The sequence below is a fragment of the Bifidobacterium sp. ESL1133 genome (assembly GCF_058107325.1).
On record NZ_JBYLUI010000002.1, the window covers coordinates 57672 to 115342 of the forward strand.

The 57671-nt window shown below is 58.4% G+C and carries 46 protein-coding genes and 2 tRNA genes (2 of these 48 cut by a window edge); 25 read left to right on the plus strand and 23 right to left on the minus strand.

Annotation, left to right across the window (positions count from 1 at the left end):
• Nucleotides 1-1375, plus strand: the 3' portion of a protein-coding gene (locus tag AC3B5A_RS02495) for an amino acid permease (protein ID WP_489798599.1). It extends 152 nt beyond the left edge of the window; only the last 1375 of its 1527 coding nucleotides appear in the window; its start codon lies beyond the left edge, outside the window; it ends in the stop codon at nucleotides 1373-1375.
• Nucleotides 1376-1469: 94 nt separating this feature from the next.
• Here the strand turns inward: AC3B5A_RS02495 and AC3B5A_RS02500 are convergent, their stop codons facing one another.
• From AC3B5A_RS02500 to AC3B5A_RS02510, 3 genes are all read right to left on the minus strand, one after another.
• A complete protein-coding gene (locus tag AC3B5A_RS02500) occupies nucleotides 1470-2048 on the minus strand; it encodes a Type 1 glutamine amidotransferase-like domain-containing protein (RefSeq protein ID WP_489798600.1) in 579 nt (192 codons plus the stop codon).
• Nucleotides 2049-2113: 65 nt separating this feature from the next.
• A complete protein-coding gene (gene proC, locus AC3B5A_RS02505) occupies nucleotides 2114-2920 on the minus strand; it encodes a pyrroline-5-carboxylate reductase (protein ID WP_489798602.1) in 807 nt (268 codons plus the stop codon).
• A 117-nt stretch (nucleotides 2921-3037) separates the two neighbouring features.
• Nucleotides 3038-4396 (minus strand): alpha/beta fold hydrolase, encoded by a 1359-nt coding sequence (locus tag AC3B5A_RS02510; protein WP_489798604.1) that lies wholly within the window; start codon nucleotides 4394-4396, stop codon nucleotides 3038-3040.
• Nucleotides 4397-4602: 206 nt separating this feature from the next.
• On the opposite strand from AC3B5A_RS02510, the gene AC3B5A_RS02515 reads away from it, so the two are divergent.
• Nucleotides 4603-7062 carry a sensor histidine kinase gene (locus AC3B5A_RS02515; protein ID WP_489798606.1) on the plus strand — a complete coding sequence of 820 codons (2460 nt, stop codon included), beginning with the start codon at nucleotides 4603-4605 and terminating at the stop codon, nucleotides 7060-7062.
• A gap of 38 nt (nucleotides 7063-7100) precedes the next feature.
• Nucleotides 7101-7916 carry a response regulator transcription factor gene (locus tag AC3B5A_RS02520; protein ID WP_489798608.1) on the plus strand — a complete coding sequence of 272 codons (816 nt, stop codon included), beginning with the start codon at nucleotides 7101-7103 and terminating at the stop codon, nucleotides 7914-7916.
• Between the two features lie 221 nt (nucleotides 7917-8137).
• Here the strand turns inward: AC3B5A_RS02520 and AC3B5A_RS02525 are convergent, their stop codons facing one another.
• Nucleotides 8138-10828, minus strand: coding sequence for an ABC transporter permease (locus tag AC3B5A_RS02525; protein WP_489798610.1), 2691 nt, complete (start codon nucleotides 10826-10828; stop codon nucleotides 8138-8140).
• 61 nt (nucleotides 10829-10889) lie between these two features.
• Entirely contained in the window at nucleotides 10890-11756 is an 867-nt protein-coding gene (locus tag AC3B5A_RS02530; RefSeq protein ID WP_489798935.1) for an ABC transporter ATP-binding protein, read from the minus strand.
• A 251-nt stretch (nucleotides 11757-12007) separates the two neighbouring features.
• On the opposite strand from AC3B5A_RS02530, the gene AC3B5A_RS02535 reads away from it, so the two are divergent.
• From AC3B5A_RS02535 to AC3B5A_RS02550, 4 genes are all read left to right on the plus strand, one after another.
• On the plus strand, nucleotides 12008-12877 hold the full coding sequence (locus AC3B5A_RS02535) for a pyridoxamine kinase (RefSeq protein WP_489798612.1): 870 nt from the start codon (nucleotides 12008-12010) through the stop codon (nucleotides 12875-12877).
• A gap of 496 nt (nucleotides 12878-13373) precedes the next feature.
• Entirely contained in the window at nucleotides 13374-13799 is a 426-nt protein-coding gene (locus AC3B5A_RS02540) for a YraN family protein (RefSeq protein ID WP_489760629.1), read from the plus strand.
• Nucleotides 13799-15325 (plus strand): YifB family Mg chelatase-like AAA ATPase, encoded by a 1527-nt coding sequence (locus tag AC3B5A_RS02545; protein WP_489798614.1) that lies wholly within the window; start codon nucleotides 13799-13801, stop codon nucleotides 15323-15325. The genes AC3B5A_RS02540 and AC3B5A_RS02545 overlap by 1 nt, the downstream gene beginning before the upstream one ends.
• Before the next feature lies 1 nt (nucleotide 15326).
• Nucleotides 15327-16844, plus strand: a complete 1518-nt coding sequence (locus AC3B5A_RS02550) for a DNA-processing protein DprA (protein ID WP_489798616.1) — start codon at nucleotides 15327-15329, stop codon at nucleotides 16842-16844.
• Here AC3B5A_RS02550 and AC3B5A_RS02555 read toward each other — a convergent pair.
• Nucleotides 16762-17106 (minus strand): MGMT family protein, encoded by a 345-nt coding sequence (locus AC3B5A_RS02555; protein ID WP_489798618.1) that lies wholly within the window; start codon nucleotides 17104-17106, stop codon nucleotides 16762-16764. The two genes, AC3B5A_RS02550 and AC3B5A_RS02555, sit on opposite strands and share 83 nt — an antisense overlap.
• Nucleotides 17107-17242: 136 nt before the next feature.
• Here AC3B5A_RS02555 and AC3B5A_RS02560 point away from each other — a divergent pair, with 136 nt between their 5' ends.
• The 4 genes from AC3B5A_RS02560 to AC3B5A_RS02575 all read left to right on the plus strand — a co-directional run bounded on the left by AC3B5A_RS02560 (nucleotide 17243) and on the right by AC3B5A_RS02575 (nucleotide 23525).
• Nucleotides 17243-19201, plus strand: coding sequence for an FAD-binding protein (locus AC3B5A_RS02560; RefSeq protein ID WP_489798937.1), 1959 nt, complete (start codon nucleotides 17243-17245; stop codon nucleotides 19199-19201).
• Nucleotides 19202-19413: 212 nt separating this feature from the next.
• Complete coding sequence (locus AC3B5A_RS02565) at nucleotides 19414-20391, plus strand: succinate dehydrogenase/fumarate reductase iron-sulfur subunit (RefSeq protein ID WP_489760632.1); 978 nt, start codon at nucleotides 19414-19416, stop codon at nucleotides 20389-20391.
• A gap of 35 nt (nucleotides 20392-20426) precedes the next feature.
• Nucleotides 20427-21206, plus strand: a complete 780-nt coding sequence (locus AC3B5A_RS02570) for an O-methyltransferase (protein ID WP_489798619.1) — start codon at nucleotides 20427-20429, stop codon at nucleotides 21204-21206.
• Between the two features lie 327 nt (nucleotides 21207-21533).
• Nucleotides 21534-23525 carry a mucin-binding protein gene (locus tag AC3B5A_RS02575; protein ID WP_489760634.1) on the plus strand — a complete coding sequence of 664 codons (1992 nt, stop codon included), beginning with the start codon at nucleotides 21534-21536 and terminating at the stop codon, nucleotides 23523-23525.
• 298 nt (nucleotides 23526-23823) lie between these two features.
• Here AC3B5A_RS02575 and AC3B5A_RS02580 read toward each other — a convergent pair whose 3' ends face one another.
• The 12 genes from AC3B5A_RS02580 to AC3B5A_RS02635 all read right to left on the minus strand — a co-directional run bounded on the left by AC3B5A_RS02580 (nucleotide 23824) and on the right by AC3B5A_RS02635 (nucleotide 39103).
• On the minus strand, nucleotides 23824-23985 hold the full coding sequence (locus AC3B5A_RS02580; RefSeq protein ID WP_489760635.1) for a hypothetical protein: 162 nt from the start codon (nucleotides 23983-23985) through the stop codon (nucleotides 23824-23826).
• Nucleotides 23986-24578: 593 nt separating this feature from the next.
• Nucleotides 24579-24652, minus strand: a tRNA-Arg gene (locus AC3B5A_RS02585).
• 340 nt (nucleotides 24653-24992) lie between these two features.
• On the minus strand, nucleotides 24993-26516 hold the full coding sequence (clpX, locus tag AC3B5A_RS02590) for an ATP-dependent Clp protease ATP-binding subunit ClpX (RefSeq protein WP_489798621.1): 1524 nt from the start codon (nucleotides 26514-26516) through the stop codon (nucleotides 24993-24995).
• 178 nt (nucleotides 26517-26694) lie between these two features.
• Nucleotides 26695-27366 carry an ATP-dependent Clp protease proteolytic subunit gene (locus tag AC3B5A_RS02595; protein WP_489760637.1) on the minus strand — a complete coding sequence of 224 codons (672 nt, stop codon included), beginning with the start codon at nucleotides 27364-27366 and terminating at the stop codon, nucleotides 26695-26697.
• A 3-nt stretch (nucleotides 27367-27369) separates the two neighbouring features.
• The gene (locus AC3B5A_RS02600) at nucleotides 27370-27975 is read right to left on the minus strand and encodes an ATP-dependent Clp protease proteolytic subunit (RefSeq protein ID WP_489798939.1); all 606 of its coding nucleotides are present in this window, start codon (nucleotides 27973-27975) and stop codon (nucleotides 27370-27372) included.
• Nucleotides 27976-28119: 144 nt separating this feature from the next.
• Nucleotides 28120-29403 carry a chloride channel protein gene (locus AC3B5A_RS02605; protein ID WP_489798623.1) on the minus strand — a complete coding sequence of 428 codons (1284 nt, stop codon included), beginning with the start codon at nucleotides 29401-29403 and terminating at the stop codon, nucleotides 28120-28122.
• Between the two features lie 279 nt (nucleotides 29404-29682).
• Nucleotides 29683-31068, minus strand: coding sequence for a trigger factor (tig, locus tag AC3B5A_RS02610; protein ID WP_489798625.1), 1386 nt, complete (start codon nucleotides 31066-31068; stop codon nucleotides 29683-29685).
• A 49-nt stretch (nucleotides 31069-31117) separates the two neighbouring features.
• Nucleotides 31118-32413 (minus strand): HRDC domain-containing protein, encoded by a 1296-nt coding sequence (locus AC3B5A_RS02615; protein WP_489798940.1) that lies wholly within the window; start codon nucleotides 32411-32413, stop codon nucleotides 31118-31120.
• A gap of 167 nt (nucleotides 32414-32580) precedes the next feature.
• Nucleotides 32581-33498, minus strand: coding sequence for a pyruvate formate-lyase-activating protein (pflA, locus tag AC3B5A_RS02620; protein ID WP_489760644.1), 918 nt, complete (start codon nucleotides 33496-33498; stop codon nucleotides 32581-32583).
• Between the two features lie 104 nt (nucleotides 33499-33602).
• Complete coding sequence (gene pflB / locus AC3B5A_RS02625; protein ID WP_489798627.1) at nucleotides 33603-35978, minus strand: formate C-acetyltransferase; 2376 nt, start codon at nucleotides 35976-35978, stop codon at nucleotides 33603-33605.
• 262 nt (nucleotides 35979-36240) lie between these two features.
• A complete protein-coding gene (locus AC3B5A_RS02630) occupies nucleotides 36241-37272 on the minus strand; it encodes an endonuclease/exonuclease/phosphatase family protein (RefSeq protein WP_489798629.1) in 1032 nt (343 codons plus the stop codon).
• A 184-nt stretch (nucleotides 37273-37456) separates the two neighbouring features.
• Nucleotides 37457-39103 carry a peptide ABC transporter substrate-binding protein gene (locus tag AC3B5A_RS02635; RefSeq protein WP_489798631.1) on the minus strand — a complete coding sequence of 549 codons (1647 nt, stop codon included), beginning with the start codon at nucleotides 39101-39103 and terminating at the stop codon, nucleotides 37457-37459.
• 416 nt (nucleotides 39104-39519) lie between these two features.
• On the opposite strand from AC3B5A_RS02635, the gene AC3B5A_RS02640 reads away from it, so the two are divergent.
• Nucleotides 39520-40452, plus strand: a complete 933-nt coding sequence (locus tag AC3B5A_RS02640; protein WP_489798633.1) for an isoaspartyl peptidase/L-asparaginase family protein — start codon at nucleotides 39520-39522, stop codon at nucleotides 40450-40452.
• 200 nt (nucleotides 40453-40652) lie between these two features.
• Here AC3B5A_RS02640 and AC3B5A_RS02645 read toward each other — a convergent pair whose 3' ends face one another.
• Nucleotides 40653-42299 (minus strand): peptide ABC transporter substrate-binding protein, encoded by a 1647-nt coding sequence (locus tag AC3B5A_RS02645; RefSeq protein WP_489798635.1) that lies wholly within the window; start codon nucleotides 42297-42299, stop codon nucleotides 40653-40655.
• Between the two features lie 252 nt (nucleotides 42300-42551).
• A tRNA-Arg gene (locus AC3B5A_RS02650) sits at nucleotides 42552-42624 on the minus strand.
• A 137-nt stretch (nucleotides 42625-42761) separates the two neighbouring features.
• On the opposite strand from AC3B5A_RS02650, the gene AC3B5A_RS02655 reads away from it, so the two are divergent.
• The 6 genes from AC3B5A_RS02655 to AC3B5A_RS02680 all read left to right on the plus strand — a co-directional run bounded on the left by AC3B5A_RS02655 (nucleotide 42762) and on the right by AC3B5A_RS02680 (nucleotide 48464).
• Nucleotides 42762-43202 carry a DUF6978 family protein gene (locus AC3B5A_RS02655; RefSeq protein ID WP_489798637.1) on the plus strand — a complete coding sequence of 147 codons (441 nt, stop codon included), beginning with the start codon at nucleotides 42762-42764 and terminating at the stop codon, nucleotides 43200-43202.
• On the plus strand, nucleotides 43199-43972 hold the full coding sequence (locus AC3B5A_RS02660; protein WP_489798639.1) for a DUF1828 domain-containing protein: 774 nt from the start codon (nucleotides 43199-43201) through the stop codon (nucleotides 43970-43972). Before AC3B5A_RS02655 ends, AC3B5A_RS02660 begins: the two co-directional genes overlap by 4 nt.
• Before the next feature lie 165 nt (nucleotides 43973-44137).
• The gene (locus AC3B5A_RS02665; protein WP_489798641.1) at nucleotides 44138-44353 is read left to right on the plus strand and encodes a hypothetical protein; all 216 of its coding nucleotides are present in this window, start codon (nucleotides 44138-44140) and stop codon (nucleotides 44351-44353) included.
• A gap of 412 nt (nucleotides 44354-44765) precedes the next feature.
• Nucleotides 44766-46040 (plus strand): mucin-binding protein, encoded by a 1275-nt coding sequence (locus AC3B5A_RS02670; RefSeq protein WP_489798642.1) that lies wholly within the window; start codon nucleotides 44766-44768, stop codon nucleotides 46038-46040.
• A gap of 244 nt (nucleotides 46041-46284) precedes the next feature.
• Nucleotides 46285-47331 (plus strand): bile acid:sodium symporter family protein, encoded by a 1047-nt coding sequence (locus AC3B5A_RS02675; protein ID WP_489798644.1) that lies wholly within the window; start codon nucleotides 46285-46287, stop codon nucleotides 47329-47331.
• A 65-nt stretch (nucleotides 47332-47396) separates the two neighbouring features.
• Nucleotides 47397-48464: a Gfo/Idh/MocA family protein gene (locus AC3B5A_RS02680; RefSeq protein ID WP_489798646.1), complete on the plus strand. Its 1068-nt coding sequence runs from the start codon at nucleotides 47397-47399 to the stop codon at nucleotides 48462-48464.
• A gap of 119 nt (nucleotides 48465-48583) precedes the next feature.
• Here the strand turns inward: AC3B5A_RS02680 and AC3B5A_RS02685 are convergent, their stop codons facing one another.
• A complete protein-coding gene (locus AC3B5A_RS02685; protein WP_489798648.1) occupies nucleotides 48584-49240 on the minus strand; it encodes a peptide deformylase in 657 nt (218 codons plus the stop codon).
• A 1-nt stretch (nucleotide 49241) separates the two neighbouring features.
• The gene (gene glmM, locus AC3B5A_RS02690) at nucleotides 49242-50630 is read right to left on the minus strand and encodes a phosphoglucosamine mutase (protein ID WP_489798650.1); all 1389 of its coding nucleotides are present in this window, start codon (nucleotides 50628-50630) and stop codon (nucleotides 49242-49244) included.
• A 249-nt stretch (nucleotides 50631-50879) separates the two neighbouring features.
• Between glmM and AC3B5A_RS02695 the strand changes: the two genes are divergently transcribed.
• The 7 genes from AC3B5A_RS02695 (at nucleotide 50880) to AC3B5A_RS02725 (ending at nucleotide 57392) form a co-directional block, all read left to right on the plus strand.
• The gene (locus tag AC3B5A_RS02695; RefSeq protein WP_489798651.1) at nucleotides 50880-51188 is read left to right on the plus strand and encodes a hypothetical protein; all 309 of its coding nucleotides are present in this window, start codon (nucleotides 50880-50882) and stop codon (nucleotides 51186-51188) included.
• Between the two features lie 24 nt (nucleotides 51189-51212).
• A complete protein-coding gene (locus tag AC3B5A_RS02700) occupies nucleotides 51213-51959 on the plus strand; it encodes a hypothetical protein (RefSeq protein WP_489798653.1) in 747 nt (248 codons plus the stop codon).
• Between the two features lie 12 nt (nucleotides 51960-51971).
• Nucleotides 51972-53027, plus strand: coding sequence for a hypothetical protein (locus tag AC3B5A_RS02705; protein ID WP_489798655.1), 1056 nt, complete (start codon nucleotides 51972-51974; stop codon nucleotides 53025-53027).
• Nucleotides 53018-53725 carry an ABC transporter ATP-binding protein gene (locus AC3B5A_RS02710; protein WP_489798657.1) on the plus strand — a complete coding sequence of 236 codons (708 nt, stop codon included), beginning with the start codon at nucleotides 53018-53020 and terminating at the stop codon, nucleotides 53723-53725. The genes AC3B5A_RS02705 and AC3B5A_RS02710 overlap by 10 nt, the downstream gene beginning before the upstream one ends.
• Nucleotides 53726-53793: 68 nt before the next feature.
• Nucleotides 53794-54876, plus strand: coding sequence for a hypothetical protein (locus AC3B5A_RS02715; protein WP_489798659.1), 1083 nt, complete (start codon nucleotides 53794-53796; stop codon nucleotides 54874-54876).
• Nucleotides 54877-55248: 372 nt separating this feature from the next.
• Nucleotides 55249-56661, plus strand: a complete 1413-nt coding sequence (gene uhpT, locus AC3B5A_RS02720) for a hexose-6-phosphate:phosphate antiporter UhpT (RefSeq protein ID WP_489798660.1) — start codon at nucleotides 55249-55251, stop codon at nucleotides 56659-56661.
• Nucleotides 56658-57392, plus strand: coding sequence for a histidine phosphatase family protein (locus tag AC3B5A_RS02725; RefSeq protein WP_489798662.1), 735 nt, complete (start codon nucleotides 56658-56660; stop codon nucleotides 57390-57392). Before uhpT ends, AC3B5A_RS02725 begins: the two co-directional genes overlap by 4 nt.
• Before the next feature lie 95 nt (nucleotides 57393-57487).
• Here AC3B5A_RS02725 and pepN read toward each other — a convergent pair whose 3' ends face one another.
• A protein-coding gene (pepN, locus tag AC3B5A_RS02730; RefSeq protein ID WP_489798663.1) for an aminopeptidase N crosses the window boundary here: on the minus strand, nucleotides 57488-57671 show its end. The gene runs 2420 nt beyond the window's last position; only the last 184 of its 2604 coding nucleotides appear in the window; its start codon lies beyond the right edge, outside the window — the gene reads right to left on this strand; its stop codon occupies nucleotides 57488-57490.

Below are 57671 nucleotides of genomic sequence, written 5' to 3' on the forward strand. Positions count from 1 at the left end.
TGGCGGATGCATCGGCACCGGTTTGTTCATGACGTCCGGTTCCACCATCTCCACTGCAGGCCCCGGCGGTGCGCTTGTGGCCTATGCCGCCATGGGCATCATGGTCTACTTTCTGATGACCAGCCTCGGTGAATTGGCGACCAACCAGCCGGTCTCCGGATCATTCGCCACCTATAACGCCAAATATGTGGATCCGGCACTCGGTTTTGCCATGGGGTGGGCCTATTGGTTCAACTGGGCCATCACCGTGGCCGTCGAAATCTCCACCGCGTCGCTGCTGATCAAATACTGGCTGCCGAATTCCCCTTCATGGATCTGGAGCGCCGTCATACTGACGGTCGTCTTCCTGATCAATGCGGTGAGCGTCTCCACATTCGGCGAGACCGAATACTGGCTTTCGATGATCAAAATCGTCACGGTGCTCATCTTCCTGGTACTCGGCTTCGCCATGATCTTCGGCATCATGTTCCACCCTGCCGCAGGCCTTGCCAACTTCACCATCAAGGATGCGCCGTTCGTGGGCGGATTCCCCGCCATCCTCTCCGTGTTCCTCGTCGCAGGCTTCTCCTTCCAAGGCACGGAGATGATAGGAGTGACGGCAGGCGAGTCTGACGACCCGCATACCACCGTGCCCAAGGCAATCAACAGCGTGTTCTGGCGGATCCTGCTGTTCTATATCCTCGCCATCTTCGTCATCGCTGCGCTCGTTCCCTACACCAGCCCGAATCTGCTCGCGGCAGCGGACGGCGACGTGGCGATGTCACCATTCACCTTGGTATTCAAACGCGCCGGACTGGCATTCGCGGCCAGCCTGATGAACGCCATCGTGCTCACCGCTGTGATCAGCGCCGCCAACTCGGGCATGTATGTCTCCACGCGCATGCTCTACTCGTTGGCACAGGATGGGCAGGCTCCCAAGTTCTTCGCCAAGACCACCAGACGCGGCATTCCTCTGGCTTCTCTCGTTGCCACTACGATTGTGGCTCTCGCTGCGTTCGCCACCTCGATCTTCGGCGAGCAGATCTACATGTGGCTAGTGGCGGCCTCCGGACTGCTCGGGTTCATCGCTTGGGTGGGCATCGCCATCAGCCACTTACGTTTCCGACGTGCGTTCGTGCGTCAGGGGCACCAGCTTTCCGAGCTGAAATATCACGCCAAGCTGTTCCCGATCGGCCCTATTGTCGCGCTGATATTGTGCATCGTGGTGATATGCGGACAGAACATCGACGCGTTCGTACATTGGGATTGGCAGCAGATCGGCGTGACCTACATCGGCATTCCGCTGGTGCTGGTGCTCTATATCGGCTATAAAATCAAGTACCATACTCATATTATTCCGCTTGATGAGGTTGATGTGAGCCCGCATCAGCTTTAAATCACCACATCGCGCAACAAAGCCGCACAAACCGAAAAAGCCGCTCCCTGTCGCCGACAGAGGACGGCTTTTCTGCTTCCCGTGTCTCAGCTCGCTATACCGATAGCCGATACACCGCGTCCCCATCTACGGAGATGACTTCCTTGTTGGTGATCGGCCGCACGTCAAGGGTATCGCGGAATCGTGCGGTAATATCCTCTGCAGCCCTACCTTGCAGCACTCCTCCCCAGTGCGGCACTACACTTATTGAGGTCAGACCAAGTCCTTTTCTCTGACGGCACTCCTCCTGCTTGCATGGCATATCCATACGTGCAATATAGCTGATATCAGGGCTTGCCACCACAGCGCCGGCAGAGACACCGAGGTACAGAGCACCTTGAGCAGTGGCCTCAACGATGGCATCCGCCGCACCGCTGCGCCGCAGGAGGTCAAGCAAGTAAAACGTCATGCCCCCACCCACACATATGGCCTCGGCACGGCGAATCGTTTCCTGAACTTCTTCCCTGCCGGCCCGCGCCACGTCAAGCAGGTGCACACGAAAACCAGACGCTTTCAAGTGTTTCACAGCCATTGGCCGAAGTAGCGATTCGGCAATGATTCCACCGCGATCCGCGGAGGGAATGTACACCATGGTGCGAGACGGGGAACCCATCTTCCTCAGGTCACTGCTCATATAGGCGCTCAGTACCGCCGGTAGCGTTGAAGCAAGCAACATCCTCATATCACACCGCCAGTCGTTCAGCCGTTCTGAATGGCATCCACGCCAGAGATAACCGCACCTCGGAACCCGGACTTCTCCAATTGGGTGACACCTTTGATGGTGGTGCCTCCAGGAGAGCATACGGCGTCTTTCATCGCTCCTGGATTGACACCGGTCTGCAGATACAAGGCACCCACACCTTCCACCATCTTGGCTGCCAAGCGGTACGCTGCCTGACGTTGCAAACCGTATTTCACACCTGCGTCAGCCAGAGCCTCGATATACATGGCGGTAAACGCCGGAGCGCAGCCAGCCACCGAAGAACCGATGTCCATATGATCCGAGTCAAGGCGTTCGATAAGCGCAATGGGCGAAAACAGCGCTTGAAACAATTCCTGCTGCTTGTCGCTCAACGTGTTGTCGATCTCAGTAACCAGCACACCTTGCCCTGCTTCAATGGGAGTATTGGGAATCATGCACTGCACATGTGCCCCACTGCCCAACAGTCCTTTGAAATAGTCCAGGTTGCGCCCGGCCGCCACGGATACGACGCACTTGTCTGGGTCTCGCAACTCGTCAATCACTTCGGCGAGCGCCGACTCGATCTGGTATGGCTTGACTGCCACGACAACCACGTCGGCAGCTGCTACGGTCTCTTGCGCATTGTGCATGGGCCGGGCGCCAATGGCTTGGCAGGAGCGCTGCACCGAATCGAAGTGTGCCGAGTTGGCTACGATTTGATCGCCGCGCAACACGTCGCCGTTGATCAGTCCTTTGGCGATGCCTTGAGCCATGTTGCCGAATCCGATGAATCCAATGGTGATGTTACTGAGGTCTACTGTCATTGCTGCTCCTTGTGCTGTAGATGTTCTTACTGTTGCTGGTGACCATGGTATCAAGAATCTGACGTGTGATTCACGACTGCGTATACCAGGGCAAAATCACCATACGAGGTGCTCCGACTACGCGAACAGCATCTCGAGATCCCCACGATTGAGTGCCTCGTTGTACAGGTGAGAGAACACCTGCCCTCCGTGTACACCGTCATGCTCGAATTCGTTGGTGACCCATGCGTGCGAGCGACCGACTTTGGAGAGGGTGTCGAGCTGAAGGCCGGAGTCCACATACATGTCGTCGAAGTACACGGCCGCTTGGAGCGGCACCTCGTTGCGTTGCAGCTGGTCGAGGTCGTAGAGTTTGCCGAAATGAGTGTCTTGCATAAGCAGTTCGACTGCACCACGATACGGTCTGAGCGCACGTTCCTGCTCGAACATCCAAGGGAATATGGATTCTCCGGTGAACAGTAGCGGCCTGCGGGCACCACCGAATTGAGGCATGGTATCGCGCACTTGCTGAGCTGCCCATCCGGTGGGTGCGTCTAGTTCTCCGTCGGCGTATATGGCTTCCTGCAATGGCCAGTACAGGGGCGTGGACGAGGTGGCTTGCATAACCGATTCAAGGAATTGGTCAGAAAGCGGGGACTCTCTGCTCGCTGACCCATCTGCGGCTTGGAAAGCCGAATCGAGAATCCAATGAAGGCGTTCAAAGCTGGGCTTCATACCAAAGTCACCACCCAGAGTCTGGAATCGTTCCACGCTGAGCGGGTCTCCGTTAGGCAATATCACCGGGTTGGCTCGATCCGATAACCGCTCGGCCACCACTGCCACACGTTCCTCGTCCATAGGGTAGCGCTCGTAGAACTGTCGCGTTTTACGTTCCATACGTGGGAACGTATGCTCATATACTTCGCGCGCACTGGCAGGGACGTGCGGAATACCGCCGGTGGTGAAGCTGACGGAAACGCCTTGCGGGAAGGCCGAAAGGTACGCCAAGGTGAGGAAACCGCCATAACTCTGACCTAACGTCGCCCAGCGCCGCCCGCCGAATTCGGTGAGACGTATGTGTTCGAAGTCTCGAATGATGGAATCGGCCAGGAAATGTTTGATATAGCTTTCCTGCTCCTTCGCCGAACCAATCGCGTTGATGACGTTGGAGTCGATTCGCGAGGAACGGCCGGTGCCACGCTGGTCCGGCAGCACCACCCGAAAATGCTTGACGGCTTGCGATATCCATCCTTCGCTAGAAGGTGTGAGTGGCCGCGGCCCTGCTCCCCCGGGCCCTCCCTGAAGGAAGACCAACAGCGGCAGGTCGTCATGTACATGTTCCGGAGCCGTGACGACACGGTAGAACAGGTGCAACGTCTCACCGGCACCGCCACCAAAGCCCGACCCTGGGATCGTACCGTTCCAGTCGAGCGGCACGACAGAAGAGTGGTCTTCGATGTGCAGCCCAGGCACATAGTATTCGTTCAGCAATGTCATGGTCTCCCCCTCATCCGGTTTGCCTGCCGGATGCAGTCACGACCGGCGGTTATGGCTACCCTACACCACCGCGCAGGCACTGTTTGGGCGGACATCGCGTTCGCTTTGTACACCGCGCCATTACACGCGGTATCGGCATGTCGCCGTGTCCGCCCAACCGCAACATGGCCTTCTATTAGACTGGGTAGATACGGAAGGGAGCAAGCATGGTTCAACGTATGGTCACTTGGGTGCGCCGCCACACCAAGTTCAGCGACATACTGCTGGCCGTGGCATTGTGTGCATCTGCGACCATGACCTCCGACACGCGAGACGGCATTCCCGGGCTGTTGTTCCACAATTCCGGAAACGCTGTGTGGATGTGGACGGTGCTGTTGGCCATACCGCTCGTCTGGCGGCGCAGCAACCCCGAAGCCAGTGCACTGACCTTCGTCGGATTAGCCATCGCGCAGCTCCTGTTCGGCCCCATGCTGGTGATCACCGACCTCGCCGCGATGATCATACTGTACTCCGTGGTGGTATATGGCGAAGCCAAGCACGCCAAGCAGTTCATGGCTCTGTCCGTTGTAATGAGCCTGGCCGAGGCCATAGTCATCAACTCGACGCTCAGTCTCGGCCCCTTGCTGAGCACCTACGGCATCCCCACCATCGTCGGCGGAGGCGTCTGCGAGGCCGCAGCCAGCGATGCTTCAAAACCGGGATGCGCCGGTTTAGGGGTCGTCGGCTTGTTGGAGACCTTCGCCATCATCGTCATATTCATGCTGGCCGCCTGCATCACCGGTTATTGGCAGCGCGCCCGGCACCGAACCGTGGCCATATTGCGCGAACGCAACGCGGCCATCACCGAACGCGACCTCGAAGAACAGCACATCGCCCGTCTGGCCGAGCGTGCCCGCATCGCCAGAGACATGCACGACGTGGTGGCGCACACCCTGTCCATCGTCATCGTCCAGTCGGATGGCGGCCGGTATGCGGGTGCCCATGATGTGCGCGTGGCACGCACCACGATGGAGACGATTCGCGAGGAATCAGACCGGGCTCTGCGCAGCATGGGCGGCTTATTCGGGGTGTTCGGCGAAGTGCAGCACCACGATTACGGGGACATCGACGCACTCGTGGAGGAGGCGCGCCGGTCATCGTCGGATTCCATCGAACGCACCACGACCGGTACACCGAACCCGGATCTGTTGAACGGGCCGGCCGGCACCGCGGCGTTCCGCGTCGTGCAGGAAGCCCTGACCAACATACGCAAATATGCAGGACCGAACGTGCACGTTACCATTGAGGAGCATTGGGACGAGGCGCAGGTACAGTTCACGATTCACGATGACGGGCGCGGCGCCGCAGCTGCCCTTGACCGGCATAAACCGGGATATGGACTGTTGGGCATGCGCGAGCGCATCGAGGCATTGGGGGGCACGGTGACTTCCGGCCCATGTATCGGCGGAGGATTCTCGCTTATCGCCACCATCCCGTATGACTGCGCACGCAAGTCCTCCACCGATACACAGCCTCGCCTCCGACCGGTTATATTGTCACGCGACCAAAACACCCAGCGTACCTCGGCATCCCAATCCCAGATTCAGCCTGCCGCTGCCACGCCCGCCCCGGCAGGCTTCGCTGCAGTCGCGACTTCGCAGCGCATTCCGGAGCAGGAACACATCAATGTGGTGGAACGGTTCTCACATTGGGCCGAACGGCATTATCTGAGCGTCGACATCACCCTCACCGCAATACTCGTCACAGTGCTGACCGCATGGCCGGAAATCGGTTTCTCCATGACCATGAACTACGATTCGATGACCATCATCGACCGTCCTTCTTCGCATGCCACCGCTTTTCTGGCTGCGCTGTTCATGGGAATACCATTGGCGTTGCGGCGTCGGTTCCCGCAATCCGGCGCCGTCTTCGCCGCAACCGTCACCCTGGTGCATATCGTCTTCTTCCCTTCAGTCCCCTTTACCGACATCATGCTCTCCCTCGTGCTGCTGTATTCAGCTTGTTTGTACGGTCCAAGGCGTGCGGCCGTATGGTCGAACGTCATGGCATTGGCACTATGCGCGGCGTTCGCCGGCAAAGCCTGGACGATGACCATCGGATACACGACGACATGGCGCTGGCTCATGGCCGCCCCCTCCCTGCCGCACTCCGTTTACAGGGGAGCATGGATGTTCATACTGCCCATCGCGCTCACCGGGTATGCGATATGCATCATCGTCATCGCCGCGGCGCTGTGGGTGCGTCTGCGCGGCACCAACTCCATCGTGCTACGCAGCCATGCCGAAGCGTTGGAGGCTGAGCGGGACAAGCAGAATGTGCTGGCGGCCAACGTAGAACGCGAACGTATCAGCTCAGAGATACAGGCCGATGTCAGCCGGGCTTTGGGCGGGGTCATCGCCCAGACCGATGAGGGGCTGCGATTGCTCGACAGCATTGAGGCTCAGCGGACGGGTGCCCTTGAAGGAAGCGGTCTTTCTGTGGCACAGTCATCCCAGATCGCCGCAGCGTTCAAGGCAATCGGAGAGCAGGGACGGCAGGCGTTGGAACATATGCGGCATCTGCTCCAGGTACTCCGGCAGAACGAGGAAAGTCCCGATGGCGCCCAATCACGCGAGCCGAAGCTGCATCCGGTACAACCTAATGCCACGCAATCGCTGGGTGTCTGAACCGAACCTTTGCCGAGCCGGGTTGTTAGAGTGAAGGCATGAACGAAACATCATCCATCCGAGTGCTCATAGCGGACGATCAGGAGCTGGTACGTGCCGGGTTCGCGATGGTGATCGATTCCCAGGATGACATGGCCGTGGTCAGTCAAGCCTCCAACGGCGACGAAGCGGTGGCTACCAGCGCCGAGCTGCAACCTGACGTAGTGCTCATGGATGTGCGTATGCCCGGCATGGACGGCATCGAAGCCACCAGGCGCATCACCGACACCGCCGAGGCGGCTGGGCGGACAGTGCGTGTCATCATTCTCACCACTTTTGATTTGGACGAGTATGTGATGAGCGCCATCAACGCCGGGGCATCCGGATTCCTGCTGAAGGACACCGAGCCGGAGACGCTGCTCAGTTCGATCCGAACCGTCTACCAAGGCAATGCCATCATTGCGCCGAGCGCCACGAAACGTCTTATTGAGAAGATGAGTGAAACCTCATCCGGTGCAGGCCACGTGTCAAGCCCCTCGCTCTCGCAGCGCACCTCCATAGAGACTAACAACAACGCCGTCAATTCCCCGACCGTCGGCTCGGAAGGTGAAGGATCCTCGGCCGCTGGCATGACTTCACCGGATGCGGCAGCCACACCCGTGTTCTTCACCGACCCCGAACTTGACGACCTGACCGACCGAGAGCGCGAAGTGCTCATCGAGGTGGCGCACGGCCTGTCAAATCAGGAGATTTCCGACAAGCTGTTCATCAGCATGCCTACCGTCAAAACCCATGTGGCTCATGTGCTGTCCAAGATTCACGCCCGCAACCGTGTGCAGGCCGTGGTGTTCGCCTACGACAACCACTTGGTGTAGGGCTCCACCAGATATAAGAAGTCTGCGGGCAACGAGGACCGAAGGCAACCAGCAACAGACAACAGACAACAGACAACAGACAACAGACAACAGACAACAGACAACCATAGCAGGCATCTTCGGTAACGAAATGAGGGTGTGCCCCTTCCCCACCGATTGGTAGGAAGGGGCACACCCTCATTCTTCCTTCGCATACTGTCGCTTCAGCGGCAATGCTAAGGTCAGGCTTCGGCGAGCGCCTCCACCGGTGGCGTCTTCACCGCACGCCGCGCCGGGAAAATACTGGCTCCCAGTGCAGCCACAACGGCGATGACCAGCAGCACGATGGTATACGACCAGTTGAAGGAATATATCACATTGCCGTAGAAGCTGAAGACCATGTAGGATCCCAACCAGCCAAACCCGGTGCCCAAGGCAATGCCCAGGATGCCGTTCACCACCGCGATCAGCAGGGCTTCTACTGCCAGCGAGCGTTTAAGCTGGCCGCGAGTCATACCCAGTGCACGCAGCGTGGCCGACTCGCGAGTGCGTTCAATGACCGAGAGGCTGAGCGTGTTGGCCACACCGATGAGGGCGATAAGCACCGCTACGGCAAGCAACCCCACCAAGACCGCCATGATTTGGTCAATGGCCTGATCCCACTGCTGCCGGGCTGCCGCCGGGCCGGTCAAGGTCACTCCTTCAAAGTTGGCGGCCTGTTCCTGCAGTCGTGTGAACACTTTCATGTTCTGTGAACCGCTGGCCACGCTGCCGAGCAGAATATGCCCGTCCGTGTTCAGGTCTCCGTTGGTAAAGTGCGATATGTCCACGAATCCGGTGAATGATTCCTCGCCCACTTTACGGAAGTCAACCTGCTGAGTGTTGAGCGTCAGCTTACGTTCTTCGGGCTGCGAGGTCGCTTCCTGGCCTTGCTGGTCGGGCTGATTTCCACCGTTCTGCTGCAGCAATGTCACGCGGTTGCCGAAGTCGAGTTCTTTGCCGCTGACACCGTCGACTTTCGACAGCAGCACTGCATTGGAGTCCAAGGTCATGCCGTCAAGTTTGGCGTGCAGCACTTTATGCAGGCTTTGCATCGAGTCCACACCGATGACGGTCACCGACTTCTCGTCGCCGTCTGTGCCCTTAATGCTCGCCACTGCCGTGGGTGCATACAGCGTATCCTTCACGCCTTGCACTGCAGAGAGTTTGTCTGCAGTGGCCTTGTTCAGCCCGGATCCGGAAGCGGTCATGTCGACGCTGTAGTGCTCATCAAGCGTACTGTCCACGGTCGCTTTGCCGCTGGCTGCACCTGTGGCGATGGTGGAAACCAAGGTGACGCCAATGAGCAGAGCCACACCGGTGGCTGCCACGCGCTTCGGGTTCTTCTGAATGTTCGAGTTGGCGATGTTGGCGCTGGGGCCGATGTGAGACACCACCGCACCAATACCGCGCATGAGCACCGGCAACCAGAACGTGGCGGTGATTACCAGCCCCAGGAAGATAAGCGCACATCCGCCAATGGCTTGCAGCAGCGATGTGTCATACCCATTGCCGCTGTTGGCATCATCGGATTTGAGCAGAGTGGTCATGCTATGAGCACCTAAGTAGCACAGCAACGCTCCCAACGCCACCATGAGGGTGCCGGCAATGCCTCGTACTCGTCCTGCGGTTTTGGTTTCCATGGCTTCATATGGTCGCAGTGCTTCCAAAGGTGTGACATTGGTGGCGGAACGAGCCGAAGACAGGGAGGCGAGCACGGTAATGATCACGCCGAAGAGCAACGGCACCCAGATCACCGCAGGGGTGATGACCACATGTACGGGCGCTCCATCACCATTGAGAATATTGGTTTTGGCCATCAATGCCATCAAGCCAATGCCCGCCCCTATGCCAAGCAGCGAGGAGATAACGCCCAGCAGACCCGCTTCGGTGAGCACCGAACGGTACAACTGTCCCTTTTGCGCGCCGATGGCTCGCAGCAGCGCCAGTGTGCGGCGTCGCTGAGCCACCATCACCTGGAAGGTATTGGCAATGACGAGCGCGGCCACGAACATGGCCAGGATTCCGAAGACAAGCAGGAAGGTGGTGATGATCTGTGTGCCGCCCGAGCTCAGCGCCTTCATCTGATCGTCGCCAATCTTCTGACGGGTGTCAAGCTGGTAATGCTGCGGCATCATCTTGCGCAGGGCGGGAACTGCGGTATCTGCGGCCTGCTCGTCAATGTGGAACAGCACCGTGCTACTGGATACCGAGACTTGGCTGTAGTCCTTGACACCATTCATCAGCGCGAAGACGTTCTTGGACAGCACGGATGCACCACCGTACGAAGCGTACGCGGACTGCGTGTCGTGCGTCAGTCCCACCACGTGCAGCGTAAGTTTCGCCGGCAGCTTCGCACTGGTAGGAGCCGTCATCACATTGCTGCTGTTGGATTGGGTGTTCAGGGAGATCGTACTGCCGACGCTTGCCTTCAGCTCACTGGCCAGGGAGTCAGGCAATGCGATTTCGTTGTCCTTGCTGGGTTGGGTACCTTGAGCAATGTCGACCGGCAGCAGCGTGGCATCCGGTGACGTTGCCACGGCGTAGGTCATGGTCGTATGATCGCCGGTAATGGAGAACGGCGCGCTGACCGACGCTTCCGCTGCCTTCACGCCGTTCACCGAACGCATCTGGTCGAGGTGCAGTTCCCCGACTGTGGGCGAGGCGACCGAGCTGTCACCGGACATCTGAGCATCCTGGGTGTCGGAGTCGAGACCCATCACGTAGTTGGCTTTGCCGAATGACGCGGTGAGCTGGTCGGTCAGCGACCGTTCCATGGCGTTGCCGAAGAGGAAGGTGGAAGCGATGAACGCCGTGCCGATGAGAATGGCGATGCCTGCGGGAATAAGCATTTTCCCGCTTTTTTTCATAAGTTTGAGAGTGATTGACCACATATGTGTTTCCTTGAGAAGTTAAACCGTCACCTTGTTGACTGGGATGTGCGAGTCTGGCGCATCAGAACGCCTGAGACACGACCGGTTCGGATTCCTGCATGCGCCGCGTGGCCTGTTCGCGTTCCTGCATGAGCAGATCGCTCATCTGCTCGGCGTTCGGCTGGTGCACGTCGGCCACGATCTGACCGTCGGCGAAGACGATGGCACGGTCGGCATAGGACGCGGCCACTGCGTCGTGGGTGACCATGACGATGGTCTGTCCCAGCTCGCTTACCGAGCGTTTGAGGAAGCTGAGCACCTCGGCGCTGGATACCGAATCGAGGTTGCCGGTCGGCTCGTCGGCGAACACCACCTGAGGCTTGGTGATAAGGGCACGCGCGATGGCCACGCGCTGTTGCTGGCCGCCGGACAGCTCGGTGGGACGGTGCTTGAGCCGCTCCCCCAGGCCAAGCGTTTTGACGAGCATGCGGTACCAGTTCTTGTCGGCTTTGGCTCCTGCCAAGGTCAATGGCATCATAATGTTCTGTTCCGCGGTGAACATGGGCAGCAGGTTGAAGCTTTGGAAGATGAAGCCGATTTCGGTGCGGCGCAACTTGGTGAGGCCGTTATCGTTCATGCGGGTGATGTCGTGCCTGCCGAGCAGCACACGGCCGGACGTGGCTGAGTCTAGGCCGGCGAGGGTGTGCATGAGGGTGGATTTGCCGGAACCGGAGGGACCCATGATGGCGGTGAACTTGCCTTGCTCGAACCCGACGTTGACATGGCGCAACGCGTGCACCAGGTTCTCACCTTTGCCGTAATCCTTGACCAGGTCGATTGCCTGGACAGCGTAGGCGCGCTCGGTTCCTGCCGGACCATAGGCCGGAGGCTGCACCCCGGGTGCCGCGGCGGCATCGACGACCGAGGCGCCGGTGAACTCGGACGGCATGGTGTTGTTGGAATCGTTCATCGTAGAGCTCCATCTCATTGGTTGCTTTCGTTTATGATATGAAATTCTACGTGTCCGGTGACGGCGGCGACATCATGCGTTGGAACGAAATTGCGCTGAAGCCCAAAACAGCCCCGTCATCCCAAAGGATGAGCATAGGCCAACAGTTGGCGCTACCGGGAACTAGAGTCGGCAGTACCGGCGTGTGAGTTATGCAATAAGCGGCGGCATTCCCTATGAAAGGCAAAAAGATGACCGACACCCTGTACGACCGAAACCCCGACTATATCCCGCGTGTAGCCGCAGTGCACGACATGTGCGGCTACGGCAAATGTTCCCTGACCGCCGCCATCCCGATTCTTTCCGCCGCCGGTTGCGATGTGTGCCCCGTCCCCACGGCGCTGTTCTCCGCGCACACCAAATATTCGGTGTACACCTTCCACGACACCACCAGCATCCTCAACGACTATCTGGATGCCTGGCAGCAGGAGGATGTCGATCTGGACGGCGTATATAGCGGGTTCCTGGGGTCGGCCGAGCAGGTGGATCTCATCAAACGCCTGTACCGGGAATACCCCAAGGCGCTGCGACTGGTGGATCCGGTGATGGGCGACGGCGGGCAGATGTACCCGACCTATACGCAGGAGATGTGCGAGGCGACCGGCACACTGGCGGACGGCGCCGACGTGCTTATGCCCAACCTGACCGAGGCGGCGCTGCTGACCGGGCGTGACTACCCGGGGCAGAATCTGGACGAAGCACAAGTGGACGATTGGCTGGGTGCTTTGCTTGACCTCGGTGCCAAGAATGTGGTGCTCAAGGGCATCGACCGCGGTGACGGTACATTGCGCAACTATGTGGGACGACGTGAGAGCGGACGTGTAGTCAAGCATGAATTGGTGCACGAAAAGCTGCCCTACATGATTCATGGCACCGGAGATGCATTCGCCTCGGCGGTGTGCGGGGCTGTGCTGGCCGGCAAGCCGCTTGAACAGGCAGCCCAAGTGGCCGGCGAGTTCGTGCGCCACGCCATGGAGCATACGCGCCAACAGCCGCACTTTGAAGATCGTGGCGTGAGCTTCGAACTTGACTTGGGAGAGCTTACCGGCCTGGTCAAATAAGCACGGCACAGATAGTCGCGCCTATACGGACATACAAACACGGGCTGCAGTTGCGTACCGTTGTGTATCATCTGTGCAACATCTGCGCAACATCTGCGCAGCGCCGCCAGCAGCACGTCGTTATCACGAAGGTCCGCACTCAACAAAATGTATGTATTGGCTCCCGCCTTTGCATGCAGTTGAGCGCGGACCTTGTCAGCGCTGTGCCGCAATGAGGCGGGAGTCGGCAGCATGCAAGGGCGGTGATGCTTCCTCCACTGCCTTCTCCACATGTTCCGCCGTTGCCTCTCCGGTTATCCACAGACACGCCGGAAGGCTAAGGTTTCGTCCACATCGCTCTAAAATCCTTTGTTCGCAGTCGCCATTGTGGTTCTCTGGATGCATGACACATACCACAGCATCTACGACTCATCCATCGATACGGCCAGCAAGGCATGCTTTGCCTGGCAACCATCCCACGCGGTACACGCCACCGCCTCTCTACAGCGGAACATCCTTGCGGTTCCGCACTCCCCACCATCTCAGTGAAGCCGATTCTCTGGCATTACAGCTGCTTGACCCGACACTGTCCAGCCACCAGCTAGGAGCACTGGGCGAACAGTATGCTGCCGCGTGGCTCAAGCAACGCGATTGGCAGGTACTCACTCGCAACTGGCACACCCGGTTCGGTGAAATCGACATCGTCATGCTCAGCCCTGAGGACGTCATCGTCTTCGTGGAGGTGAAGACGCGGCGTTCCCTGCGCTTCGGCACACCACAAGAGGCCATCACCCGCAGCAAGCAGATCAATCTGCGACGAGCGGCCATGCTGTGGCTGAGTGAGGAAGGCAGACATGTGCGCCACACCAGCATCAGGTTCGACGCTCTGGCGCTGCTGGTCCAAGACGAGGTGACAGTACGTCACATTCAGGAGGCGTTCTGATGGTCATTGGCACCGCGATGTCAGTCGGGTTGGTCGGACTCAAGGCATTCACCATTCACATGCAGGCGTTCGTCTCCCCCGGACTGCCATATTTTTCCGTCATCGGTCTGCCCGACGCATCCTTGAGCGAAGCGAGGGAACGGGTCAAATCCGCCTGCCAGGCCAGCGGATTCTCATGGCCGCAGACTAGGGTCACCGTCAATCTCTCCCCCGCTTCGATGCCCAAGCGCGGTTCTTCCCACGACATGGCCATAGCAGTGAGCGTGCTGAGCGCATCCGGGGCGATTCCCGCCGACTGTTTGGCTCGGACAGTGGTGTTGGGCGAACTCAATCTGGACGGCACGGTGTTGCCGGTCACCGGAGTGCTGCCCATAGCGTTGTTCGCCAAGGAGCATGGTATCACCGATCTCATCGTGCCCAGTGGCAACGTGGATGAAGCTGCGCTGGTAGACGGACTTCGGGTACGGGGCGTGAGACATGTGGGAGAACTCATCGAGATGATGGGAGGCGATGCACGATACACCATTGCGGACGAGCGTCATACCGTCAACGATGTGGGACCTGAAAGCGGACATATGCCCGATGCGGGAGACATGGCCGATGTGGTGGGTCAAGAACATACCAAATGGGCATTAACCGTGGCGGCTGCCGGCGGCCATCATGTGCTGATGACCGGTCCGCCGGGATCCGGCAAGACGATGCTTGCCTCGCGCTTCCCAAGCATCATGTGCCCGTTGGACGAGCGGGAGCAGTTGGAGGTAGCGTCGATTCGTTCCCTGTGCGGCACGTTGGCCTCTCATGGTATCAGTGATATACCGCCGTTCGAAGCCCCGCACCACACTGCTTCGACGGCAGCACTCGCAGGTGGAGGGACTGGTGTGGCGTTGCCGGGAGCCATCACCCGGTCGCACTGCGGTGTGCTGTTCATGGACGAGGCACCAGAGTTCTCCCCCAGATCGCTGCAGACTTTGCGAGAACCTTTGGAATCCGGATATGTGGCACTTTCCCGATCGCGAGGCACAACGTACTATCCGGCCCGATTCCAGCTCATCATGGCCGCCAATCCATGCCCATGCGGTTACGGGTACGGCACCGGCGAGCGCTGCACCTGCCGAGAACGCGAACGGGTGCGGTACTTCGCCAGACTGTCCGGGCCCATCTTGGACCGCATCGACATCCAGATGGAGGTACCTCCAGTGGAACATATCGTCCAAGCAAACAAGGAGCAGGAATCAAGCGATTCCATACGAGCGAAAGTAACTCGCGCGAGAATGGCAGCCAAGGATCGTTTCAGAAAGCATCGTTGGGTATGCAACGCCCAAGCTTCGGGAACATGGCTGCGCGCCAATACTTCCGACAAGGCGATGGGCATCATCGACCGGGCATTGAGCGCCAACCGCCTGACCTTGCGCGGCGCCAACCGCGCCATGCGCCTTGCATGGACGCTGTCGGACCTGGCCGGATTGTCCTCTCCCGGTCCGGACGAGGTGTGGCAGAGCATCACCTTACGCACCAAGGAGCAGTGACATGACCGATACACGCCAACACACCGAATCTGCAGCAGAGATAGCTACCGCCAGCCACGTACCCGATGAGGACACGCTGGCTCGCGCGACGCTCACCTTTTGCATCGACGGCGCCGACGCACTCATGTTCGCGACCATCAAGGGCGCACAGGGTGCCATTGCGGCCTTGCGGCTCATCCACGAAACCAAGAGCGACAGCGCCGGTTGCAAAGCCAGTCAAGCTAAACTTGACGAGGTATTTGCAACAGGTACAGCGCGTTGGGGACGCAAGGTTAACGCTCGTGGCATGCAAGCATTCCATCGAGCCCTGCAACGTTGGCATCTGCGCCTTAATGCTTTGCCCAGCAACGACGAGAGCACTCTGATCGATTACTTCACCAACGGGGGCGAGCAATGGATCATAGGCCCCACTTCCCCATGCTGGCCCTCACAGTTGGACGATCTTTCCACCCGCAAAGAGTGGGCTACTCCGTTGTGCTTATGGGGATTGGGAGACCCCTATGCTTTAGTCAGCTGTTCGCAACCGGTCGCTGTGGTAGGTTCGCGCGGTACCAACGATTATGGTCGGTATGTGGCGCGTACCATCGCCGAGAATACAGCTGAGAATGGGCACCTCGTCGTTTCCGGTGGCGCGTATGGGGTCGATGCCGCAGCACACTGGGGTGCGTTGGAGAGCATGTCCAGGCTCGGCCCCGAGCATTCCGGCCGCACGGTTGCGGTATTTGCGGGAGGATTGAAGCATATGGGTCCGAGGCGCAACACCGACTTGTTTCAACGCATGCGCGAACAACGGGGCGCACTCATCAGCGAACTATGCCCCGATACGATTCCTGAAGCCAGACGGTTCCTACTGCGCAACCGCATCATCGCGGCGCTGTCTTCCAGTGTGGTCGTGGCACAGGCACGCACCCGCTCCGGCGCACTCAACACAGCCTTGTGGGCTGCCGACCTGGGACGCGAGGTCTATGCTGTGCCCGGAAACATCAACACTCCGGAAAACACGGGGTGCAATCATCTCATCAGAGACAATCGTGCCATGCTGCTCACCTCGGTCCATGAGACAGGTATCCGTCACGAAAGTCATGCACCGTCCGGCCTCCCGCACATAAACGCAATACCATGCACCACAGTGCCGGATGGCGAGGTCGCAATGATTACGTCATCCGCCGTCGCTCAATCAGCCACCGCCGGTTCAGAAGCACATGATCCAATCGACCATGCTTCGCTCAGCGAATGCCATCAAGCGATCATACGTGCGTACCGTAGGTGCCGGAACACCCGGATCGCCGCCACTCCCGACAATTTGCTCAACGCGCTCAACGCGTCCACTGCCGGCGGGTCTGGTTCCCAAAACGAGCCATGGACCATAGCAAAGCTCGGTCAAACGCTGGGAGCGATGGAATTGGAAGGTCTGGTCACCATGACCTTAGGAGTGGTCAGCCTTGCCACTGGCACTGTTCAAGGTCAACCACCCAGCCGTCCTCCCCGGCGTTCTCCCGATCGGAAGGACTTGGCATGAATCGCACACCTTCCTCTTCCAAAAGAGCGCGCTGCCGCATGGGACCGCCGAAAGCGAATCCCGGTGCCAGCGAACCGTCACGGAACACGACCCGATGGCAGGGAATGACACCTGGTTCGGGGTTGGCATGCAACGCGAACCCCACGAAACGCGCGTTGCGCGGATTGCCTGCGGCGGCCGCAACCTGGCCGTACGTGGCCACCCGACCGGCGGGTATGCTGCGCACCACGTCATACACTTTGGCATTAAACGATCCAGACATCGCTTCCATTGTCCACTCCGGCATCGTCAACACCACCACCCCAGTCACCAGCGGCAACACATTGCGTACCACACCCAACGCCACATTCAACACCGCCGCATTAGCGGCACGGCAGGGCTTGTGCGACAATCAAACCATGAACGAGCACCACGTGTATCCCATGTACGACGCCGTCATCGTAGGAGCCGGAGCCGCAGGATTGTCGGCGGCGTTGGCCATGGTACGTCGCACAACGACCGGCACGCAGCACACCAGCACCGACAACAACAGCGGCAACGACAACAACGGTGCCGGCAGCACTCCGCGCATTCTCGTTGTCTCCAAACTTCAGGCGCTGCGTTCGCATACCGGGGCAGCGGAAGGCGGCATCGCCGCAAGTCTGGGCAACTCAGAACATGATGACTGGCATTGGCACTATTACGACACCGTCAAAGGCGGCGACTGGCTGGTGGATCAGGATGCCGCGCAACTGTTGGCTCAGGAGGCACCCCGCACCGTCATCAGTCTTGAGCATGACGGGGTGGCATTCTCCCGAACCGAGGACGGACACATCGCCCAACGCAGGTTTGGCGGCCACACCGCCGAGTTCGGAGGCCGGCCTGTAAAGCGCGCAGCCTATGCCGCCGACCGTGTGGGACACCAGATCCTCTATTCTCTGTGGCAGCAGGCGCAAGGGCTCGGTGTGGAGTTCGCCGAAGAATGGTACGTCACCGACCTGGTGCTCAGCGAAGACAGCAATGCCGTAGAAGGCGTGGTCGCTCTCGACACACATACCGGGCAGACGCATGCGCTCAACGCGTACAACGTGGTGCTCGCCACCGGAGGAGCAGGCCGCCTGTTCCAGACCACGTCTAACTCTTGGGACTTGACTGGAGACGGCATGGCACTGGCGGTAAATGCCGGACTGCAGTTGGAAGACATCGAATTCATCCAATTCCACCCAACCGGGCTGGCACACACTGGGATATTGCTTTCCGAGGCGGTACGCGGCGAGGGCGGTGTGCTGCGCAACGCCGATGGTGAGGCGTTCATGGCACGATACGCGCCCGAACACCGAGACCTTGCCGCAAGAGACGTGGTAAGCAGGTCCATAATAGCCGAAGTCGATGCAGGTCGGGGCGTGCCGGACCCCAAGGAACCCGATGGCCCGAGCGACTGCGTATGGTTGGATCTTACGAGCATCGGCACTGAGCGCATGCATGAGGCACTGCCCCAAGTGCTCGATACCATCACCCGGTATGCAGGTCTGGACCCTACCCACGACTGGGTGCCCGTCAAACCCACCGCGCACTACACCATGGGCGGCATCCCCATCACCACCGACGGCGAGGTATACCGGTGGGAGCACGATGAACGCCGACTGATCACTGGGTTGTATGCGGCCGGGGAATGCTCTTGCGTCTCCGTGCATGGCGCCAACCGTCTGGGCGGCAATTCGCTGCTCGATGCCTGCCTGTTCGGCACACGCGCCGGTACGGCCATCGCCGAACGAATACTCACCGTACCAACCGTTTCCGAGCATCAAGACAGCAGCGGAACACTCAACCAAACTGGGTTGTGCGAACACACTGCCGAGGCGCGACGGCAGAGCATCGAAGCGATGTTCAAGCAAGACATCTCCGAAGTATCGGAAACATCAGCAGCAGCAACAGCAAGCGCACATGCAAGCCCGTCCGCACCAGAGTCACTCGACCGCAGCGATACCAACCCGTATGCGCTGCTCGCCCAACTCGGCTCCATCACGGAACGCGCGCTGGCCGTACGCTGCGATGAGAGCACCATTGCCGAAGCCATACACCTCGTGGAGCACGACATCATCCCCCAAGTCAGACAGCTGCACGCCCACAGCGACACTGCCGCATTCAACCAAGAGGTCACGGCCATCATGGAAGTCGAACATCTTAGTTCTCTGGCTCTCACCATGCTCCATGCGTCACGGGCGCGGCATGAATCACGTGGATCGTTCAGCCGCAACGACTTCCCGCAACGCAACGACGAAGCGTTCTTGTCACACTCCATGACGGACGCTTCTGGATCCGTGACTTGGCAACCGGTTCACATCATTGACATGCCTCCGCAACGGCGCTCATACTGACGGCAGAAACACACTAAACCTGACCTACAGCGCACTGCACGGCAACACCGTACGAAACATACAGGTGCAGTGTGCCCGAACGACGAACACCGCCGAAAGTGACACTTTGCACCGGTAAAATCGTGTAGTGCGTGATAATGGAGATACCGGGGTACATGTGAGCGTCAGCCACGGCGCGAACACGCGAATGAACTCAAAGGAGACGAGGAGCGATGACACAGACCAGCAGCGAACTTGCCACAGTGACCTTGCGCGTCAGCAGGTTCTCGCCACGTGCACAAACCGCGGCTCGCAAGTCCAGCAGCCCGTTCGGCGAGCGCAAGTCCAGCAACCCCTTTGGTTCTAGCAGGACTCCAAACCGCCCTCGCGGCAAACGGTGGAGCCAAGACTACGAGTTGCAGGTCAGTCCGGACACCACGCTGCTGGATTGTCTGCTCACCGTCAAACGTACGCTCGACCCGACCTTGGCTTTCCGTTATTCGTGCGGGCATGGCATCTGCGGTTCAGACGCGGTTGCAGTCAACGGCTCCCCAACACTGTTGTGCACAGCAACCGTGATGTCCTGCGCCAAACCTGAGCAACCCGCGTTCCGTCGCACCAACGCGGCTCCATCATCGCACACCGCTGCCGCATCCGGCACAGCTGACGATGCCGGCACTGCCAGTGCCACCAATGCTGAGAACGCCGCTCAATCATCACCCAATACCGACCTTGGCGTCATCGAGATCGCTCCACTCCCCGGGTTCACGGTGCAGCGCGACCTCATTGTGGACATCGACACCATGATGACGCAGATCGCCAGTCTCAAACCGTACCTTCAGGCTGCAGGAACGCTGAAAACCAAACCCAATGGCGACGTGGACATGTTCGAATACCTCCAGAATCCCGAACAGCTGGCCCGCTACGAGAAGCTGACCACGTGTATCTCCTGCGGTATCTGTGAGGGCAGCTGCCCGGTATATGCCGGTGGCGAAGCGTTTCTTGGCCCGGCGGCCCTCGTTTCAGCAGGACGGTTCATCAACGATTCCCGCGACGAGGCAAAGCAGGAGCGCATCGATGCCATCTCGTCTAGTGACGGAGTTGCAGCATGTGCTCAGGTGCGCTCGTGCAGCCGTGCCTGTCCGCAAGGCATCGACGTAGGCGAGGAGATGTGGAAACTCGTGTCGCTCACCAACAGCTGCCAGCAATAGCTTCCCTGCCAGGGCATGTACTACAGTGGGTTGATATGAAGAACTCGTTGCCCTCCACCGTAGCCACCGTGTGGCAAGCTGCCGAACAGCATGCCATCCACTGCAATCAAACTGTTGCCGACCAGCCAAATCAACCGCAGCACGGCCAACCCCAGCAAGATTCCGGTACAGGCAGCGAGACCAAGACAAACACCGGTATACAGCCGTCTACCAAGATCAGCAGCACCAGCTCCACCAGCAGCGCCTCGCCCTCAAAGTCAACAGGCGCACAGTCCCCTCTTCCCCAGCCCTCACCTGCCGAGCAGCTTGCGCACAGCGCCGCCCAGGCACAACTGCTTACCTTCATGACACGTGTGCTTCACGCTTCATCGGCAATCAGTGTGGGCACCGATTCCACGCCCGAAGCCATGGCGTTGGCTGCCGGGTTTAACCGCGAAGGTCAGCTGACCGTGGTCGATTCGTCGCCGCACGGTGCCGATGACGCACGTCAGCACTTCGATGCGGCCGCATATCCCGGCGTGAGCCTGCGCGCGGTGAGCACGTCCCCTGCCGAGTTTCTGCCGCGCTTGAACCCCAACAATTATGACATCATCGTGGTGTCCGGAGACCCCGCGAACTACGAGCCGACCGTCAAGCAAGCAGCGACACTGCTGCGAGACAACGGCTTCCTGCTGCTCACCGACATGCTCAACCCCAACGACCATGACAAGGCGCGCATCACCACTGATCTGCTCAAACAGTTGGAGAACGACGATCGGTTCGATACCGCCCTCACCCCCACCGGTACCGGCCTGGCCATCGCCACGCTGCGCTAGTGCGGGCAGGCACTCAGCCGGCACTGGTCAACACTGGAACACTGACAGCAGCGGCGTGCCACAATACGCCGTGTTGACAAGAAGATGCTCAAAATTCGTAGGACTTGACTGGCCGGAATGCAAGTCAACCTTGCAATGTTGTCGCATCATGCATTCGTCATGACATATACTCCCAAACATAACGGTTGTTAGTTATGTCACAGTTATTATATACAATGTTTAGCAAGTATGCGTTGGCTTTGCCCTACCAGCAGTGCCGGCGTACGCGCAGAAAAGCACAGTTGGCGCCGAGCGGTTCGGGCGCACACACATGGAGGAATCGTTCGCATGACCTTGCCTACCACCACAGGCCGCCACGCCAGCAAGCCAACCCGCGGCAATGCCACCAGAATCATCATCGCGGCACTCGTATGCCTTGTCACTCTCATTCCTACCGGTCTCAGCGCCGTCGCAACGGAAGGCACCGCCACCGCAGCTGGCGACGCGGAGTCCAGCATTGCATCACTTTCCAGCGATACAGCCTCACAGGCATCAAATATTACCCCCCCCCAGCAAAGTAAACTATTAGGTTCCAGCGCAGCAAAGTTCGATGCCGGTGCGTCTGCGCTTGCAGACATAGGTACCGCCAACGTAGACGCACAATCTGATGATGCAAGTAACCCTTTGACTCGAGGCACCGTCAATTGCGTGGAGGACAGCGGCTTCACCGTTTCCATGGGCAATGACCCTTCCCCCAGTACAGGCAGTCCTGGCCGCCCTGGCTTTCAACCCATTAAACCCGGCAGTTCAAGCTCGCTCGGCGGAAGTGTCAAAAGCCAAGTAAACCGATGGGGAACGTTCTGCGCTGTCACCGCCACCAACACCATTCAGTTCCGTTATTCCACCGGTGGGGCCACTCAAGGTGATTCGTCGCAAACCATCTTCTACGACGCCCACACAGACGGTCCCAATATTTCCTTCTCCGCCATCGACACTCAGGTCAATACCACGCAGCCCTACAAATGCTCATACAACGGCAGCGTCTACTACACCGGCAACGTCACGGTTCCCTCATGGAGTGGAACAATATGCAGCAACGGCCGTCCCTCAAACGATATCGCTTGCAACGGTGGGCATCAGTCGCTTGATCCCGATGACCCGACCCTTGGCACACCGCCCGACACTGAAGACCAGTCGCCCTCGACCCTCGATGTTCAATCACGTGCCACTGGTACCGCACAACTTCAACCCAATACATACTGCACAAGCAGTGGTAGACCGCGCAAATGCTATGACTACGAAGGCAATAGCGCTCATTTAATATTGCGAGCTCCTATTGTGAGCGTCCAGTGTCCTGCTGCAACAGCATTCGACCAGTATCGGCTGAACGGTGGTGGCGGTTCGGCCGGCATGCCCGCTTACAACCGCGTCTACGTACCAGACATCAACGGCTACGACGTATCAGTATCCAACGGCAGCTGGGATCCCAACAGCCGCACCGTCGCCATGCCGCAGCCAGTCAACAGCGCCGGCACCCCCGTGTACGGCACAAACCTGCAAACAGCCACCGATGCCGTCACCACCGTCATCTACACCAGACCCGCAGCATCACTGACCGTCCACTACACCAAAAACGGAGTCGAAGACACCAGCCTACAACAAGTGTTCAACGGATACCGAGGAGATGCCATCACCACCGCAAACAAAGCGTTGAACGTGCCCAACGGTTATTACATTGACTCGGGTACACCACCGCTAACATGTACCGACACATCGTGCACCCTACCCGCCAACACCGCGTATCCAGCAGGCCACACCGACTACTGGATCACCTGCTGGAAAACCGTTCCCAAACACGAATCCTGGAACGCCACCCTCATCGTCCACTACAAAGACGACCAAGGCAACACCCTGCACCCGGACCAAACCAAAACCGTCACCATCACCCGCGACTACACCACCAGACCAGACACCGGAACCTCCATCACCGACACCGGCTGGACCTACCCCGGCAACGACCCCACCGTCATCTGGGGCACCGTCGATGAAACCAGAAAAATCCTCATATTCACAATCGACAGCCCCACCATCCCCAACTACCACACCAACCAGCCAACCGTCACATGCCAAACCGGAGTCTGGCTCAACACCATCGCAGACGGCGGCAACGACACCAAAGAAGTCACCGTCACCTACCACCGCACCGTCACCGCGCTCCCGTTCACCGGCGGCACCGCCACCGCAGCCACAGTAGCGTTCATCGGTGCCATCATCGCCGCAGTGCTGCTCACCGTCACCCTAGTGTTGAAACACAAACAACACCACATCGCCACCAACTAACCCAACCCTATAACTCCGCAAATCGGTACATTTCGGTCACCATACCGCAACAAACTGACCGAAACGTACCCATCATCCCATCAACCAACCAGACTTCCGTCACCAGCCGCAACCTCTCTCAACCCAAGGCGATGACGGAACCATAAAGAGTGGTTGGGTGCAACAACACCACCGCACCCAACCACCCACACCCGCCAAGCACGTCAACAATCCATGAGAAAGCCCGTCCTACAAAGTGCAGGACGGGCGGAATACCTTGACTACGAGTGCACTACTCAATACTCGTGAGCCATCTCCCCTACTTCAACTCGCTGTCACCGCCTCTCATGGAGTACCAGCACAACGCCAATATCACCACATCAGCAACATCTGGGCGCACCTTGCCAGACAAGGTCACCACCAACACCACCATCAGCAGAACCAACGAACCCGAACCAGGCCCCTCATAGTTGTTACGCACGTTACGTGCCTTTCTTTTACAGTCACGCCGTTTCGGCGCGACCAATGTCGCGTCGACTGTTGCCGACCGGCCGATTGCCCTTTTGTTGAAAGGATGTTCGACAAGCTCAAGCGTATCATGTATAGTAAGCCTTGTCGGTTGGTAAAGCACTTGTTGACGTTCCCACTTTGAGGCGGGCTAAACACTTCTTCGGGGACGGGCTCCCAGCTGATAGGGCAGTTTGTTGTTCTGTCCTCTTTTGCCAGGGTTCCCAAGTTCGCTTGGGAACCCTGTGTCGTGCTAACCTTGTGATGCTCTTCAGTCATGTTTGGCATCCATGCACCTTTTAGGAAGTTTGAGTTATGCAACAAAATCCTACTTTCTGAAGACACGTTCGGTCTGTCATATACGGTCCGGGTACGGCCGTACCTTTCTAAGAACTACTATCAGGGTATGCAGCAAAATAACGAATTTACGCTCTTCAACACGGCTCTGCTTGCAAGACGTGCCATTGCACCGGCACGCGGTTCACGCGACTAACCAAATATAAAATAGACTAAACTAAACTTGAAAAGTTCAGTAAATTTGGAGACTTCAGCACTGAACATTCACTGTGCGCCAGACAGGATTCGAACCTGCGACCTGCTGATCCGTAGTCAGCTGCTCTAATCCACTGGGCTACTGGCGCGCACTGCCACATTGTGGCAACTCGACCATTCTACTGCGAAAGCAGACTCTGCGCAATACCGCGTGTTGCCAAATACATGTGATTCATCTCAATGTGCCTCGTCACAATGCATACGCAGCACCACAGCACTAAACCCAACGAAGCCGCCAGTCACCAGCCGAAACCAACAAAACCACCCGTCACCAGTCACCAGCCGAAACCTGAAGCCCTAAATCCACCAGCTGCAACCCTAAACCCAAAACCCGCAACCGGCAAACTACAGCCTAAAAGTCACAAACTGGAACCTGCAAGCCGCAACCCTAAACCCGCAAGCCACAACGAAAACAGTTCACACAGCGCCTTATGCCACGCGCAGTCTACTGACCTCAGGAATATCTTGGGTATTCGCCTCATCGCCGCCATCGCCAAGCCCGGCTTCGATGCCTTCTGCCACTGCTGCACCGTCAAAACCAGTCCCCGAAACCAGCTTCGGAACACCCTCACCGTTGACGGCAGCCTCATCCACCACCACTTGGCTGACATCACTCATCTCCGGAAGCTTGAACATCGTGTCTTCAAGCGTCTTCTCGATGATGCCACGCAGCCCTCTGGCACCGGTCCCCTCACTCATTGCGGCATGGGCAATGGCTTCCAGCGCCCCGTTCGTGAAGGTTAACTCCACACCATCGACCGCAAACAGCTTGCTGTACTGTTTGATCAGCGCATTCGCCGGCTTGACGAGAATATCGCGCAAATCGGCTTCACCAAGCTTTTCAAGCACGCTCACCACCGGCAGGCGCCCGATGAACTCTGGCAGCAGCCCGAACTGGGCCAAGTCATCGGCACACACATGAGTCAGAATCTCTTGCGCATCCAAATCACGCACATGCCAGGAAGCACCAAACCCGCTCTCACGCGCCCCCATGCGAGTCCTAATGATCTCGTCGAGCCCCACGAACGCACCCCCACAGATGAACAGGATACCGCGCGTGTCCATTTTGACCATGTTCTGTTCGCGATGCTTGCGGTTGCCCTCCGTCGGCACAGTGGCAACAGTGCCCTCCAGAATCTTCAGTAGGGCCTGCTGCACGCCCTCACCGCTCACATCGCGCGTGATGGACGTGTTTTCACCGCTTTTGCGCGCTATCTTGTCAATCTCATCGATGTAGATGATGCCGTGCTGTGCCCGTTCCACGTCACCGTCGGCGGCTTGCAACAAGCGTTGCAACACGGTTTCCACATCATCGCCAACATAGCCCGCTTCGGTGAGCGTGGTGGCATCGGTGATAACGAACGGCACGTTCATGACGCGCGCCAGAGTTTGCGCCAAATATGTTTTGCCAACACCGGTGGGGCCAAGCAGCAGGATATTCGATTTGGCTACCTGCACTTGAGAAAAATCATCGGCCGGCAGACCAGTCCCCAGACCGGCTGCGCTACCATAGGCGACACTCCCAGCGCTACCTGTGGCAGCACCGGTTCCGTTTGCGGAGGTATCCGCGCGCATGCCGGACGTCCCCTTGCTATCAGGCTCAACACCACCGCGCTTCGGCATCGAAGCGGAAGCCGCGGCTTCCTCCTGCAGTTCCATGCCCACACGCTTGTAATGGTTGTAGACCGCCACTGACAGGGTACGCTTGGCCTGCGGCTGCCCCACCACATATTCGTCCAAATACCGGTAGATCTGCGTCGGTTTCGGCAGCGACAGCGTGCTGGCTTGAGCATCGTTCTGCCGCTCTTCAGAGATGATATCGACGCACAGAGCAATGCATTCGTCGCAAATCGCGGCCGCCTGACCGGTGACGAGCTTGCGCACCTGCCGTTCGGTCTTGCCGCAGAACGTGCAGCGGGGTACTTCCTCGTTGTAACTCACCACGCGTCCCATAGTGACCCCTTATCGTCGTCGTCCTCAAACCAACGATACCCCGAACACAGAACGTTGGGTGCTGGTCTCAGAAATGCAGCCAATTCGCTGCACCTAACATACAAGCGCGGCCGGCGTCCCCACATCGGGAGAGCACCGGCCGCAGCAGAACGAACCCTGCCTTTTGCGCCGAGCTGCACTACCTGCGGTGCGCCAGCACCTCGTCCACCATGCCGTATTCCTTGGCCTCGTCAGCAGTGAGGAAGGTATCCACCTCGATGTCTTTGGCGATGCGGTCTTTAGGCTGACCGGTGTGCTTGGAAAGCGTCTCCTCGAGCCAGGAACGCATGCGCAGCATCTCCCTGGCCTGAATCTCAATCTCCGTGGCCTTACCGAAACCTTGGTCGATGGCAGGCTGGTGGATGAGCACGCGCGCGTTGGGCAGCATAAGACGCTTGCCCTTGGCGCCGGCAGCCAGCAGAATGGCCGCTGCAGAAGCAGCCTGCCCCAAGCATACGGTCTGCACATCCGGCTGGATGTACTGCATCGTGTCGTAGATGGCCGTCATGGCGGTCATGGAACCACCGGGAGAGTTAATGTACATCATCACGTCACGGTTCGGATCCTGGCTTTCCAGCACCAGCAGCTGCGCCATGATGTCGTCGGCGGAAGTATCATCCACCTGTACGCCCATGAAGATGATGCGATCCTCAAACAGACGCGAGTAGGCGTCCTGCGTCTTCATGCCGTATGGCGTCTTCTCGCTGAACTGTGGCATGACGTAACGGTCGCTCGGCACGAATCCGGCCACACCACGTGGGCCTGCGAGACGCTCGGCACGGGAGACGAACTGCGCTTCTTCACTTGCCATATCTCATTCACCTTCCTTGCCGGCAACACCAGCCGTGCTCATTGAACCAGGCGTGGTCACGATCTTATCGAAGAACCCATAGTCCAACGCCTGCTGGGCGGTATACCAGTGGTCGTACTCGTTGTCGCGGTAAATCTCCTCCAGCGTGTGACCGGTCTGGTCGGCGGTGAGCTGCGAAAGGGTCTGCTTCATATCCATGATGAGCTCGGCGTTGATGCGCACGTCGGTCTGCGTGCCGCCGATACCGCCGGAAGGCTGATGCATGAGGATGCGTGCATGAGAAGTGGCAAACCGCTTGCCCTTCGCACCGCTGGACAGCAGGAACTGACCCATGGAAGCCGCCATACCCACAGCCACGGTGGCCACGTCCGGTTCGATGAGCTGCATGGTGTCGTAAATGGCCATGCCGGCGGTGATGGAGCCGCCGGGAGAGTTGATGTACAGCCAGATGTCTTTCTTGGGGTCCTCGGCTGCAAGCATCAGCATCTGCGCGCAAATCACGTTGGCATTGGCATCCTTGACCTCGTCACCGAGCCAGATAATGCGTTCCTTGAGCAGCCTGTTGAAAATCGGGTCCGTGATGGACGGAGCGGAATCCCCATCGTCCATCGCTGGCGTGGATGTCAGAAAACCTGCCACCATATCTCCTTCAACGAGTTATATGTTTGTGGGTCAATATTACCCCGACGGTTGCGACAGCCGTACACTTTGCGCTCATAGCCTCGAAGCCATCGAATTAGTCGTATAGTTCGGCTAATGCACCAGCTTCGCAGCACACCATGCGCACGCGGCTCCCAGCCCAAGCGGAACCATATACGACACTGGCACACCGGTTAATTCCATCACCAAAAACATGGCCATAAGCGGCGCCTGCTGAGATGCAGCAAGTAGGCTGGAAGCTCCCACTAGAGCGCATGCGCCTACTGTGAGACCGGCTGACAGACCAGGCATGAGCGACAAAGTCACCACTCCCAGCAGTGCCCCGCACACCGCTCCCAGCGCAATGCCTGGTTGCAGTACGCCACCCGAAGCGCCAGAGCGAATTGTCAGCACTGTCAACGCTGCTTTGGCCAGACCAACAGCCAGCAGTACGCCAACACCAGTCCACTGTGCACGCGCGGTCGGAGTCATGGTAGAGAAGGCAAGTTGAGCTGCAGCGCGACCGTTACCCATCACTTGTGGCAACCACAGGGCCACTACCCCGGTGAGCAGCGCGGCAAGCGGCATGCACCACAGTATCGGTGCACCAGCGGCACGATGCCGTTGCGCCCATCCGGAAGCTTTGCGGAACGCAGCTCCCAGCACTCCGCAGCACAATCCACACACCACGGCGAAGCCGATCATGGCCCATCCAGGATTGCCCATGCTTGGAAGCAGCACTTGATAGAAGGTCTCCTGCCCGCGCACCAGAGATGCCACGAATGCCGAAATGGCCGACAATCCCAGTGCCAAGGCGACCACGCGACCGGTCATCTCGGTCAGCAATATCTCTACCGCGAACATGGTACCGGCCATCGGCGCGTTGTACACTCCCGCCAAGCCTGCAGCCGCAGCGCATGCCACGATGACTTCGGTTCCGCGCTTATCCACGTGCAATGCTGCTGACACGCGTTGACCCAGCAGCGCACCAAACTCGCGAGGAGCCACCTCACGCCCCACCGACGACCCGGAACCTACGATGAGAATCTGCAGCAGCACATGCACCGTGGTCTGAACAAAGGGCATATGCTCCCCCGCCACTGCTTGTTTCACAGACGGCACTGCAGCAGTACGGTTGCGCAACCACCACCACACTGCTGCCGCGAATATTGCACCTAGAACCACGGCAAGAATGCGCCGTGACGGTGCTACCGATGAGGGACCTGGCGTCTGCGGGCTTTCAACGAACCCAAGCGTCAGCTGTTCCACCCATTTCAGCATGACCGACAGCAGACCGGACGAAAGACCAACGGCAACACCGAGCACCACTAGTCCAGACACGAGTGCGCTGCGTCGTTTCCAATCTGTGGCACTGCGCATCATATCTCTTTTCTCCATGCCGCTCTTGCTCTGTAATTTCCAGGGAACACACACATGTCGCGGGAACGGGGACTATACAACCTGCTCCCGGCGCTCAACCACGAGTTGCATTCCGCTAGCTTGTTGTATGTCACTCGCCCGGAACCTGTTGCAAGCCTGCAATATGCAAGAAGCCCGGGCGTACCCGGGCTCCCATAATCACTGCAATTCGAGCTGCACAACCGGCAACCGCCAAAGCGCAGCTGATCTGCAACAACGCTCATAGGCGCTGCACATCACAGCATCCGCAAACCTTGCCTACTCAGCGTCGTCCGCTTCGGACTCGTTGCTCAGTTCGTCCGCAACGGCGGCGGCTGCGGCTGCAGCCTGTTCGCTCTCGGACTCGTCAGCAGCCTCTTCGGAGCCGTCCTGCAGGAACTCGCTCAAATCGAGCTCAGCACCATCAGAGGTGAACTTCACTGCGCGCATGCCGGCGATCAGACCCTTGGAACGGCCGACTTCCTGCACGGCGGAGCCCAGCTGCCCATTGTTGACAATGGCGTTGATGAACGCGGAGGGATCCATGCCGTACTGCTGAGCGATGGAAGCGAGGAAGTTGGTCACGTCCATTTGAGAGACCTTGACTTCCATCTGCTCCGCCAGCGTATCGAGCACAATCTGGTCGAGCAGTTCCTTCTCGACAGTCTCGGTAGCTTCCTTCTTCTGTTCTTTGGTGGCCTTCGACGGGTCAGCGCTCACCTGCTTGAGCTGCTCGTTGACCATCTCTTCCTTTACACCCTTGGGCAGCGGAATATCCTGGCCTTCCTTGAGCTTGGCGAGGAACGCGTCACGCGCGTCGTTGGCCTGGCGCCCCTTGGTGTCGAGCTCACTCTGCTTGCGCACATCGGCCTTGAGCTCTTCGAGCGTATCGAATTCAGAGGCTTCCTGAGCGAAATCATCGTCCAGCTCGGGCAGCTCTTCAGCCTTGACCGAGTTCACCTTCACCTTAATCTGAGCCTTTTCGCCTTCGTGCTCGCCGCTCTCGAGCGTACCTTCGAAGGTGGTCTCCTCACCTGCGGACAGACCTTCCAGAGCTTCGTCAATGCCATCAAGCAGAGTACCGCTGCCCAGTTCGTAGCTCACGCCTTCCTGGGAATCCACGGACTCGCCGTCAATCTGCGCATCCAGATCGATGTTGGCATAGTCGCCCTTGGCCGCAGGACGGTCCACGCCCACGAGGGTACCGAAACGCTGGCGCAGAGCGTCAAGGCGCTTATTGACATCCTCGTCGCTCACCTCAACCTTGGCTACGTCGATCTCCATGCCGTCAAGCTTGGGCAGCTCGATGTCGGGGCGACGCTCCACGGTGGCCACGAACTTCAGCTTGGTGTCGTCCTTGGCGGATTCCGGCATCTCCTGCACATCCAGCTGGGGCTGTGCCATGGGGCGAATCTTCTTCTCTTCCAAAGCCTTGGAATACAGCTCGGGTACGCCATTGTTGGCGGCCTCGCCGGCCACGGTCTGATAGCCCACGCGCTGCTCTACAACCTTGCCGGGCACATGACCCTTGCGGAAGCCAGGAACGTTGATCTGCTTGGCAATCTCGGTGCGAGCCTGCTCCATGTAGGGGTCGAACTCTTCGGGGTCGACGGTGACGGTGAGCTTCACCTTGGTGGGCTCGAGATTCCTGACGCTGATTTTCACGCTAGTCTCCTGACGGTGTATACGACTACTTCTGCCCTAAAGGCAACCCTCATATGATAACTCGACTTACGGACTCTGCCACAAGGTCTACCTGCCAATGTCGGGCACCCTCCCCCAGCATGAACCCTGCCACATCGACATCGCTCACAGACTCACACCAACATAACGAACGCAGGATGCGAGGAGAGAGAATCATGTCCTGAGACGTGTGAGTGTCTTGAGCCACCTGCTCCACCACCGCACGTGCCAACTGAAGCCGTTCCAGGCGTTCTGGGTGCTTGACCCGCCACTGCTTGAGTGATCGGGGAGCTTTGCCGTGTGCATTGACTGGGTGAACACTGTATTGAGGCCACTGACTGCGCGGCAGATCAAGCGCATCTTGGATGGCCTGCTTCCATACCGATGGCTTCACTGAACGCTGAATGGGCGCATACCGTTCGAACATTTTGCGCTGGTCACGCCCCACCCCGTGCACGCGTACACGCTCGTTAAGTGAACGGATGGCGCGGAACTGACTGGCATTGTGCGGTTTTTTCAACGCGGCTTCTACGATGGCGGCGTCGGCAAGCAGCAACGTGGGTTCGATGTCGTACCGGCGAGCCAATCGGTCGCGCTCCTCCCACAGCGATTTGGCCACAGCCTGGGCACGCCGATCGTGACTGAGCGAGGTGAAGTGCGAGATGGAGGTCCACGGATCCACGCGCTTGGGCTTTGGAGCCAATCCCTGCTCCAGAACGTACGCGAATTCTTCCTCGGCCCACGTCGTTTTGCCTTGCTGCTCTAGGTCTTGCCTCATGCGCTCAGCCAGTTCGGCGAGTACCTCGACATCGAGGGCCGCATAGTTGCGCCAGTCGCGTGGCAGAGGACGAGTTGACCAGTCCGAGGCAGAATGCTCCTTGGCCAGCCGCAATCCAAGGTAGTGCTCGACCACTGATGCCAACCCGTATTTGCGCTGTCCAAGCAGTCTTGCCGCGACTTCGGTGTCGAACAGCGCAGACGGTTTCAGTCCCAGTTCCGCAAATCCCGGCAGATCCTGCCGCGCGTCATGCAATATCCACGTGACTCCATGGACTGCTTCGTTGAACACATTCCAGTCAACACCAGCCTCGGCCAAAGCAACAGGGTCAAGCAAGAAGATGCCGGCACCTTCTCGCTTGCACTGGATCAACCAGTCCCGGTGCGAGTAGCGATAGCCGTACGCGCGTTCGGCATCGACAGCAATAGGCCCTGTTGCTTTGGACAGAGCGGCACAGGCGTGTGTATACCCTTCCAAGGTGTCGGTGACATCGGGCACGCCACCTGCCGGCTCGGACAGCAATATTGGCTCGTCACCTGGCTCATCGATCACGCCGAAGGCCTCCTAGCGTCATATGACCGTCGCAAACAATACGTGGTCATCGTACGCGCAGCCGTTGCCAACGAGCAGATGCGGAGGCATCTTTTCGTGCAAATCAGAGGCGCAGTTCGTTCGGCTACCGTCTCGGTGTCCTAGCAGCAGATAGTGAGGTCGCTTTAGTACACGGTGAATCCATGGTCTCTGAACTGGTTCTGCACGCGCTGTTTCAGCTCCCGGCTGGGGCCTTCACAATGCTCCAACGGGTAGTCAATGCCCAGCTCATGCCACTTGGGACGCCCAAGCTGGTGGAAGCCAAGGACGTCGATGTGTTCCACTGCGTCGCCGAACTCCTCACAGATCTTCGCCACGTTCTCCACGTTTTCCACCGCGTCGGTGAGGCCTGGCACCAGCACGAACCGCACCCAGATCTTCTTGCCCAGACGGTTGACACGCTTGCCGAATTCGATGGTAGGCGCCAGCGAGGCACCGGTCACCTCATGATAGGTCGCCTCGTCGCCCGACTTGACATCGAGCAGGAACATGTCCACGCTTTCCAACATCTCGTCGGTCCATGTGGATCCTAGGAACCCTGCGGTGTCGAGGCACGTGTGCACGCCGAGCTTCTTCACCTCACGCACCGCGCGCGAGACGAACGCCGCCTGCATCATGGATTCGCCACCGGAGAACGTGACACCGCCGCCGGTTGACTTGAACACGTCCTGATAGCGCGCGATGCGTTCTATCATGTCCTCCACATACACCGGCTTGCCGTCGCGCATCTTCCAGGTGTCCGGGTTCTGGCAGAACTGGCAGCGCAGCGGGCAGCCGCTCATGAACACCGTCATGCGTGTTCCCGGGCCGTCCACCGAGGTGTTGATGTCCCACGAATGCACAAAGCCGATGTCGCCTGTCTTCAGCGCGGCCAAGCGGTCGCGGCGATCGAGACCTATGGGCGACTGGAAGCCGGAAAGGCCTCCCATAAGCGCATGCTTCGCATACACCTTTGATGTTTTGAGCATGTGCGGCGTGGTGGTGCGGAAACGAGTCGAATCGCCGTCGCGCACTGCTGCACCTTGCATCGTTGTATCTACCATCATGTCCTCCTGCCACGGTGCCATATACGGCAGTGGGTGGGGTGAAGCTTGGCCTCACCCCACCCACTGCGTCTCAGCGGCGTTCACCGCCGCATGTAGTCATCTCAGTCGGTGACCGAACCCTGGTGGAAGGTGCGGGAGATCACGTCGAGCTGCTGCTCACGGGTGAGCTTGACGAAGTTGACCGCATATCCCGAGACACGCACGGTGAGGTGCGGGTACTTTTCGGGGTGTGCCACGGCATCCTCGAGCTGCTCTTTTCGCAGCACGTTGATGTTCGCGTGGTACAGGCCGTGGCCATTGCCCGAGTCGAGGATGCCGACCAGGTTGGTGATGCGCTCGTCCTCGTCACGTCCCAGTCCGTCGGGGGTGATGGTGTTGGTCAGCGAGATGCCGTCCAGCGCGTCGTTGTAGTCGATCTTGCCGACCGAGAACATGGAAGGCAGCATGCCGTGCGTATCCATGCCGTTCTCCGGGTTGGCGCCAGGAGCATACGGGGTGCCCTTCTTGTGACCCGACGGGAAGGAACCGGTGGCCTTGCCATACACCACGTTGGAGGTGATGGTGAGGATCGACTGGGTGGGTACCGCGTTGCGGTAGACAGGCAGCCTCTTGAGCTGTCCCATCACCGTACCGGCGATCCACTTGGCGATGTCGTCGGCGCGGTCGTCGTCGTTGCCGTAGACCGGGAAGTCGCCTTCGGTGCGGTAGCCGACCACAAGGTCGTCATCCGCTCCCTCGACGTACTCGTTCTCGTGACCGTCCATATCCTTGGCCTCGGCGTTGGTGATCGGGTACACCTTGGCGTACTTGAGCGCGGAGAGCGAGTCGGCGGCGATGGAGATGCCGGACATGCCGCAGGCCATGGTGCGGTAGATTTCCTTGTCATGCAGCGCCATCTCGATGGACTCGTATGCATACTTATCGTGCATGTAGTGGATGATGTTGAGGGCTTCCATGTAGACCTCGGAGAGCCACTCGAGAGCCTTGCCGTAGTTGGCCTTGACCTTCTCATAATCCAGCGTACCGTCGGCCTCGGGAGTAATCGGCTCGATTACGCCCTTGTCGATGACCTGCATACCGGTCATCTCGTCGCGGCCGCCGTTGATGGCGTAGAGCAGGGCCTTGGCGGAGTTCACACGGGCTCCGAAGAACTGCATCTGCTTGCCCACACGCATCGGGGAAACGCAGCATGCGATGGCTGCGTCGTCGCCCCAGTGCCCGCGAATATCGGTATCGGACTCGTACTGAATGGCGGAGGTCTCGATGGAGATGCGAGCGCAGAAGCGCTTATAGCCTTCGGGCAGCTTGGAATTCCAGAAGATGGTGATGTTCGGCTCAGGCCCGGGACCCAAGTGGTCGAGGGTGAGGGTGGCGAGCAGACGGAACGAGGTCTTGGTGACCATGTGACGGCCGTCGTCGCTGAAACCAGCGTCGGACCAGGTTGCCCAGTACGGGTCTCCGGAGAAGATCTGATCGTAGTCTTCGGTGCGCAGGAAGCGCACGATGCGCAGCTTCATGACGATCTGGTCGATAATCTCCTGGGCGTGCAGCTCGTCAAGAGTGCCGTTCTTCAGGTCACGCTCGAAGTAGCAGTCGAAGAAGGCCGAGTTGCGGCCGAAGCTCATGGCCGCGCCGTCCTGGCTCTTGACGGAGGCAAGGTAGCCCATGTAGGTCCACTGCACGGCTTCCTGAGCAGTCTGTGCCGGGCGGGAGAGGTCGAGGCCATAGCTGCGACCCAGCTCGATGAGCTCCTTGAGTGCCTTGATCTGGTCGGAGTGCTCCTCACGGAAGCGAATCCAATGCTCGATCTCAGCTTCGGTGAAATCGTTGCGGTACGGAATCGAATCCTTGTCGCGCTTCTTGCATTCGATGAGGAAGTTCACGCCGTACAGCGCCACACGACGGTAGTCGCCGATGATGCGGCCACGGCCGTAGGAATCAGGCAGGCCGGTGAGGATCTTGTTGTGGCGGGCCAGCTTGATCTGCTTGGTGTAGACGCCGAACACACCGTCGTTGTGGGTCTTGCGATACTTGGTGAAGATGGTCTTGACATCCTCGTCAGGCTCTTTGCCCGCTTCCTTGATGGCCTGCTCGACCATACGCCACCCACCGTTGGGCATCATGGCGCGCTTGCAGGGTTCGTCGGTCTGCAAACCGACGATGACGTTGTCGTGCTCCTTGTCCATGATGTAGCCGGCCTTGAAGTTGGCGATGCCGGCCGGGGTGTGCGTGTCTACATCATAGACGCGCTGCTTGCGCTCAACGGCAAGATAGTTGTCGTCAAGGTACTGCCACATTTCCTTGGTCTTATCGGTGGCGTCGGCGAGGAAGGACTCGTCACCATCGTACGGCGTGTAGTTCTTCTGAATGAAATCGCGAACATCAATGTCCTGTTCCCAGTTCCCGCCTGCGAAACCATCCCAGGCCTTGGCCTTGAGGTCTTCCGCGGAGAGCGTTTTCTCTTCAACTGCGGTCATGCTCATCTCCTTGAGTTGTGCGAACGACGCATCGTTACGCTGCGTTCCTCTTTATTTTATGGTTTCTTGGTCATGAACATGTAATCAAATGATGGTGACATGCATCACACTTTCACACAACCCAACAGTTACCTAATAAGTGTCTAATATGTGACCCATCTTATTGACGCATCACACACTTCATGCCCACTTATCACAGCTCTGTCTTTCAGCCATACGATTCAAGGCCGCGCAGCACCATTGCGCGCCTGTTACAGTCCTGCTACAGAGCAATGGTGGCAAGAAGCGCGGCATGATCGGAACCCGGCAGAGGTTTGGACTCCACCTGCCCGGCCGTTATGCCACGATCCACCACCACATGGTCAATGCCAACGAACTTGGGCACATGCGCAATATCGCATGGCCATGTCAGCACCAACCCATGCCCTGCCTGCTGAGCCGCATCAGAAAAACGCCCGGAGATAACCCTGCGAAATGGCGCATGGTCTGTCGACGCGTTGAAATCCCCCATCATCACATACCTGTTCACGGTCTTGCCCTCCAAACGAGACACATCGTCAATCGACTGCCTCCAACGATCCCATTGCCCGGGCTTGGGCGAGACGGTATGAACACTGACAAATCTCACCGCTCCCCCGCCATCGCCGAATGTGACCGTGCCGCCCGGCATGGGAGATGCCGTTGACCCCACCTCATCATCAACCGGCGAGCTCAGCGGCGTGGCCGACCACAACCCATTGCCATACCCTTGCGAGGAAGACACCTGAGAATACGGCAAGTAGTAGCCGATGCCCGCCTGACGAAGCGCACGAATAAAAGAGGTCGTGGTCTCTTGCAGCGCCAACACCTCCACCCGCTGCTCCTTTACCAGCTCCACAATAGCCTGAGGGTCGGCATGACCTTTATAGACATTGGCGGTCATCACCCGCGCATACCGGTCACGGATATTCGCACTGTTGCCGCCCACCGCTTGCCGCGCTTCCTGAGGAAAGTTCTCAGATGGGTTGGAATACGGCGCTTGCTGCGCGCCCAAAGCACACACGCACACCAGCGCCACCAGCGCAGACACCCAACGCCTGGACCACAGCGCCAAAGCAAGAGCCACCAGCGCAGCCAGAGCGAACCACGGTGTGAAGGAGACAAAGGCCGGCACGTAAGGCAACGCCTGAAGATCCTCCGGCAATGACCGAGCCGCAAGACCGGCGACAGCAAGCATGCACAGCAGTCGCGCCACCCACGCACATACCCATTTGGCAAAACCAGACATGGCATTTCCAGACCCGCTCAACGCCATATACCCTCCATCCTGAACCATATCGCCAAGTTTGCCGCTCCCGCCACGCACACACCCGGCCACCACAGTTCACACCATTACCATCGGCTACCCACCGCCACATACAAACGGGGCGCCAACCATAAGTCAGCGCCCCGCAATTCATGCCTTACGGCACATGCACTTCAATGCTTAGTGGAACCTACTACTCCTTGGTAAAGGTATTGTAAGTCGGCACGTTGGCAAAGTCGAAGCCCACGTTGTTCAGCTTCAGAGAGGAAACCGCGGAAACATCACTGCACCACATGGGCACCACCGGCATGTCCTTGAGCAGAATCTCCTGCGCCGAATTGAAGTCTTCCGTGCGCTTGGAGGTGTCGGTCTCGCTCATGGCCTTGGCAAGGGCGGCGTCGAACTCCTGGCTCTTGTAATCACCCAAGTTGGTGCCGCGCCCGTCAGCCGAATAGGAGGCGAAGAGCGGGGTCATGTAATCCTCGGCCGAGGGGTAATCCAGCGACCACGTGAGCAGGAACGGGGTCTTGATGGTGCGGTCGGTCATATGGCTGACGATGTCGCTGAACGTGGGGTACGCGTCACCTTCCGCCTTGATGCCCAGATTGTTCTCCAGCTGGTGGCATGCGGCGTCCACCCAAGGCTTGTGACCACCGTCGGACGCATAACCGATACGGAAGGTATCCTCATACTTGGAAATCTGGTCGGCTTCCTTCCACAGCTCCTTGGCCTTCTTGGGATTGTACTTCAGATTCTCGGAGCCTTTGAGGTCCTTGGAATGCTCAGGCACTGCCGGAGACGTGAAGTCGGTGGCGGCGGTCTTGGTGCCGGAGAAGACCTTGTCGATGATCTGGTCACGGTTGATGGCCATGGAGATGGCCTGGCGGCGCAGCGTGCCTTCCTTGTCCTGCCCGAAGTGCGCGATGCGCTCGGGGATGGAGATGCTCATGAAGGCCGAACCCGGCTTGCTGTACGGCTTGAGGCTGGACTCGGAACGGAAGGTCTTGACGGCCGACTGAGGCACGTCCATGAGCAGGTCAAGGCTGCCGGACTGCACGTCGGAGTAAGCGGAGTCGGGACTGGTGTAGACACGGTACTCGATGCCGCCGTTGTGCACCTTGCGGCTGCCCTTATAGTCGGGGTTCTTCACCACTTCAATACTCTTGTTAGGAGTCCAGGACTTGAACTTGTACGGGCCGTCACCGATGGGAGCCTTGCCGAAAGCAGCCATATCCTTATAAGCCACGCTCGGCAGCGGGTAGAACGCGGGGTGGGCCACCTGAGTGGCAAACACCGAATCGGGACTGTTGAGCGTCACCACGAGCGTGTAATCATCCTTTACATCCAAGCCTGAAAGCTGGGCATCAGGAGATACGTCAGACTTCTGCAGTTCGTCGTAGCCCTTGATGTTGGACATACGGCTGCCTTGCTTCTGCGCGCTTTTCACATTCGCCGCATAGCTCCAAGCCTTGGCGAACGACGTGGCGGTCATCTTCTCACCGTTGGTGAACTTCCAGTCGTCACGAAGCTTGATGGTATATTGTGTGGCATCATCGTTCGATTCGATGGACTGAGCAGCTTCCATGTGCTGCTTGCCCTTGGCATCGTAGCTTACCAAGCCTTCGAACAGGTAGCGCAGAACGCGCCCGCCACCCATCTCGTTCGTGTTGGCAGGCACAAGCGGGCTCTGCGGTTCGGTGTTATTGACCGAAATGATGGCGTTATTGTCGGACTGCTGTGCCTCGGACTTGTTGGAAGTCGAACCGCAAGCAGCCATGGAGATGAGTGAGGCGCCGGCCAGCACAGAGGCTGCGAGACGCTTTGCCCAGGTATGAGTCATATTTCCCTCTATCAGTGTCGCATTCATCGCCTCCGGATAGATACCGCATCAACCGGCCGCCAGCCACAGCCGACGCGCAACGAACGGCAACATTATAGGGCTTTCCACAATGCGAAGCGGGTAATGACCAATACGTGAGACAAGTACGGCAAATATGGAGCAACGTCGTGACTTATGCTCGCACCCGCCGCAGCAACGCAATGAGCAAGAAAGCCACAAAACCCCAAATTGCACCGAAACGACTTACGGAAAACTAGCATGACCACGCAGCCACAAAGCGCGCCACGCCGTGAAGTACCGCGCGCGCTACGATACCAGTATGGCGTTGCTCACGAGCACGTCGTGCCGCCCGCCACGCAGACGACATGACACATGGATGCTACGGGGCAACACAACATGTTAAGGAAAGGAACACCATGGCGAACACCGCTGCACCACCAGTCAAGAGCATCACCGCAGGAGAGGATGACGGGCTGCTGCTCATCATCCACGGAGGCGCTGGTGGACTGGGCAAGCACCGCACCCCCGAACGCGAGGCACAGGCCAAGGAAGACCTGAACCGCGCGTTGGACGCAGGCTACGCCAAGCTGAAAGCCGGAGCGAGTGCCGAGGACGCGGTCGTTGCCGCCATCCACGTCATGGAAGATGCCCCCGAATTCAATGCAGGGCGTGGCGCCGCATTGACCAGCGATGGCATCGCGCAGATGGACGCCTGCCTGATGGGCGGCGACGGCGAGGTGGGAGCTGTGGCCGGCACTCATACCATCAAGAATCCGATTGACGGCGCGCGCGCAGTCAAGGAACAGACCAAGCATGTGCTGTTTGCAGACCCCCGAGCAGAGGAGCTTGAAGCCTGGGGTGTCGAAACCTGCGAGACGGACTATTTCATCACCAAGCAGCGCCAGGAATCGCTCATCGAAGCGCAGAACGACGGTGATGAGTGGGAAAAGCACGGCACCATCGGTGCTGTGGCCCGCGATGCGCAAGGCCATCTGGCGGCAGCCACCTCCACGGGCGGCATCACCAACCAGATGCACGGTCGCGTGGGCGACACTCCCCTGCCGGGTTGCGGAACCTATGCCAACGACGAGACCGTGGCTGTTTCCGGCACCGGTATCGGCGAGGCTTTTGTGCGCACCGTGGCTTCCCACCAGGTTTCCGAACGCGTGCGCTTCGGCGGTCAGAATGTCGAAGAAGCGGCAAGCGCCACGCTTGACGACATCGCAGCCCACCGTGGCGACGGCGGTCTCATCGTGCTTCCTGCCAAGGGCAAGGGCACGATCTGCTACAACAGCGAGATGATGAACTGCGGTTACCGCTGCGATTCCGATTCGTACGTGCAGGCCTGAGCCATACGGTATCCGTCTCGGGTGCTGTCTGAAGCGCTGCAATTCGGTTCAGACAGCACCAGAGACGGCCACAGACTGAACCGGCAGCACCGCTACCAGCGAAAACAACAAGGTCCCTCCTTCCAGTCGAAACCGGAAGGAGGGACCTTTCGTATGCCGTGCATCACCACGTCATCGGTACGCCCGAGCGCGCCAGACGACTACTTGGTGATGGTGTAGTAGGTGGGCATGCTGGTGTAGTCGAACTGCACGTTACTCACCTTGGTGGACGACACGGCGGCCACATTGTCGTTCCACAGCGGGATTGAGGGCATATCCTCAAGCAGGATCTCCTGCGCCTTCTCAAGGTCGTCCGTACGCTTGGAGACATCGGTCTGGCTGAGCGCCTGCTTGAGCGCGTCGTCGAACTTCGGGTTCTTGTAGTCACCGTCGTTCGAACCGTGTCCGTCTGCCGACGCGGAGGAATAGAGCGGGGTCATGTAGTCCTCGGCAGTGGGATAGTCGAGCGCCCAGCCGGAACGGAACGCAGACTTGAGGGAACGGTTGGTGATCTGCTCACGGAAGTTGGAGAACGTGGGGTACGCGTCACCCTGCGCGTCGATGCCGAGCGTGTCCTTCAGACCGTTGCACACCGCGTCCACCCACGGCTTGTTGTCGTCGTCGGAGTTGTAGGAGAGCTTGAAGGTTCCCGTGAACTTCGAAATCTTGTCGGCTTCCTTCCACAGCTCCTTGGCCTTCTTAGGGTTGTAGGCCAGGTTGCCGGCGTTCTTCAGCTTGGACGAGTGCTCGGGCACCGCCGGGGACGTGAAGTCGGTGGAGGGGGTCTTCGTGTTGTTGTAGATCTTCTCGATGATCTGCTTGCGGTTGATGGCCATGGAGATGGCCTGACGACGCAGGTTGCCCTCCTTGTCCTGGCGGAAGTGCTCGAGGTTCTCGGGGATGATGAAGCCCTGATAACGCGAACCGGGCTGCTCATAGGCCTTCACCGAACTGTCGGAACGGAAGGTCTTCACGGCCGACTGCGGCACGGTGATGAGCACGTCGAGGTTGCCGGACTGCACATCGGAGTAGGCGGAATCCTTGCTGGTGTAGACGCGGAAGTCAACGCCGCCGTTCTGCACCTTGCGGCTGCCCTTGTAGTCGTCGTTGCGCACGATCTTGATGTCGGTGCTTGGGGTCCACGATTCGAACTTGTAAGGGCCGTTGCCGATGGGCGCCTTGCCGAAGGCGGCCATGTCCTTATACGCCACGCTGGGCAGCGGGAAGAAGGACTGGTGCGACACCTGGATGGGGAACACCGAGTCGGGGCTGTTGAGCGTAACCACGAAGGTGAGCGGATCCTTGACCTCGAGTCCGGAAAGCTTGGCGTGCGGGTCCACGTTGGGATCCTGCAGTTCGTCATAACCCTTGATGACGGACATGCGGCTGCTCTGCTTCTGCGCGTTCTTCACGTTGGCAGCGTAGCTCCAGGCATCGGTGAACGACGTGGCGGTCACCTTCTCACCGTTGGTGAACTTCCAGCCGTCGTTGAGCTTGATGGTGAACTGGGTGGCGTCGGCGTTGGGGGTGATGGACTTGGCCACTTCCATATGCTGCTTGCCCTTGGCGTCGTAGCTCACCAATCCTTCGAAGATGTTGCGGATGACGCGGCCGCCGCCCATCTCGTTCGTGTTGGCGGGAACCAACGGGCTCTGCGGCTCCGTGTTGTCCACCTTGATGATGGCGTTCTTGTCGACTTTGGCACCCTCGGCCTGATCCGACCCGCTGGTGCCACAAGCCGCCACCGAAAACAGCATGGCTCCAGCCATACCGGCGGCGAGCACTCGCCTACTCCATGTTTTTAGCATTTGAACTCCTGAATTCAAGAACCAATCCAATACTGCACAAGTTGCTGCGCGATAACCGTCGCAGGGCAAGAAAGCGCCAACTGACACAAACCCTCACCATCAAGCATGTACCTTTTTCAGTATATGGTCAGCCCTACGCCAAATCTGAAGACCGTCCCACTACGTGGACACCTAGTACACAGTATGAAACCTATTCGAAACATTAGCGCTGCCACAAACAACGCTGGGCACCGGCGACAGACCAGCGAATCGTGCCCGAGATCAGATTCGAACTGACGACACCCGCTTTAGGAGAGCGGTGCTCTATCCCCTGAGCTACCCGGGCAACAAGTTGACACTATAGCATGGCCACCTTCCACACGTGTTGCCGCGTCAATCGAGCAATGTCCGCCCAACAATCTCCGAAGTTCAGTTAGCGTGAAAACAACTTTCCATCCGCCCGGAACAAAGGTAAGGAACGGCATGACACATATGCTCACAAACGATGAAGCCAAGATACTGCTCAATGAGCTAAAAGACACTGCAATGACTGAATTCATCATGCCTGCCTGTCGAGAACAAGGCAAAGGCTTGGATGTAACCGGACGAGAAAGCAAGGCCGTATTCCGTATCAATATGTATCGTGGCACAATAGAGCGCGACAAACACTCCATCAACGCTCGGGTAAAGAGAGGCGGCGCACCACTCATGAGACTTTGTGTAGGTCTGGGGCACCCTCATACCAATCCCGACGGCACCGTAGTGAACGGATCGCACTTGCACATGTATCGTGAGGGCTACAACGACCGCTTCGCATGCCCAGTCAACATCGCATCTCCCGACTTCGTCAAAGATACGCTATTGTTGCTTCAACAGTTTCATGTAGCGAAGGCACCACAACTCATCGACGGGACGGCAGCATGACGCAGAGCAATACCAGCAAGACACTTGTTGAAGAATACGCACATTGGCTGCGGGAGCACTCCTCCACACGAGAAGTACACGGCTGGCAGGCAGTGTCCGTGCCGCTGCTTGACCATACCGGAGATCACCTCCATTTTTATATGCGTCACCATGATGAGTGTCTGGAATTCAGCGATGACGGATATATTGTATCTGGATTGATATCTTCCGGATTAACGTTGAATACCACGCGCAAAGCTCGCATAGAGCATATAGCCAATCAGTTCGGCGCATCGCTGCATGATGGCGCTCTGAACTTGGAGGCTCACCCAAGTCAGACAAGTGACGCCATGAATCGTTACATACAAGCGCTCATCCATGTAGATGCATTGTCACAGACAGTGAGATCGCAAAACCCTATCTGCTTTTCAGAAGATGTGGCATCCTCACTCACCGAACAGCATATCCATTACACCTCTGATGTAAGCATTCAGGGCAAATCGTTGTATTCACATCATTTTGACTTCGTGTTCCAAGACAGCGACAGTCACCCCACACTATTCGCCAAAGCGCCAGCCGCACTCAATGCAACCGCGCTGGCGACGATACTGTTTGCATGGGAAGATGTCAGTGGCGCCAAGGAGAGAAAGCAGGCTCGGCTATTGGTATTTGTTGACGACCGAGATCAAGCAGTGAATGAGCAGGCACTTACCGGATTTGCTCGGTATGACGCGCAGATTATGCGGTACACAGAGATACCGAGCAAGGCACCGCTGTTACTGGCCTCTTGATCAGAATGAAGCCGAGTTTGTTGCATATGTCACAGTGAGTGTATATTATGACGGACTACGACTGTATACTCGGCTTCACTTCCTGCAATACCGCCAAGTATGCACAGTGACAAGAGCAACTGTCGCCGAGCGGTTCGGGCGCGCACACACGGAGGAATCGTTCGCATGACCTTGCCTACCACCACAGGCCACCACACCAGCAAGCGGACTCGCAGCAGCGCCACCAGAATCGCCATCGCGCTGTTGATATGCTGCGTCATCCTCATCCCGACAGGTCTGAACGCCAGTGCGTCAGAAGGCAACGTTGTAACCAACGCAACGCAAACTTCCGTCACAGACGCAAAACAAGCATCAACCATCACCCCCCCCCAGCAATTCTGAATCGCTAGTACCAGCTGGCAACACCCCACTCCTCGACTCCGCCGCTGCCAGCCACAACAGCACCAACGTCAACGAAGACGAAGCACAACCAGTCGGCAACAGCGCAGCGTCCAACGATTCCGAATCTTCACAAGCCACGGCATCCTCCGACACAAACGGCAGCCTTCCCACGCAAGCCAGCACACCCACCGTACTCAACAAACCCGGCAGCCCACAACCTCAAACCGAAGACAGCAGCTCGCTGACACGCGGCAGCGGCGCCTGCGGTATCAACCTCACCGACTCCTTCAAAATGCGACTCGAATTCTATAGCGAATTCGATAGCTCGCTCAACCGAACTTACCTCGGTGGAAAACCTGCATATACTGAATCCTACGCATACCTTGCATGTGATTATACGTCAAGAAACACGATGCAGTTTCGTTACTCCAACGGCAGCGCAGCCCAAAGCGACGTCAACCAAAACATCATCTACGAAACCATCAGCAACGGTGTCGCCTCATTCGGCTTTAGCAGCGTAACGCAGGGACTAGCTCCCAAGGGGAGTCGATACAGAAGGATCGTGCTCGCACTCAGAGGCGTAGACCGGCATGACTCATGGGGCCGGTGCCCACTAGACGCTAGCACCGTAAACAGGGAAGACAGCAAAGATTATTTGATGCGGTGCGCTGGTCTTAGTGGAACGCTGCCTATTCCTGAGGGGCAGCTCAGCTCCTATCTGCTCAACGGTAACTACTACAGCGCCGGTGACACCCAACCCGCCTACTCCGGCGTGTACGTGCCAGACAAACCGGGCTACGACGTGCAAGTCACCAACGGAACATGGAACCCCAGCACACGCATCGCCACACCCAACAACCCCACCAACTGGGCAGGCACACCCGTCTACGGTAGCGACCTACAAAACGCCACCGACAGCATCACCACCATCACCTACATCAAACCAGCAGCATCCGCCACCGTTCATTTCACCAAAGACGGCATCGAAGATACCAGCCTGCAACAAACCTTCAACGGCCGGCAAGACGACCCCATCACCGGCGGCGCATGGACCTTCAACACACCCAGCGGCTACTACATCACCGGCGGCACACCGCCCCTAACCTGCAACGACACCACCTGTACCTTGCCAGCCAACACCACCTACCCGGCAGGCCACACCGACTACTGGATCACCTGCCAGCAAACCACCCCCAAACACGAAACCTGGAACGCCACACTCACCGTCCACTACCAAGATGACACCGGAACCACCCTACGCCCCGACCAAAGCAAAACCATCACCCTGACCCGCGACTACACCATACGCCCCGACACCGCAACCATCATCGTGCCGGGAGACTGGACCTACCCAGGTAGTGACCCGAACGTGACATGGCAGACCACCGGCGGCAACAGGAGAAACCTCACTTTTTCCACCGAAAGCCCCACCATTCCCGGCTACCACACCAACCAGCCAACTGCCACCTACACCAACAACATCGCCATCGACCACGACATCACGGCCGGCGGCAACAACATTCAAGAAATCACCGTCACCTACCACCGCATGATCACCGCACTCCCGTTCACCGGCGGCATTGCCACCGCTCTGGGTTATGCCATCATCGGACTGGTCGCCGCCATAATGCTCACCGCCCTCACCATGGCGTTGAAACGCAAACAACACCACATCACCACCAACTAACACGCATAGCCTGCTCGATGTCATATGACGCATACCCGTTGGCAGCAGCCGGTACCCCACACACCACATCCACCAGCACCGACCAATAACCACCGCACAAATCCGATACAGTCCATCCAGCATCCAACATCCAACATCCAACAACCAACATGGTCGCAGTGTGAGACAGGCGACGCATCGGCGCTTTGTCCTTCCTAAGATGTCCAGCATTCGAACAAACGCTGGAGAGGGAGGCATAACCGTTATGGAAACCGTGAAGAAAGTCGCCAGTTGGATCACCAAATGGTTCACCGTCATCGTCATCGTGTGGGCTGTGTTCAACTACGTTGTGCCGCAAACAAGCATGTGGGCCAAAGGCTACACCAGCATTCTGCTGGGCATTGTGCTCTTCGGCATGGGCTTGACGCTCTCCCTCGACGACTTCACCCGCATTTTCAAGCAGCCGCTCATGGTCATCGTCGGCACGCTGGCGCACTACATCATCATGCCGCTCTTGGCGGTGCTGCTGTGCTGGATCTTCCACCTCGACGGCCCGCTCGCCGTCGGCGTGATTCTCGTTGGCTGCTGCCCCTCGGGCACTTCATCCAACGTGATGAGCTTCCTGTCGCGAGGTGACGTGGCACTCGACGTGTCGATCGGACTGGTTTCCACACTGCTCGCGCCCTTCGCCATCCCGGCGCTGATGCAACTGCTCGCATCCCACTATGTGGCCATTCCCTGGCAGTCGCTGTTCCGAACCGCCGTGGAAGTCGTACTCATTCCCGTGGCGCTCGGCGTGCTGTGCCACACCATCTTCAAAGAGCACATCGCCAAAGTCACTGAAGTATTGCCCATCGTCTCGCAAACCGCCATCCTGCTCATCATCGGCATCGTGGTAGCCGCCAACCACGCAGGTCTGTTCAGCGCCTCCACCATGCTCGCCATCCCGGTCGTCATCCTGCACAACCTGTGCGGGTACGGCCTCGGTTACGGATTCTCCCGCCTGATGTACAAGGTCTACCCCAAGGGATTCGGCTACGCACAGCAGAAGGCCATCACCTTCGAAGTGGGTATGCAGGATTCCGGCCTAGGCGCGACTTTGGCCCTCACCTCCTTTGCCGCCACACCCATCACTGCCATTCCTTCCACCTTCTTCAGCGTTTGGCACAACATCTCCGGTTCGGTGCTCTCCTCATGGTGGCGCCGTCGCGATGACCGCAAGGCGCAGGAGGCGGGAGTGGAACTGCCTGACGACCCTGAGCAGGCCATCGCCGCTCTGGAACACATTTCCGGCATGCATGCCGGCGCCTAGACCGGCGCCTAGACCGGCGCCTACACTGGAAGAAAACCGTCAGGCATAGCGGACGAAGGATCACGATGAGCAGTATCAATGGCACACGAGCACAGTCACAAGCGCAGCGCGAAGGGACACCGGTGAACGTGGCTATTCTCGGCGCAGGCAGGATTGCCCACACCATGGCAACCACGCTCAGCGCCATGGCTCAAGATCCTCGATATTCCAACCTGATTCGCCCCTATGCCGTGGCTTCGCGAGAGCAAACGCGCGCCGAAGAGTTCGCCGCACAGCACAACATCCCCCACGCCTACGGGTCCTACGAGGCACTGCTGGACGACCCGAAAGTGGACTTGGTCTACGTGGCCACACCGGTAGCCCTCCATGAGGAGCAAGGCATACAATGCCTGCGCGCCGGCAAGAACGTGCTCATGGAAAAGTCGTTCACCGCCAACGCCGAACAGGCCGAACGCCTGCTGGCCTGCGCGAAAGAGACCGGGCTGTTGTGCACCGAAGCGATATGGACACGCTACATGCCCTCGCGCGCCATCATCTCCGACATCATCGCATCGGAGGCTATCGGCACGGTGCAGGCAGCGAACGCCAACCTGTGCTATCCGGTCTCCCATAAGCCGCGCATGACCGATCCGCAGCTGGCAGGCGGCGCACTGCTCGACGTGGGCGTATACCCGCTGAACTTCCTTGACATGGCTATTGGCGGCAATGCAGACCACAACCGCCACATCAATCACATTGAAACCTCCATGCAGCCTTGGCCTACCGGCGTGGACGCGCAGGAAAACATTACCCTGCATTATGACGACGGAGTGATGGCCACAGCACAGGCCTCGATGCTTGCAGCTTCCGACCGCACGGGAACCATCTGGGGCACCGACGGCTACCTGGTATGCCACAACATCAACAACCCCGAAGGCATCGACGTGTACGGCACCGACCACACGCTGCGCAAGCATTACGATGTGCCGGAGCAAATCAACGGCTACGAGTACGAGGTGGCAAGCGCCGCCAACACCATCTTGGATGGGCGTGACGAATGCCCTGAAATGCCTCATAAAGACACGCTGCGCATCATGCAGCTCATGGACTGCATACGCGGCATCTGGGGATTGCAATATCCCTTTGAACAGTAGCCTCTCATCAATGCAATATGCCGGTAGGTGACGTATGAACCGTCACCCACCGGCATATTTTGTTTGACATTTACTTGGCGTATCGCTTCGCTTGTGTTCGACTCGTCAGACGCCGACGGTCAGGCTACGCTGAATCCAAGCTGTCGCGCCGCCTCCACTGGAACCGGATCGTCCGCCCAATAGTCGGAGAGGTTATCGTCGGAGGAAAGCGAGCGAATCTCGGCGCGGTCAATGTATACCTCACCGCTCAGATGGTCGGTTTCGTGCTGGAAGATGCGAGCCGGCCAACCGTGCAGATGCTCCTCATGCGGATTGCCGTCCACATCCTGCCAACGTGCGATGATGTCGAGCCAGCGCTTGCGTACCGCCTGGTATCCCTCGAAACTCAGGCACCCCTCATAGAAGCTGCGCGACTGCGTGCCGATAGGAGTGTAGGTGGGGTTGACGATGACATGGAACGGGAATTCGGCTATTTCCCGCGGGTCTTCGGCATCGTCGCGCACGTGGTCCTCTACCACGGCGAATGCCAGACCGAGTCCTATCTGCGGGGCAGCTAAGCCTACGCCGGGCGCGTCGAGCATGGTGGTCCGCATGGTGGAGATGAGCTTGGCGAACGTCTCATCGGTAAGTTGACCGTCGTAAGGCATGGCGCGCTGACGCAGCACCGGCTCCCCCATCTGCACGATCGGCATGATTTTCTCCCTGCCGCCGCTGGAGATGAGCTGCTCCACGGCACGGTTGAGCGCCGGATTTACATTCGAATCGTTGGAAATCATACTACAGTGCCAACTCCTGTGCTACTACGGCTGCGAGACGCTCGCACACCTCGTCTGCCTGATCCTGTGTGGCTGCCTCGGTCATCACACGCACCAACGGCTCAGTGCCGCTGGGACGCAACAACACGCGACCCGTCTCCCCCAAGGTCCGCTCTTCTTGCTCAATGGCCGCTTGCACTGCGGCATTGGTTTTGGCGGCGTTCTTATCGACGTTGGGCACGTTGATAAGCCGCTGCGGCAGCTGCGGGAAATCGGAGGCCAACTCTTTGAGAGAGCGACCGGACTTGACGACCTCCAGGCACAGCGTCAACGCGGTGAGGGTACCGTCACCGGTGGTGGCGAACTCGCGGTTGATGACATGGCCGGACTGCTCCCCGCCCAGCGAATAGTCACCGCGCAGCATCTCTTCGAGCACATAGCGGTCTCCCACACCGGTCTCCACGGTGGCGATGCCCATCTCCTTGAGCGCCAGTTTGAGGCCCAGGTTGCTCATGACCGTAACCACAAGCGTGTTGTGGTTGAGCTTGCCGTCACGCTGCTTGCCTCGTGCCAGAATACCCATCACCTGGTCGCCGTTGACAAGATTGCCGTCCTCGTCCACTGCCAGGCAGCGGTCGGCATCGCCGTCGAATGCCACACCCATCACAGCATCGGTGGCACGTACCATGGCCTGCAGCTGCTCGGGGTGGGTGGAGCCGGCTTTGTCGTTGATGTTGTAGCCATCTGGGCTGGCGTTGATGACCAGTACTTCAGCACCGGCGCGGCGCAACGCTTCGGGAGCTACGACCGATGCCGCACCGTTGGCGCAGTCGGCCACGATCTTCAGGCCCTTGAGCGGCTTTGGCTGAGTCTTGTCCGGCGCCACCGGTGCGATGGTGGAGACCAGATGGTTGATGTACATATTCGTGGCGGTGTCCGCATTGCGACTCACACGGCCCACGCCTGCTCCGGTGGGACGATCCCAGTCCTGGCCAAGCACGGCCTCGATCTCATCCTCTTTGGTATCGGGCAGCTTGTAGCCGCCGCGCGCGAAGAACTTGATGCCGTTGTCGGGCATGGGGTTGTGGGAGGCAGAGATGACCGCACTCATGTCCACGTTGAGCGCGCTGGTAAGGTACGCCACTCCGGGGGTGGGAATGATGCCGGCGTCGATCACGTCGAATCCACCGGCACTCATGCCCGCGGACAGCGCAGAGGCGAGGAAATCTCCGGAAACACGAGTGTCACGGCCCACCAAGGCGCGACGACGTCCCTCTTTGTGTTCGACTTCGGTGCCGGACGCATCGCCGAGCACGCGCACTGCCGCGTCTCCCAGATCCAACGCCAGCTTAGCTGTCAAATCACGGTTCGCCAATCCACGAACCCCATCCGTTCCGAACATCCTCGGCATAACACACCCTCCTGCCGCTTAAAATAAGGTATCTCTCATACTAGCGAGAAGCCTGCCTAGCACCGACTTGTGGAAGGTCGCATGCCCTTGTTTTCAATGCATATGCACGTTCCACAAACAAAGCGCCCAAAGTGTGAGACAAATCTCTATTCGATACTCACACTACGTCATACTGGCATAGTCTTAAATGCAGTTTCTTAAGACGACCATTGAGCAGTACCCAACTATTAATAGCTAAGGATAACTACTATGGCTAAAAAGAAAACAATCAGCGCACTGTGCACAACTGCACTTGCAGGTGCCCTATCTCTCGCTGTTGGTGTTCCAGCAGCATCCGCCACTAATGTTGACAATTCATTCATCAGCGGCTACTACAACTACACTTGGACCGAATCTACCGCAAGCGCATGGTCAAGAAGAAACGCCGGCGCAAATGCTCAAGCCTGTCAAGATGGTCTTTGTGCGACCATGCATTCAGCTCGGGCTCCTCATCAGTTCGCTAACGCCCATGCCAGAGGGTCAGCGACTAACCACAACGATAGCGCTTATGCTTGGTAAACCGCTATTACGTTAGGATCTTTCATGACGACGAAGAGACGAATACAGAACTCACTTATTACTGCGTTGGTAGGCATTACGTTATGCGCGATCAGCGCCTGCGGAGCCAACACTGACATGCAGCACAGTGACGCTGGATCATCTTCTTCCTCGAAGGACTCTGGAGAGGGGAATGTAGGGGAAGACAATGCTCCTACATTCCCCTCTGCGGGAAGCAACGCGAAGATGGCATCATCAATCCCAAGTTTTATAGATCAAATGCTCAATGAGGCACAAATGTCTGATTATCAGCGCGAAGTGCTGGTGCAAGCCAAGGACGCGGGCAAAGTATCCGTATCTCAGTACGAACAAGCATGGTCTAGCTATAAACAGTGCATGGCAGACAAAGGGTACCGATCCATCAAACTTAAGAAATTCCCCAACGGTTTGTATATGGAGGCTATGTATAAGCAGCCTTCGTCAAAGCAAAAAGAACACGATTTCCTCGATACACAGCAAGAATGTCGTGAATCTCGTATGGATGTTATCGACACTATCTACCGCATGCAAGTCGGTAATCCAAACCTGTACCAAGACCCAGCAACCGGTATTGTCGATTGCTTCCACCGCGAAAACCTGGTACCGCAAAGCTACAGTGCATCGGACTTCAGTAAAGAGCAAAACAAATCAGAGAAATCTTTCAATGAGCGAGACCCCAAAATCCGCGAATGCATGCTCGCCAACAACTCCGTTATCGGCTTCGCCGACGAAGGCGGATTCACCATCGAATAGGCAGGACAGCGTATGAAACGCAACAGCAACTCCCAGCGACGTACCGTTCCGCTCCCCTGGGTGGTTCTCATCGTCATCATGGCGGTGACGTTGACCGCTGGCGCAAGTGCGCTGATGTTGCGTGACTCCACACCCGGCATTCTTGCTCCCGCCAAAGCGGTGACCAGCGCACCGGCAAGCCAGGAACAGTATGACGGTACCACCCAAGTAACCTTGATTCCCACGCTTTCGGACAAACGGCAAATCATGATTAACACATCCGGTACGGTCACCAAGAACTATGCTCCGAACATCATGCAAACCGGCAAGCCGGCGCTGGGAGTCAACGGGCGAACCGTGGTCGCCATGCATACCGATATGCCGCTCTACCGTTCGCTCAATGTGGGCGACGAGGGAGGCGATGCCAAAGCGGTGAACAATGAGCTCTCCCGGCTCGGATACCGATCCTCCCCCGGTTCTGCTACCTACACTGCCACTACCGCCACCGGCTGGAAACAGCTCATGAGCGCATCCGGCAACAGCAGCGACGGCTCACTGAACATGGAAGAGGTGGTGTGGATTCCCGCTTCGAATGTCACAGTCACAGGCTGGCAAGCTGCCGAAGGGGCAGCCGTACAGGAAGGAAGCGCCATCGGCGAAATACCGGGAGGCATCAGCGCGCTGAACATCAAAGGCGGCAAAGCCAGCGGACAGCCGCGCACACTGAGCGCGTTCGGGCAGAGCGTGACGCTGCCGGCCGGAGCAACCGGCACCAATGACTCGGAATTCTGCCGCAGCATCAGCAATACCGACGAGTTCAAAAGCATCGCAGAAAGCGAGCTGCCCAACGGGTTTGATGCCACGGTCGCGCTCGACCAACCGGTCACGGCACTGCGCGTGCCCGCGGCCGCAGTGACGGGCATCAAAGACGGGCATGGCTGCATCGTTTCCAAAGGCAAGACCGTACCGGTCACCATACTCGGCTCTCAACTGGGTGCCAGCCTGTTGCAGGGGCGAGACGGCAAAGATATCACCGGTATCCGCGAAGTGGCGCTCGGCAGCACGGTCAGGAACACGCCATGCAAGTGACAGCCCATAATCTCGGGCATCGGTTCGAGAGCACCGACGTGCTCTTCGAACATCTCGACTTCACCCTCAAATCCGGGCAGACCACGGCAGTATGCGGTGCCAGCGGATGCGGCAAGTCCACGCTGCTCTCCCTGCTGGCCGACATGGAGACGCCTGCCGCAGGGTCGATCGAGCGCGATGAAGTGACGCAGGTCGGCTGGGTGTTTCAAAACCCGTACGGCGTGGCCGAGCGCAGTGCACTGGACCATGTGGTGCTGCCGTTGCTCACGCAAGGCATGACACGGCAGCAGGCAGAACCACAAGCGTTGGAAACCTTGGCTTTGTTCGGTCTTGCGCATGCGGCACACCGGCGATTCTGTGAACTTTCGGGAGGCGAGGCGCAGCGACTGATGCTTGCCAGGGCGGTGCACGCGCGGCCGGACATGCTGCTGGTGGACGAGCCGACCGCACAGCTAGACACTCGCACAGCGCACGGCGTGAATGAAGTACTGGGGAATCTGGCAGGACAAGGCATGATAGTGGTGGTCGCCACCCACGACCCTGATACGCGCGACGCTTGCCAGCAGATCATCGACTTGGCTCGTTACGCTCCCAAAACTGCTGGAATTTCAGCGAACGCCGAGACTGCTCATACGGCTGCCCAATCCTCCGCCATCCCCTCCACTGTTGCCACGAGTGAGATTGAGGCTCAATCATGATGCACCTAGGGTCAATATGGTCGGAAAGCTGGAGAAACCTGAACTCTGGCACAGCTCGAGCGCTAACGATGATGCTCATCGTGCTGATAACGGGAGGGGCACTCGGCGGATACGAAGCACTCTCCGTGGTGCAGCTGGAACGGGACGCCACCGCCAAAATCGCCATGCAAGCCGATGTGAGAACCATCGTCGGCGCCACCGTTGACGGCACGACATGCGACGCACTCACCACAGCCGGCAATGGCCCGAGCATGTCGGGAGCCTTGCGCGCCGGATCTCAAATCACTCCTTTGGCCACTGAAGGCAAGGACATCGCATCCTACGAGGTGACACCGGGATTCCTGCAGCTGATCGCCCAGCCCGACAACACCACAAACGCAACAAAGCGCACAAATTCTCAGCGTTCCGGCCCCTCCCCCACCCGCCGTTCATTGCCAACCAACAACCAAGCGGATGCTTCGGGCATATGGGTTTCACGCAATGTCGCCAAGGATTTCGGCTTGCGGCAAGGCGGCACCTTGGAAACGGATCACGGCACCATCGAGATAGCAGGAGTGTTCTCATGGCCCAATGACGGGCGCGACACCAGGCCCGCATACGCTCTGATAGTACCGGTTTCGACCAGCGACGGCAGCTTCGAGGAATGCTGGGCCAAACAGTGGCCGCTCACCGAGCAAACCGACGATTTGCTGTATTCCACCACTCACGTCAGCCAGACCAAGCAGTCGCACGCCGGTGTCACCTCGCTCAACAAAGGCATGGACCCGCATTACGACGCCACGGCCGCATACCGGTCGCGCATGACCGCATGGATGCCCTGGGCCGGTCTCATCATAGGCTTGGCTTTGGGAGCGGTATCGGTGCAACGCCGAAAACTCGAATATGCCGGAGCGCTGCACATCGGTCAGCGCAAACACGAGCAGGTGCTCGGCATCGCGTTCGAAACCGCTGTGTGGGCGGGATTGGGCACGATAAGCGCAATCAGCATCATCGCCCTTGTGGCGAGCATGGCGCCTTCCAGCAGGTTCACCGTTCTGCTGGGTGCTGCCCGCACTCCTGTCGCGCTGTTCGCTGGAATTGTGTTGGGAGCCATGATCACTGATATATTCATACGCGAGTCTCAACTTCAGCGCTATTTTAAGAGCCGATGAACTGCGCATGCATCGAGCCGGCAGCCAACCCAGACGCACTACAGCAGCCAGTTACGCAAACAACAACGAGACCCACAGAACCCTTCTCTTTATTGGCATTTCTGACATCTCCACAACGATGACCATCACTCGGTCACATACTTACCAGCCAAGTCGTTAGGGCTTGCCGGATCAGTGATTTGACATTGCCAGTGCAAGCGCTATTATTGAGAGCAATGTGCTGAAATATTTGGCTTGGATATGCAATGCTCGGGCACCGTAGCCCGCGCGTCAAAGCGCTACAACGCTGCCCCGCCATGGCTGTTTCAATCCAGTATGTGCAGCATATTGCCATCTCATCACCGCAGATAAGAGACACAAGGAGGACGTTCATTGTCTGGAAATGCATTCAATCTGGCGTTCGATAAGCACATCCCCAAAGCAGGAATACCTGTATCAGCACAGCGCAAAGCATGGTTCAAAGAGTTTATGAAGCCATTCATCATCGTGGTGATGCTCTACAGCGTCATGTACTTTGTGAGGGATAATCTCAAGGCCGCACAGCCACTGCTCAAGCAGCAGCTCGGTTTCACCACCGAACAGCTGGGTACCATAGGCTTCGTATTCTCTCTGGCCTATGGCATCGGCAAAATCATCGTCGGCTATATCGTCACCGACAAAGACAACAAGAAGGCCGCGTCCATCATGCTCATCGGCGCTTCGATCGTCGTGATGCTCTTCGGCTTCATGCTCACGATGAGCAACGTGCCGATGGGCTGGCTGATGGTGCTGTGGGCGCTCAACGGCGTCTTCCAGTGCGGTGCCGGCCCCTGCTGCTCCGGTGTGATCATGAACTGGACCACCAAGAAGAACTACGGGCGCTACTACGGCACCTGGAGCGCCTCACACAACATCGGTGGCGGCTTGGCCGGCATCTTCTCCCTGTGGTGCGCCAACACATTCTTCGGCGGCAACGTAGCAGGCATGTTCATCGTCCCGTCAATCGTGGCGCTGATCGCCGGCATCGTCTGCTTCTTCGTGGGCAGGAACCGCCCCGAAGACCTCGGCTGGGAATCCGCGGAAACCATCTTCGACGAACCAGCCAAGGTCGAGGATGTCTCGTCCACCGACGAATCGACCTGGCAGATCTTCAAGCGCTACCTGCTGAAGAACCCATGGGTATGGATTCTGTGCTTCTCCGACGTGTTCGCCTACGTGGTGCGCGTTGGCATCGACAACTGGTCCTCGTTGCGCGTCACCGAACAGCTGGGCTTCAGCACCCAGACCGGCGCCAACGCGATCTTCTACTTCGGCATGGGTTCCATGGTCGGATGCCTGATCTGGGGCGCCCTGTCTGACGCCTTGGGCGGCCGCCCTGGTCTCGTCTCGGTAATCTGCATCGCCGCCATGCCCATTCCGCTGGCCTTCTACCAGTTCGGCAAGACCCCCACGGCCATCCTCGTCTCCATCTTCTTCCTCGGCATGTTCGCGTTCGGCCCGCAGGTGCTCATCGGCATCTCGCTGCTCGCCCAGGTACCCAAGAAGGCCGCAGCCCTCGCCGGAGGCCTGTTGGGCGCCTTCGCCTACCTGCTGGGTGATTCGACCGCCAAGGTGCTGCTCTCCCGCATCGCCGACACCAAAGCCGCCGGTCTCAACCTCTTTGGCCATGTGCTGCACGGCTGGGGAGATACCTTCGGTGTGCTCTATGTGGCCATTGTCTGCGCGTTCATCTTGCAGCTGTGCGTTACCATCGCAGAAGAGAAGAAGATCCGCACCAGCCGCAAGAACGCCGAGGTGGAAGCATGAGCGAAACCAGCCAAAAACCGGTTACCATTTATTTGACCCGCCACAGCAAAACCACGTCCAATGCCATGCAGCTGATGCAAGGATGGTCGGATTTCCCACTCACACGGGAAGGTCGCGACATCGTCCGACAGTTCGGTGCAGGCCTGAAGGGCATCCGCTTCACTGCGGCATACTGCGGCAATCTGACCCGACACTACAACACTGCTCGCATAGCCTTGGACACGTCCGGCAATGAGGATGTCGAGATTGGAATCGACCCTGACCTAAGAGAAGACAACTTCGGCAGCTTCGAGGGACGTTCCATTCCCGACACCTTGCAGGCCATCGCCGACCGTCTTGGATTCGCGAGCTTCGCCGAGGCTCTCGAGTCCAAGGGCGAGCGGCTCAATATCGATTTGCAGGACGTGCTCCACGATTTGGATCAGGAGAATGTGCTGCACACCGATTTGGACGATGAGGACCGTGCCGAAAGTGCCGAACAAGTGCAGCAGCGCATGCATGATGCCATCGTGCGCATCGCACGCAATGTGAGCGAGCAAGGCGGAGGCAATGTGCTGGTGATCAGTTCAGGCACCAGCATACGTCAGTTCTTCGCCAGCATCGACCCATCAATCAGTCTGGCAGACATGGGCAACACAGCGGTCACAACAATCATCTACAAGGACGGCACGTTCAGAGTGGACGGACCAGTGGCCTCAATGGAGTATTACGAACGAGGAGCCTTGGCGTAAACCATCATCCACATAACACGACAAGCGGGGTGTCAACGGCAACAGTCGTTGACACCCCGCTTTCTATGCCGCAGTTCATTGCTGCGAACAGAACACTAGGCGTTGGCCTTGTTCACCTTGAGCGCGCGACGCGACCCCTCAAGATTCTCGATGATGATGCCACGCAGAGCACGGTCGGCATCACCATGGGATTCCAGCCACTCCTCGCCTGCACGCACCAGCTCCTCGGCATCTGCGTAGACAGGATAAAGACTTTCGAGCAGCGTCTCAGCCATATGG

What these genes read in the sequence shown, in the direction of transcription:
- AC3B5A_RS02500 (WP_489798600.1), bottom strand. Translation starts at nt 2,048, where the DNA reads ATGAGCAGTGACCTGAGGAAGATGGGTTCCCCGTCTCGCACCATGGTG.
- proC (WP_489798602.1), bottom strand. Translation starts at nt 2,920, where the DNA reads ATGACAGTAGACCTCAGTAACATCACCATTGGATTCATCGGATTCGGC.
- AC3B5A_RS02510 (WP_489798604.1), bottom strand. Translation starts at nt 4,396, where the DNA reads ATGACATTGCTGAACGAATACTATGTGCCTGGGCTGCACATCGAAGAC.
- AC3B5A_RS02515 (WP_489798606.1), top strand. Translation starts at nt 4,603, where the DNA reads ATGGTTCAACGTATGGTCACTTGGGTGCGCCGCCACACCAAGTTCAGC.
- AC3B5A_RS02520 (WP_489798608.1), top strand. Translation starts at nt 7,101, where the DNA reads ATGAACGAAACATCATCCATCCGAGTGCTCATAGCGGACGATCAGGAG.
- AC3B5A_RS02525 (WP_489798610.1), bottom strand. Translation starts at nt 10,828, where the DNA reads ATGTGGTCAATCACTCTCAAACTTATGAAAAAAAGCGGGAAAATGCTT.
- AC3B5A_RS02530 (WP_489798935.1), bottom strand. Translation starts at nt 11,756, where the DNA reads ATGCCGTCCGAGTTCACCGGCGCCTCGGTCGTCGATGCCGCCGCGGCA.
- AC3B5A_RS02535 (WP_489798612.1), top strand. Translation starts at nt 12,008, where the DNA reads ATGACCGACACCCTGTACGACCGAAACCCCGACTATATCCCGCGTGTA.
- AC3B5A_RS02545 (WP_489798614.1), top strand. Translation starts at nt 13,799, where the DNA reads ATGGTCATTGGCACCGCGATGTCAGTCGGGTTGGTCGGACTCAAGGCA.
- AC3B5A_RS02550 (WP_489798616.1), top strand. Translation starts at nt 15,327, where the DNA reads ATGACCGATACACGCCAACACACCGAATCTGCAGCAGAGATAGCTACC.
- AC3B5A_RS02555 (WP_489798618.1), bottom strand. Translation starts at nt 17,106, where the DNA reads ATGTCTGGATCGTTTAATGCCAAAGTGTATGACGTGGTGCGCAGCATA.
- AC3B5A_RS02560 (WP_489798937.1), top strand. Translation starts at nt 17,243, where the DNA reads ATGAACGAGCACCACGTGTATCCCATGTACGACGCCGTCATCGTAGGA.
- AC3B5A_RS02565 (WP_489760632.1), top strand. Translation starts at nt 19,414, where the DNA reads ATGACACAGACCAGCAGCGAACTTGCCACAGTGACCTTGCGCGTCAGC.
- AC3B5A_RS02570 (WP_489798619.1), top strand. Translation starts at nt 20,427, where the DNA reads ATGAAGAACTCGTTGCCCTCCACCGTAGCCACCGTGTGGCAAGCTGCC.
- AC3B5A_RS02575 (WP_489760634.1), top strand. Translation starts at nt 21,534, where the DNA reads ATGACCTTGCCTACCACCACAGGCCGCCACGCCAGCAAGCCAACCCGC.
- clpX (WP_489798621.1), bottom strand. Translation starts at nt 26,516, where the DNA reads ATGGGACGCGTGGTGAGTTACAACGAGGAAGTACCCCGCTGCACGTTC.
- AC3B5A_RS02595 (WP_489760637.1), bottom strand. Translation starts at nt 27,366, where the DNA reads ATGGCAAGTGAAGAAGCGCAGTTCGTCTCCCGTGCCGAGCGTCTCGCA.
- AC3B5A_RS02600 (WP_489798939.1), bottom strand. Translation starts at nt 27,975, where the DNA reads ATGGACGATGGGGATTCCGCTCCGTCCATCACGGACCCGATTTTCAAC.
- AC3B5A_RS02605 (WP_489798623.1), bottom strand. Translation starts at nt 29,403, where the DNA reads ATGGAGAAAAGAGATATGATGCGCAGTGCCACAGATTGGAAACGACGC.
- pflA (WP_489760644.1), bottom strand. Translation starts at nt 33,498, where the DNA reads ATGGTAGATACAACGATGCAAGGTGCAGCAGTGCGCGACGGCGATTCG.
- pflB (WP_489798627.1), bottom strand. Translation starts at nt 35,978, where the DNA reads ATGACCGCAGTTGAAGAGAAAACGCTCTCCGCGGAAGACCTCAAGGCC.
- AC3B5A_RS02630 (WP_489798629.1), bottom strand. Translation starts at nt 37,272, where the DNA reads ATGGCGTTGAGCGGGTCTGGAAATGCCATGTCTGGTTTTGCCAAATGG.
- AC3B5A_RS02635 (WP_489798631.1), bottom strand. Translation starts at nt 39,103, where the DNA reads ATGACTCATACCTGGGCAAAGCGTCTCGCAGCCTCTGTGCTGGCCGGC.
- AC3B5A_RS02640 (WP_489798633.1), top strand. Translation starts at nt 39,520, where the DNA reads ATGGCGAACACCGCTGCACCACCAGTCAAGAGCATCACCGCAGGAGAG.
- AC3B5A_RS02645 (WP_489798635.1), bottom strand. Translation starts at nt 42,299, where the DNA reads ATGCTAAAAACATGGAGTAGGCGAGTGCTCGCCGCCGGTATGGCTGGA.
- AC3B5A_RS02655 (WP_489798637.1), top strand. Translation starts at nt 42,762, where the DNA reads ATGACACATATGCTCACAAACGATGAAGCCAAGATACTGCTCAATGAG.
- AC3B5A_RS02660 (WP_489798639.1), top strand. Translation starts at nt 43,199, where the DNA reads ATGACGCAGAGCAATACCAGCAAGACACTTGTTGAAGAATACGCACAT.
- AC3B5A_RS02665 (WP_489798641.1), top strand. Translation starts at nt 44,138, where the DNA reads ATGACCTTGCCTACCACCACAGGCCACCACACCAGCAAGCGGACTCGC.
- AC3B5A_RS02670 (WP_489798642.1), top strand. Translation starts at nt 44,766, where the DNA reads ATGCAGTTTCGTTACTCCAACGGCAGCGCAGCCCAAAGCGACGTCAAC.
- AC3B5A_RS02675 (WP_489798644.1), top strand. Translation starts at nt 46,285, where the DNA reads ATGGAAACCGTGAAGAAAGTCGCCAGTTGGATCACCAAATGGTTCACC.
- AC3B5A_RS02680 (WP_489798646.1), top strand. Translation starts at nt 47,397, where the DNA reads ATGAGCAGTATCAATGGCACACGAGCACAGTCACAAGCGCAGCGCGAA.
- AC3B5A_RS02685 (WP_489798648.1), bottom strand. Translation starts at nt 49,240, where the DNA reads ATGATTTCCAACGATTCGAATGTAAATCCGGCGCTCAACCGTGCCGTG.
- glmM (WP_489798650.1), bottom strand. Translation starts at nt 50,630, where the DNA reads ATGCCGAGGATGTTCGGAACGGATGGGGTTCGTGGATTGGCGAACCGT.
- AC3B5A_RS02695 (WP_489798651.1), top strand. Translation starts at nt 50,880, where the DNA reads ATGGCTAAAAAGAAAACAATCAGCGCACTGTGCACAACTGCACTTGCA.
- AC3B5A_RS02700 (WP_489798653.1), top strand. Translation starts at nt 51,213, where the DNA reads ATGACGACGAAGAGACGAATACAGAACTCACTTATTACTGCGTTGGTA.
- AC3B5A_RS02705 (WP_489798655.1), top strand. Translation starts at nt 51,972, where the DNA reads ATGAAACGCAACAGCAACTCCCAGCGACGTACCGTTCCGCTCCCCTGG.
- AC3B5A_RS02710 (WP_489798657.1), top strand. Translation starts at nt 53,018, where the DNA reads ATGCAAGTGACAGCCCATAATCTCGGGCATCGGTTCGAGAGCACCGAC.
- AC3B5A_RS02715 (WP_489798659.1), top strand. Translation starts at nt 53,794, where the DNA reads ATGATGCTCATCGTGCTGATAACGGGAGGGGCACTCGGCGGATACGAA.
- AC3B5A_RS02725 (WP_489798662.1), top strand. Translation starts at nt 56,658, where the DNA reads ATGAGCGAAACCAGCCAAAAACCGGTTACCATTTATTTGACCCGCCAC.